This is a genomic window from Vulcanisaeta sp. JCM 14467 (assembly GCF_001316245.1).
Lineage (GTDB): Archaea > Thermoproteota > Thermoprotei > Thermoproteales > Thermocladiaceae > Vulcanisaeta.
This window is the reverse complement of record NZ_BBDM01000003.1, coordinates 165,988-219,834: the sequence shown is the minus strand read 5'-3', so window position 1 is coordinate 219,834 and position 53,847 is coordinate 165,988. Positions and strand designations below refer to the sequence as shown.

Below are 53,847 nucleotides of genomic sequence, written 5' to 3'. Positions count from 1 at the left end.
TTAGGGTTGCTTGGGAGAATAGGATTCCGATTGTTGGTCGTGGATCTGGTACGAGTCTCAGTGGTGGTGCCCTGCCTATTGAGGGTGGTATTGTTGTTTCCCTTACCAAAATGAATAGAATCCTCGAGCTTGATGTTGAGAATGAGGCTGCCACGGTTGAGGCTGGGGTAATTAATCTATGGGTCAGTGATGCCTTGGCTAGGCTTAATTATCAGTACCCAATAGACCTCGGCTACTACTTCCCGGCTGACCCAGGTAGTCAGAGGTTTCTACGATAGGTGGTAATATTAGTCATAATGCTGGTGGTGTTAAGTGCTTCAAGTATGGGGTTACGGTTAATAATGTGCGTGGGTTAAAGGTAGTACTACCCAATGGTGAGGTTAGGTTCTTTGGTGGTAAGGTTGTTGAGAGCCCTGGCTATGACGTTGTTGGTATCATAAGTGGTTCTGAGGGTACCATGGCCATAGTCACCGAGGCTGTTCTTAGGATTGTGGGTAATTATGAGTCCGTGAAGACCATACTGGCTGCATTCAACTCCGTGGAGGATGCGGGCACGGCGGTTTCTAAGATCATCAGCGCCGGGATTAGGCCCGTTGCCCTTGAGTTCATGGATAAAATAGCCGTTAATGCCATCGAGGCTGGCCCGTGGGGTGGTGGGTTGCCTACCGATGCCGAGGCGATATTACTCATTGATGTTGAGGGTTCCGAGCCAGGCGCAAGTGCTGAGGCGGGTAGGATAATCGAGATGCTGAAGTCCTTGGGCGCGTACATGGTTAAGCTCGCTAGGGATAGGGCTGAGGCTAACAGGTGGTGGAACGCGAGGAAGCAAGCCTTTGGGGCTATGGGTTTTGTGGGTCCAAACTACATAACTGGTGATGGGACTATACCGAGGAAGAAATTGCCGGAGGCCCTGCGTAGGATTAGGGAGATTGGGAATAAGTATGGCTTTAGGATTGCCAATGTATTCCATGCTGGTGATGGGAACCTGCACCCATTGATACTCTATGATGAGAGGAGACCCGGCGAGAGGGAGAGGGCATTGCAGGCTGAGGATGAGATACTTAGGATGTGCGTTGAGATTGGCGGCACCATAACGGGTGAGCATGGCGTTGGGTATTACAAGAAGCACCTTATTGGGTTGCTCTATACTGATTATGAATTGAATGTTATGAAGGGCATAAAGTCCGTATTCGACCCATTGGGCATTATGAACCCTGGAAAAATCTTCCCAAGGTGATTATATGATCCTCGAGACGATACTTAAGGGTATTGAGAAGGAGGTTAGTAACGACGCAATTAAGGAACCAACAAGTAAGTATGTGGTTGATGGATTAATGCCCAAGGTCGTGCTATACCCGAGGGATGTTAATGAGCTTAGCATAATGATGAGGGGCATAAGTAGGGAGAGACTCGGCGTAATACCCATGGTTAATGGCTCCAAGACCTTCATAGGCAATATACCTAAAGCCTACGACGTAGCCCTCGACCTAAGCCGCGTGCATAGGGTCATAGAGCCTGACCCAGAAGAGATGGTTGGTGTCTATGGCGTTAGTGCGTCATTTAATGAGGTTCAGGAGGTATTAAGAAGGGTAAGTAGGAGACTGCCCATTGACCCACCACTTTCGGGTCGTTCAAGCATTGGTGGTGTATTCTCATGTAATTTATTTGGTCCGTTGGCTTACACGTTTATGACCACGAGGGACATAACCCTTAGGGTTAGGGCTGTAATGCCTGATGGGACTGTCGTTAGGTGGGGCACGGGAATGATTAAGGACGTGGCTGGTTACAACGTGAAGAGGCTCTTCATTGGTTCCTGTGGCTCCCTGGGGATTATTTATGAGGTTATGTCCAGGATTGCCGCAATACCCGACGTAATCGCCGTTGCCAAGTTGAATAGGGAGCTTGACCTGCTCATTATGAGGAGGTTGAAGCCCTATGGCGCGATAGTCGTTAATGGTACCATGTACCTTAGGTTTGAGGGTGTTAAGGAGGAGGTGGAGTATCGCCTGAGCAAATTGGGCGAGGTTTCGGGTTTTGATGTCTTTTATGGCGGTGAGGCTGAGGAGTTATGGTATAGGCTTACCTCCATGGATGAGTTATTTGATAATTACAGTGTCGTAATTAAGTTAGTGATGCCGCAGGCAAGACTGAGGGATGCCCTGGATGGATTACCAAGTGGTTACCTGGTTAAGATGCCCATGATTGGTGAGGCCTACTTAGGCGTTAATAATATTGACGTTAATACATTGAGCACCATTAGGAGTAGGATCAATGATTTGGGTGGTTACTTAATAATTTTGAAGGCACCACCCGAACTTAAGCGTGGCATTGATGTTTGGGGTCTTAACCAGAACCTTGACATAATGTCTAAGCTGAAATCCGTGTTCGACCCATTAGGTATAATGAGCCCTGGGAGGTTCGTGGGTGGTCTTTAATGAGTGGCGGTGATGAGTTGTATAAGAGGTTTATTGAGGAGGGTCTCAACGAGGCCTATAAGTGCGTACACTGTGGCTTCTGCCTACCAACATGCCCGACGTATAGGGCTACCTGGAATGAGACGGATAGCCCAAGGGGCAGGATATACTTAATCAAGGCATTACTGACAGGTAAGTTACAGCCCACGGAGACCCTGCTAAGGCACCTAGATGCCTGCGTGATATGCAGGAGGTGCGAGACTGCGTGCCCATCTGGCGTTCAGTATAGTAAGGTTCTTGATGCGGCATATGCTTACCTGGGTGATAAATTAACGAATTATGGATATCCATGGCATATAAGGACTGGATTTAAACTCATTGAGAACCCGACCATTATAAAACTCGCCCTATCATTATCCAACTCATTACCTGGAATACCAAGGCACATGAGGGGATTCGCCAGGTCCAGGGATAGGGAGAGACTCGATGACGTGCTTGGTAGGGTGTTTAGGGTGCCGAGGAATAAGCCCGTTAGGGTAGGGTGCTCCTGTTCGTAACGACTCATGTGTTGCCTGGCAATCACACACGCACTCGATCTACGCCACAATTAGGGTCCTCACGTGGAATGGATTTGAGGTGGTTGTACCCAGGGAATTCAGGTGCTGTGGTGCGCCGTATATGCACATGGGGAAGTTCGATAAGGCACTTGAGTTAGCTAGGCATAACATCGATGTATTGAGTAGGTATGAAAAGACGTATGGGATAGACTACGTGGTTGTGCCTGACTCAGGTGGTTGTCAGGCCCAGTGGCTTGAGTACGAGAGACTACTTAATATGAAGCTGAACCTTAGGCAAAGTGTTCTGAACACGCTCCAACTACTTGATAAGGTTGGTCTCGTTGGTGAGCTCGGCCCAGTTAAGATGAGGGTGTCAATACAGCACAGCTGTCACCTCATGAATGTAGCCAAGGCCCATGACGCGGTGCTCCGCGTAATTAGCAAGATTCCAGGTCTGGAAATTAGTGGCTTAGACACTGCGGACATATGCTGTGGGGCTGGCATGATGTACCCAGATAGGCACCCAGACATTGCAGGGGAAATAACCAGGCAGAAGATCGAGGATTTAATGCGCCATAAGCCCGACGCTCTAGTACTAGAGAGCGTGACCTGCAAGGCTCATTGGGCTAATATTGTTAGGGATAATAACCTGGGTATAAGGTTGATATACCCAACGGAATTACTCGATGCATCCTATACATTCGGTGGGAATTCAGGATATGAGGATATCATGGGGAGGAGTATGGTCTTTAAATAACAATTCATTGAGGCGATGATCATTTAGTAATAGGCTCATTTGCCGACTAAGTTAATGGTGGTTACAGTTATAAATAGGTACTATATTTATCGTCGATGTCAATATGCGTCAGGAGTCCAGCCTCTATAGCTAATCTAGGGCCTGGATTCGACATACTATCCATGGCAATCACAGAGCCGTATGACGTGGTCTGCGTTAAGTTGACTCATGGTGGAGATGATAGTGTTAGGTTCATTGGTGAATACTCTCATTACCTGCCCAGTAATTTTAGGTCCACGACAATGCATCCCGTCGTTGAGGAGTTCCGGAGGATCCTCGGCATTAACTTTAACGTACATGTCACTATATGGAAGGGCATTAAACCGGCGAGTGGCTTGGGTAGTAGTGGTGCCGATGCTGCTGCCATAGCCTACGCCCTGAATAAGCTACTCAATGCGGGTCTTAACCATAAGTCGCTGATTAGGATTGCGGCGCTTGGCGAGACTGCGGCGGCCGGCGTGCCGCATATGGATAATGTCGCTGCCTCCCTACTTGGTGGCTTGGTAATCATTAACCGGTGACTGGGGATTTCGTTAAGGTTGACCTACCCAGTAATTACTGGGTCTCTGTGGTTATTGCAGGTAGTAAGCCGAGCACCAGGGAGATGCGTAAGTTACTGCCCAATGCCGTGGGCATGAATGACCTCAAGAATAACTCCGCATATGCGTCGATGCTTGTCTACTCATTAATCACTGGGAATAGGGAGGTGCTGAGCAGGGCATTGATGGGTGATTCCATTGTTGAGCCCGTGAGGTCTAGGCTATACCCACACTATAACGTAGTTAAGGAGGCATTACTCAAGGCTGGGGCTATCGGCGTCACCCTGGCAGGCGCCGGCCCATCACTCTTCGGCATATTTGATTTTGAGCCAGACAGGGAGAGCATTAGTGGCTTACTTGAGGCTCGCGGTTTGAGGGATTACGTATTAATTATTACGCGGCCAAGTAATGTTGGTGTTCATGAGGTGCCTTACGAAGACCTTAATACTTAATATGTATATCGTGTTTATGCCTCGGGATGAACGTCATAGTAATTGGTGGGGGAGTTATAGGGACTGTGCTGACTCACCTACTTTCATTAAGGGGTGTTAGTGTTACATTGGTTAATTCTGATTTTCAAAGACCTAGGTTCCCGCTTATTCACTCGAAGCTCCTGAGGTTTCCTGAGGATATTAAATTGGCGAGGATTAGCGAGGACGTGTACGTGGGATTGTCTAGGGAGTTGGGTATTAATGTCCTGAGGCCCATGAAGTCCATCACCGTAATTCCGGCGGTGTGCTATAACGATATGCTTGGTATAATGGGTATGTGGCATGAGGCTGGTGCTGAAACTCACGTGGTGAGTAGTATTGACGAGTATGGACTTAAGAGAGCTAATGACCAGGAGATGTACATTCTCAGTACTAATGGCGACAACCTGGTTAACTACCATTACTAATGGGTAAGGTCCATGAGATAAAGGGCGTCAACTACATCAGGGGTGAAGCCGCTATTAGGCTTGGTAATCATGAGGTTAGGGTTTTAGTGAGTGGTAATGAGTTGCGTGGGGATTACGTAATCCTTGCCTCTGGGGCTTGGAACTCCATAATAACCAGGGGTACCGGATTAAGGGTGCCATTACTTCCATATAAATGCCAAGCAGCTGCCTTCATGGGCAGGGGGATTAGTAATGTCATTGTTTATGACTATGTACTTGACATTTACATGAGACCCCTCGGCTCAGTAATAGATAATGCGTTGAGTAGGCTGGGGCTCTCAATAATTGTTGCTGGCGATGGCAACTCCAGAATAACCGAGCCAGGCAGGGAGGCGGGAGTTGACCGCGAATTCATCAGTGAAATTAGGGGTAAAGTCAGGTCTAGGGTTGGCGAGGTCCTGCTCGTCGGCTCTAGGTTTGGTTATTGCGAGGTTACGCCTGACATGAGACCCCTCGTTGGTACTCTTGGGTTAGATAGCTTGTTATTGATTGGTGGGTTTAATGGTTATGGAGCAGAGGTGGGGCCTGCCCTAGCCTCGGCTGTTGTTGATTACGTGCTTAGTGGTTCCTGGCCTGACTACGCGAGGCCTTACCTCATTGATAGGTTTGGTAATGATTGGCCGAGTACCTGGGACATCAGTGTTGAGGCCCATGAACTCTGTGTTTAGTACAGCCTAAACTCTTTATTAGTCCTGCTGAGAATTATTGCTTGGTTGATTAACGTTGCGTATCGCTGACCTGCCAATTCCAGACGTATTAAGGGACTTCATAGCCAGGGAGAGGGGTATTCAGGAACTTTACCCACCGCAGGAGGAGGCTGTACGTAGGGGCTTGTTTGATGGTAGGAATATCGTCATGTGCACGAGCACGGCGACCGGGAAGACACTGATGGCTGAGCTCGTGATGATAAATGCCGTACTTACCAGGAGCGTTAAGGCCGTACTAGCCGTCCCACTGAGGGCCCTTGCCTATGAGAAGGCTAGGGACTTAAGGGTTTATGAGAGACTTGGTGTTAGGATTGCAGTCACCACCGGTGAGTATGATAAGGAGGATGCATGGCTCATGAATTATGACATCGTGGTTACAACGTACGAGAAACTCGACAGCCTACTTAGGCATAGAGCCGAGTGGCTTAGGCAGGTTGGTGTCTTGGTTATTGATGAAATTCATTATATCGATGATGATAAGAGGGGGCCAACAATAGAGTCGATAATCGCTAAGGTAAAGACACTCGGCCTCAACACCCAGATACTTGCCCTGTCAGCAACCGTCGGTAATGCCGAGGAAATTGCCAATTACCTCGACGCTGAGCTTGTAGCGTCGGATTGGAGACCAGTTAGGCTTAGGGAGGGTGTTTACTATGATGGCGTTATTTACTATGCCGACGGGTCCAGGGCCTTGATCAAGGACCTGGGCAACCCAGTACTATCGCTTGTGATGGATACCATAGTTAATGGCGGCCAGGCACTCGTATTCACAAACTCAAGGTCGAACACCGTTAAGCTTGCCCAGCAGATAGCCCATTACATATGTAATTATGGGATGAAGCTCATAGAGCCAGGCACGCTCGCTAAAATCTCCAACTCAATAATTGAGACGTCTCAATCAAAGCTACTTGGCGAGGAGTTGGCCAGGATTGTTAAGTGCGGTGTTGCCTTTCATCATGCTGGGCTTGACATGGATACGAGGTCCATCGTCGAGTCCTCCTTTAGGGATAGACTGATTAAGGTTGTTGTGGCTACGACTACGCTTGCCGCAGGCGTTAATTTACCGGCTAGGAGAGTCATCATACATGAGTATAGAAGGTATGAGCCAGGCATTGGCATGGAGGAGCTACCCGTCATGGAGTATAAACAGATGGCAGGTAGGGCCGGTAGGCCTGGGCTAGACCCATATGGTGAGGCCGTGCTCATTGCAAGGAGTGAGGATGAGGTTGATTACCTAATTAGGAACTACATAAATGCCAGGGTTGAGGATGTAAAGTCCAAGTTCCTGACAGACAAGAACCTGGCCACGCACATACTCTCGGCAATAGCCAGCGGCTACGCATCAAGTATTGACGACATCATGAGGTTCATATCATCAACCTGGGCTACGTCCAGGGTGACTTCGATAAGAATGAATTCCTTAGGGACCTACTTAGGAGGAAGGTTGATGACTTGATTAACTTTCTAGTCGAGTCGGGATTTCTCGAGAGGATGGATAGTAATGTTGCGGCTACGGCACTTGGCTCACTACTGAATAACCTTTACCTGGACCCGTACACTGCGAATACTTACATACGCGGTCTCAGGGCTAGGGATGAGACAAATGACTTGGGTTATACGCACTTAATCGTTCAATCACCCGAGGTCCCCAGACTCAGGGTTAGGAGGAATGAATTCGATGATTACCTGGAACTCGTGCTCGATAACTGGGACTACCTACTGATTAAGCCTCCAATTAGTAGGGATGAGATTGAGAATGGGGAGTTCGAGGATGAGGAGTTGGAGGACTACTTGTCGACTGTGAAGACCGCCGTGATGCTCCTGGATTGGGCTAACGAGGTTTCTGAGGATGAGCTTTACAAGAATTATGATGTCGGTCCTGGCGACTTGAGGGTGTACAGTGACTTAATGGATTGGCTCGCCAGTGCAGTGGCTAGGCTAGCGGGTGCCCTTAACATGAGAAGACATGAGGAGATGTTGAACATACTTAGGTGGAGGTTGACGTATGGTGTTAGGGATGAGTTGATAGAGCTTGTGGTTAACCTGGAGGGTGTTGGTAGGGCGAGGGCTAGGGCTTTGTATAATTCTGGTTTTAGGAACATTGAGGACATAGCCAATGCGGACCCAAGGGCTATAAGCGTGATTAGGGGCTTCGGTGATAAGCTTGCCCGCTCAATAGTTGAACAAGCACGGAAGTTAATTAGTGAGGGTAGGGTGGCTAGGGCTCCAACAGTGAATAGGGAGGATGGTGTTAGGCAGGGCTATACGAGGAAGAGGGGCTCACTACTTGATTACCTTTGATTTTGATATCGGAAATGAAATACTTATATATTTATCACCACAGACCTAGCATGTTGATGATTAACAAGGCTGTAATCACCGCAGCTGGACTTGGTACTAGAATGAGGAATATGACACTAATAATGCCCAAGGCGCTACTGCCCCTGATACGTAGGAATGAGGCACCAATGTTAATTCCAATAATTGACCTAATAATGGCTAGGCTCCAGGAGGTTGGCGTTTCCAAGTTCATAATCGTCGTTGGCAGGAATGGTAAACCATTGATTGATTATTTAATGGATAAATTATTCACAGACTCACTCAAGGCCCAAATTTCATTCACATTCCAGGAGAGACCCCTGGGCTTTGGCGATGCCGTGCTTAGGGCTGAGGACTTCATTAATAATGAACCATTCTTCGTGCATGCCGATGACGGCATCCTAACAAATGGGTACTCAGAGGGCGTTAAATTATACAACGAATTAAGACCTGATGCAATTTTATTCCTCAGGAGAGTTAGCAACCCGAGTAGGTATGGCATTGCCGTCGTCAAGGATGAGGGGAATTACAATGGCTACGGCTTGGTCAGGGTATTAAGCGTTGAGGAGAAACCGAGAAATCCCAAGTCCAACATTGCCATATCCGCAGTCTACATATTTAATAAGAGGATATTTGAGGGACTTAGATTGGCTAGGGCTAATGGCGAGCTTGAGTTAACTTATGGCATTGAGAATGTAATTAATGGTGGTGGTGAGGTTTATGGATTATTACTTAGTGACGATTCCTGGCTCAGTGTTGGCGATCCCGAGAGCTACCTCAGCACCATTAATCGTACATTTAATTCACATGGAGGAGACTAACATTTATAATTGACCGGGCTTCACACTTACGGAACTTATGCTTGTAAACATTATCGTGAGTAGGAACAGGATTTCTGGAGAGATAAGAACCGGGATTAGACTAAGGCTTGAAAACCCACCGCCAAGTGTTGATTATAGGGTCATTAATGAACCAGTTGGCCTATCGCCATCATCCAACGACTTCTACATAACCAGGGACACAACCACTAAGTGGTTCCTTAAGGCATTGATAGAACCCATCTACTCACTCAAATTAAGGGGAATAACCCATGCATTCTTCCTAAACCTATACATACCACGTACACCGTGGGTTCAGGAAATGGACCAACCAATATTCAACCTATTCGAGAAGTACCTGGGCAAATCAAGGAGAAGCTCGTTATATGAACTCGCCCTAAAGACCTTTAGGTACCTATTCAATAGGGATAACGTGATCATGATTACCTGGACCCAATGGAGCAGGGAGGGGCTTGAGGAGGAGGGATTCAATGACGTTAGGGTTGTGCCACCACCAATGAGGACTAGCCTTAGGAGGATTGATGATGAGGTTACCGTGGGCTTCATAGGCGTTGAATACAAAAGAAAGGGTGGCGACATTGCGGAGGATGTGATGTCAAAGCTACCAAGACGCATTAGGAAGGTTTACGTTGCAGGAGCCAAGGAGGGTTGAGGGCATTGAGTACCGCGAACCAATGAGGAGGGATGAATTACTCAGGCTGATGGCTGAGTTCGACGTACTCCTCTTCCCAACCAGGGGCGAGGCCTTTGGATTCACGGCACTCGAGGCAATGAGCATGGGCATACCAGTCGTTGCGTCCAACGTGGATTCCGTGCCTGAGGTAGTGAGTGATGGTGGGATAATATGCGAGGTCAATGACGTCAAGTGCTTCCTGGACAGTGTTAAGGAACTCATTAGCTCGCCAGACTATGCCATGGAGCTTGGGGCCAGGGCAAAGGCCATAGTCGCCAGGAGACACTCGCCAAGCGTTGTTGGTAAGGAATTATTAGCAATATATAATGAGTTAAGTGAGTGATGAACCTGCTTATTGAGCAGGCAATTAGCGTATTAATGGACCTAATCAGGATAGGGACGGTAGCACCGCCCGGCGAGAATTACTTGGAACTCGTCACCTACCTGGATAAATTACTAACTAGTTACGGGTTGGGCACGAGGGTTATCGAGGTCCCTAAATCCGTAGTTAAGGAATACTACCCCGAGTACGCCGACCACCCAAGATACATACTGCTGGCAGAGTTGTGTAACACCAGGGACAAGAAGATTCACTTCAACGCTCACTATGACGTAGTCCCTGGAGGAAGCGGTTGGTTGATTACAGAACCCTTTAAACCGGTATTCATCAATGGCAGGGTGTACGGTAGGGGCGCGTCCGACGATAAGGGCGGTGCAGCAGCCCTGGTGCTTTTGGCGAAGCGGTTAGGCGAGTTGAGGGATTTCCACGGTTGCGTGGAATTTTCCTTCACACCCGATGAGGAGCTTGGCGGTATAACGGGCGTTGGCTACCTAATTAACCAAATACCAAAGCCGGACTACGCAATAGTTGCCGAGCCAACCGAGCTCGACACGGTGTGGGTTGGGAGTATGGGAATACTCCAGCTGGACATCGTAGTTAGGGGTTTCCCAAGCCACGCCTCACAACCGTGGCATGGGGTTAATGCCTTTGAGGATGCCGTTAAAATCGCCTACTCATTAATTAATGAGTTAAAGCCCAAGATTGAGAATAGACAATTCATGGGTGAAAAGGCGGCGATAACGCTTGGCGGGCTTGTTAGGGGTGGTGATGCCCGTAACCTGGTGCCCAACTACTTCCAATTCTCAATAGACAGGAGGATCCTACCAAGTGAGGACATTAATCAAGCCCTCAATGAAATAACAAACCACATAAATGGGTTAGGCAGGATCCTTGAATCGGCAATAGAAATCCACGTGGTGAATAGAATAGAACCCGCAATGAATAACGACTCAAAACTACTAAACAAACTAACAAATGCAATAGTCAAGGTTCTAGGAATAAACCCGAGGGTGGCTATATCAAGAACGCCAGTCGACACCCGCTACCTACAAGGAATAGGCGTGGACGCATTAACCTACGGGCCAGGTAACGTAACAAGTGCCCACGGCCCCGATGAGTACGTCGAAATCAACGACATAATCAGGTCCGTTGACGTCTACTTACGATTAATCAGGAATACCTACAACGATGCGTGAATCAACGACCACTCATTAACACCAACACGCCCTACCCACCCAGCGCAAAACGCAATGGCACTAAACCAACAACATACATAGCAGAAAGCTACTAAAACGCATACGAAACCGTGTTATTAGGGGTCCACTTAGTGTAGGGTGATATTTAATCAACTGCTAATGGGTTCTAACTTAGATTATGTTGAGTCAGTTAGGTGAGGATTGTGGAAATCAGCTAAGGCCCACTTTACACCATCGTATGGAAATCTATAATATGGGTTTTAAGGAGATATTATCTTCAGAAGATATTATTTTCTTCTTCTCCTCAACGCAATAATAGCGGCTACCGCTACCAAGGCTACTATGATGACTACTATCCCTGCTATTAGTGCTGTTGAAGTAGCAGTGGTGATAGCAGGTATAATAGTATTCACCGAAGTATTTGTAGTAGTTGTGGTGCCCTTAGTTGTAGTAGTAGTTGGTGCTGTTGCAACGACAGATACTGTGTTAGATCCAAAGCATGTAACATATAAGTGGCCGTTACTCGGATCATAAACCATTTCAACCGGTTGTGATCCAACAGTAATTGTGCCTATTACGGTATTTGTTGTGGGATTAATGACAGATATTGAATCTGAACCAAAATCTGCAACGTATATGTATCCGTTACTTGGATCGTAAACTATACCCTTTGGTTCTGATCCAGCAGGTAGAGATATTGTGGCTATTACAGTGTTGTTTGCTGGATTGATAACATAAACAGTATTAAGTCCATAGCCCGTAACGTATATGTATCCGTTACTCGGATCATAGGCTACCCCCCATGGACTTGCTCCAGGTCCGAGAGGTATTGTGGCTATTACCTGGCCTATGTTTGATGGGTCTTTGGCTTCAGCGCCCTCAAATGCTATGGCTGATGCTGTGAGTAGCGTGAGGATTACTAGTACGATTACTAGTATTATGGATAGCCTAACGGAAAACACTCTACTCAACCACATACATGAACTATGCAAAAACAAATTATTTTAAGTTTTACGCCATGGTATAAGAAGCTTTAGTTTATAAGGTAGTGATTGTGAGTTCAATTAAATGAACTTATGCTTAACAGAAATTAAGATGTAATTAGCAGGCAACCTCTAGAGAAGGAGTGTATGTAAAGTTTGCCTTTTCAGCAAATATACCCTGTACTCACGGTATGAGTGGCCGTTCGCCTTGGTGGGGTTTCCCACCGTCGGATTCATTGCGGTATCTTCAATGCTTATTAACTTAACATTCCTCTCCTCGGTCTCTTTAACAGTCTCAGGTGGAAGTACCTTAAGGCGACTAAGGATTGAAGGGTAGGAGGCCTTAACCGCATCATCCCAGCGGCCACAGCCCTTGTGGCCCCTTAATATGTTTCCCTCAACCCTGGGTATGGGTGGGACATTCATTCAATCATAACGATCATGTAGCTTAAATCAAATTTTTCCACACCACATAACGTATGTGGCTTAACTAAACCCTTATTAATTACTGTAGTAACGCCAGTTACTGTAGTGACCACAGTTGCTCTTCGGTCTCTATCCCAAGGAGGATAGGAGGGAATTGTTTGGAAGGGATGCTGAGGTGGAGTATGTCATAAGGCAGGTTCTCTCGGGGAATTGGGTAGTGATTGGTGGTCAGAGGGAGATTGGTAAGACGAGCTTGATGAAGGTCGTGATTAATGAGCTTAAGAGGGATTACGGCTTCAGGGGAATCTACATAAACTTAAGGGGAGTCAGGGGTTTAGATTCGCTACTAAACCTAATCATAGCGGAGTTGAATAGAAGTAGGGTGCAGTTGGACCTTAGGATTAGCGTCAACTTCATGGTAGGTTCGGCGGGAATTGAATTGAGGAGAAATGTTAAGGCCACTAATAGCCTAATAGAGCTGCTTAACTCCATACAGGATAACTTCGTTATAGGCCTTGATGAGGTTCAGGAATTATCTAAGGCCAGTAGGCAATTCCTAGATGTACTAGGTAATGTGTTTTCATCAAACCCAAGGGTTAGGTTCATCTTCAGCGGCTCCTACATAGGGGTCACTAAAATCTTGATTAATCCCTCATCCTCATCCCCACTTCACGGTAGGCCACCAGCAGTCCTGAATCTCAAGCCCTTTAATGATGAATTATCTAGGGAATTCCTGAGAAGAGGTATGGAGGAGCTTGGTGTTGAGTTTAACAGGGTTAATGAGGTTGTTGAGAGGCTTGATGGAATAGTGGGCTGGTTAACCCTCTTCGGGAATCTATACGCAGTAAGGAGGTTGGGTTATGAGGAAGCGCTGAAGCTCACGTTGGATGAGGGGAGGAAAATAATGATGGATGAGTTCAAGCACTTCCTAGAGAATAAATCCAATAAGCAACTATACCTCGCAATAATGGATACGGTTAAGGTGGTGAACAGGTGGAGGGATATTAAAAGGGGTGTTGAAATAAGAATGGGCAAGGTTGATGACAAGGAATTAGGCCTGGCCCTTGAAGCATTAGTCAACAGTAATTTCATAGTTAAAAAGGAGAGGGGTGAATACAGCATCGCTGATCCCATATTAAAAGAAATAGATTATAGCAATATATGGGCCAAGGGTGTGTAAATTATTACCCTCGTCATAGTACTCGATGAACCATCGGCCATTACTGTTAATTATGAATGCATAGAGTGCGTCCACCTCAATGTATGAGATGTGTGGGATAAGAATGAAGTAAGTCACGAGGGTGATGGCTATGACGATTATGGCAATCACACTAACTTATAATTGGTTTCTTGAACCTCAAGACTATGGGACTTGTAACGAGCACGTGTATCCTAGGGATGGTTAGTATTTTTGCTTAAAGCTGAGTAAGTATTATGGATTTAAAGGATTCTTCTTGATCATGTGAATAATTGCAATGGAACACAAGGTATTGGCTGGGCATTTATTAATTATTAAACATTGCGGAACCGTATAAATCGCATCCTAAATGTGCATTTGATGCAAAGTTTAAAGTAATCCTTACCTAAAAGGATTCTTGTGCTTAGTGGATTTAGAGTAATTAGTAATCAGGTGGGTAGGGTTGTGCTGAGGGATGGAACAATCCTACGCCTGAGGACTGCTATTGTTGAGGTTCATAAGGTTAGTGAACAAACACCATTTGGCGCCTATTTACTAGTCCTCGTTACGACCGGTATTGGCGTTGAAAGTGTTCCTGATGAAGTCATGAAAGCTGTGAGCGATAAACCATTACTTAAATTTGACTACTTCCCCATGGATGGCTGGGAGCCCATTGATATTGAAAGGCAGGAACCGGCCTATGAGGAGGCTGAGGTGGTGATCAATAATGAGAAATACCTGGTTCATGCCGAGGTTGAGGCTTCCATGTGCTCAAGGAACCTAAGCTATAAGGATTTATTTAACCGACCACTATACTATGTGAACTGGGTTGTGAAGCCAAGCTGGAGGAGGGTGGGGTAATATGAGTCTAGTTTTTGTTAAGAATAGGAGGAAGGAAGTACTAATAGGCTCTAGTAGTTCACCTACACTATTAATTTCCTCATCGTCGACGATTCACATCCCACTGCTTCCATTGGTCATACAGGGGATAATGACGCTAAGCGGAACAATGGGCGAATTAAGGGGTGGCGCCGCTTCCTCTACCATTACCATCCCCACTCTAGGTAAGCACCTAATTAAGCTGGAATTATCAAGATTAATGACGTATACGCGTACTTTAATGGCCGACTTAGAGACGTATAAGATGCTTGTGAAATTGGCAGGAGACAGGAAAGATATCCTTCATATCATCTGGCTAATCCCCATGCCTTTTGATACATTGAACGATGAGTATAAGAATCTTGGGCTTGAGCTCTTTAAATTAGCCATATATAGGATGATGTGTTTGTCGTAATACTCGACGCTACAAAATTCCATGTTACTGTAATGAATATAATGAATACCTTCGAGATTAGTGAATTACCAGCCTTAATTATTTCAGAGAAGCCTATAGATATTGAAAGGCCAAATGTTAGAGACACGATAGTTCTTAAGAAGGGTGCTATTGATAGGTTGATTGAGCGTGGTAAGGTCCAGGACTTCCTGGTGAATTTGCCCATCTGGCTGCCCAGGGTAATTTAAGGAGTAGGGCTAGGCTCGAGGGTGTGGTGAAACCCTGCTCGGGGATTTATGGGATACGATCAAGGACTTAATTAAGTTCAACATATAGGCGTTTAGGTATTGCCCAGGGCAATGATCATACTCATCACGCACCATGCATATTAATAAATGGAACCTAGTAGAACTAAGTAAAACCTGCCTTTACTAAGCTCAGGCTTAAATTTCCAATGCACGTAATTCGCATAAGCGCATGACACGTGAATCCCATGACCACGTAATCACTACAATCTTCATTATTGTTGAATCCCACGTCTTTGCCCTTAACGTGCAGTGCTGCGTTGAAGGTTGGTTATATTGCTCACGTCGTTGGTAATATCAGTGTATTTGTAGAATGATGAGTGGTTGTAACGTTGGATGGTGGGTAAATATTTTTATACCGCATTGTTCACGTTGGTCTTGTTATGGCTAGGATTGATTGGAGCATTACCGCTGAGGACATCATCAGGAGGGTTAGGGAGGTTTATGGGGCTAGCATTACTGAGGACCAGGTCGTTAAGGCCCTTGGTTATGAGTATAGGATTAGTTGGAAGAAGGCTGTTGAGGTTGCTAGGTTCATTAGGGGATTCACCATTAAGCAGGCTGAGGACTACCTGAACAAGGTCATTAAGTTAGAGATGCCGATACCAGTTAGGAGGTTCACGAAGAAGCAGGCACACCACACAACGCCCTGGGAGGGCTGGCCAGTGGCTAAGTGGCCCGTTAAGGTGGCTAAGGCTTACCTAGAGGTCCTTAAGAACCTGGAGAATAATGCGAGTTATAGGGGTTTGAATGTCGATAACGTGGTTATCATCCACGCAGCTGTCCATAAGGGTCGTAAGATTAGGAATTACATGCCAAGGGCCTTTGGCAGGTCAACGCCCTGGTTCCAGGACACGGTGACTATCGAGCTGGCCGGGGCCGAGATACCTGAGGAGAACGTGCCAAAGAGACTTAAGTTAAGGCCAAGGCCCTACTGACGCTTTCTCAGGAAGACTACTGAGTACTTGATTCCTAACTTCCTGAGGAATTTTATTAGCATGGTGTCGTCGGTGATTACGAGTGGGTTCTTATCCTTAAGCCTTAGGGCTAGGACTATTAGTGATACGTCGGTGTCGCTAAGTAGTTTCGGTATGTGGTAACTCCTCCTGGCGAGTGCTATCTCGTCGGCGCTAATCTCGTAAACGCTTATGTTCAGTATCTCTGGCACGGCAATGGCCCTTACGTCCCTCAACTCATTAATCACGTAATTAGTCGTTACTAGGTTGCCCATGCCCATTAATGGGCGTAAATCCCTCATGTGGAGTATCGCCGATGTATCGAGTATTACCGTACCTCCCTGGCTCATGGTATGAATAACCTCCTAAATAATTTATCATACATCCTGTACTGGCGAGTCCTAACGAACCTAACCTTCTTATCACTCGGCACAATACGTATCTCGGCACCCCTCTGTGCGACAATACCGTCACAGAGTATGTGAGCCACCTCACTCGTTAGTACCTTAATGGGTATTTCGTATGGATGTACAATGGGTACTAGGGCCCTTGAGAATGGGGCGAGGGGCACTACTAACTTCACGGCTAACCTACTATCAACGACGGGTCCACCAGCCGCCAGTGCATATGCCGTGGAGCCCGTGGGCGTTGCTATTATTACGCCATCCATCCTAGCCCTCATGATCTCCTCACCCCCATCCTCAACAACAGTCACATTTATTAAATGCCCTGGATCAACACCCTTAACAAGGACCTCATTCAATGCCGTACACTCAAAGTTCATGGCCGCTGCTTCAACGTGAGTCTCTCCTCAATTGTGTACTCACCCTTAACCAACTTATCAAGTACCTGGGGCAACTCCCTGGCGCTAACATCACTTAGGTAATTAACCCTGCCAGTCCCTATGTGGAGTATTGGAGCATCCATGGAATTTCCAATCTCATGTATAAACCTAAGGACGGTCCCATCACCGCCAATCACCATGGCGATGTTGACGTCCCGAGAACCATCCCACTTCGGTATTCCGAGATTCTTAACCTCCACATCCCTGGCGGCAACCACCTCAACTCCATTACCGCTAAGCCTATTGATTATTAACTTCGCTAATGCGTAATCCTCGTACTTGCCAATGTACATCATTACCCTCATTAATACTCAGGTTAATGCATAATCAAGTGAATTAATAAGTAATTTCTTAGGGAATTACTCGATAGAAAACCTTTTATTAGCTCTAGCTATGTCGATTTGTATGTCAACGAAGCCAACGGAGGCAGGTTCCGTGAAGGAGGGTAGCTACATAATGATTGATGGGGAGCCATGCAAGGTGGTTGAGGTTGAGAAGTCAAAGACTGGTAAGCATGGTAGTGCAAAGGTCAGGATTGTGGGTATTGGTGTCTTTGACAATGTTAAGAGGACGTTGATTGTGCCGGCTGATGCGCAGGTTGAGGTGCCGATTATTGAGAAGTTCGTTGCTCAGGTTGTGGCTAAGGTTGGTGATTCTTGGCAGTTGATGGACCTTAGGAATTACAGCACCTTTGAGGTTGGTCAGGACCAGATGGAGGAGGAGGTTAAGGGTAGGATTGAGCCTGGTGTTGAGGTTGAGGTTTGGGATATTGCTGGGCGGAGGAAGATAATTAGGGTTAGGTAATGCCCGTCAAAACTAGCCAACGAAGATCCTGTACTGATCAGCACCCTGTAATTCCCTCAATATCCTATCGATAATTAACTTCTCCGGGTCGATACCAATCCTACTCTTTATATCCTCAAAGGACTGGAAGGGCTTCTTCCTCCTCTCCTCGAGAATCTGCCAAAGGGTCTTCTTACCAATGCCCCTAAGCAGCTCTAGGCTATGCATCTTGAGGGTTATTGGACCAGCCTTATTGAAGAAATCAACGAACCTACCCTCCTGAACCTTAACAATCCTGGCAACGACCTCCGGAAGCGCATTCTTAGCCTCGTTGGTAAGTTCGTCATAGCTTATCCTCCTGACAATCTTATTCACCTTATCCCTAGTACCACTGCCAATGTAAACCCTCTCGCCAACCTCGGCCGTAACATTTGGTTTTAGGGTTAACTCGAGAAGTGTGAAGAATTGCTCCCCAATGGCTTGTACGTAGGCCTCATTCCTGGGAAATCCCTTCTTTATCAGGGATGGGTCCTTAATGAGCATCTGCTCTGGGGGTATTATGTCGAGTATGTATGCGTAGTCCTCCCTCTTAACCATTAGGGACACCCTTAGGATGCCTTGGCACTCTTTAGTAGGTTCAGAATCTCTTCAACATCCTTATCACTGAACTCCCTCTTTTCGGCACCAAGCAATACCCTAAGCTCCTCGGCGGTCTGAGGCATTAGGTTAACTATCTGAATCGCCGTTAATTTCGCCAACCCAAACCTCTTCATGAGCTCTGAAACCAACTCCCTTGCCTTGTCCGGACCCACCTTGGAGAATTTCCTGAGGTAATCCAGGGTATTGTTGACGGTTTCATCGGTAATCCCGGGATTAGCATTGATTACCTTCTCCTCGAGAATCCTGAGTGCCTCGGGCATGGAGATATCCTCAGAATTAATGATACGCTTAACCACAGTAAATTCCCAATAAAAATCCCTATTTAAGGATTTGGTAAGTACTAGCCCGTTAATGAGGGAATGCTTAAATACTCCATAGTGCGGTAGTGCCTAGGGTCGATCATGCACCGAACACACGGCCTACGCTACAAGTCGAGGAAGCTACTGACCAAGAAGCCTAGGGAGAAGGGTAGACCAGGTATTTCCAGGTGGCTCTATGAGTACAGGGTAGGCGATAAGGTAGTCATTGACATAGACCCAACATTCATAACCACCGCACCACACAGGAGGTATCAGGGTAAGGTGGGTACGATTATCGGCAAGAGGGGCAAGGCTTACGAGATTGAGATATACGTCGGTGGTAAGAGGAAGGTCATCATAACCACGCCAGACCACATAGTGCCCTTCAAGACCCAGCCAAGCGAGACCAAGGCGCCCGCATCATGATCAATCACTTATGTTAAGTATATCAACCTCCACAGGCCTAACACTGAATCCCAGCGTGCCGGCGATGCTCGGCTCCACATTACCGTAGCCGCCATGCACGAAACCCCTAATGTATAGGTTACCCTGGCACCTAATCAGGAACTCCACAAGCCTATCCCCAACGACCCTACCGTCAAGCTCATAAACCATGCTAACCCTCCTCCTAACCCTACGACCACGCCTAAACAACTGAACCACCTGCCTATTCCTGAAGTAATCATGCAATGACTTAATACTCCCGTCAGTTATTGAATTGGCTGTGATGGCCAGTACCCTGTACGTAATTACGTAATCCCTAACCCTAGCCTTCATTTTATCCACAGCGGAGGCCCTAACCCTGGATAAATTATCGAGCACAACATCATAATTCGAATCCCTGAGTAATGGGTAAACATCATTAATGTCAGGTCTTTTAGCCGGCTTAACCACCTGCAGTATTACTGGTCTGCCATTACCGAGGACCCTGACACCCACCGGATCCTCACCACCGGCATGTATAATTACGTCCCTAGCCCCATATGCCTGAACCACCTTATCAATCGGCCACCTTCCCTGCCCCTCCCTATTAATCAGCCTATGAACCTTCCTATACCTCGCTGATACGTATATTGGCATTACCTGAACCTCCACGGAGCCCGTGCTAACGTCTATGACTGCCTCCACGTCAGGATCCTCCCTACTGAATGGCACGCCCAGGATCGCCGAAACCCTCTTACCCAACTCCCTATTTATCTCACGCTTAATGGACTCAGCACTCGATATGCTAAACTCAGTGGTTATGCTTAGCTCCCTATTCAGGATATCAAGCGGCACCTTACTACCCAACCTAAATGACCTGAATTCAATACCAAGAGACCTTAGGCTATTCGCGATCGTAATAGCCCACTCATCAAGCCTATTAAAAATGATGCCGCCGCACACGTAGCACTTGGCTGGCGATGCATTAATCCCCATGTTACTTAGGAATTTTATACTTGGTTCGTGACCACTCATTGCCAGGGCCTTTATATCATTGAGCAACTCATCGCTCAAACCCTCGCTCAGTATCCTCTCGTGAATCCTCATTAGTAAGTAATCCTTGATTGCCTTACCCCTCTCCTCATTACTAAGCCCAGTACCGAGTCTCGCGAATAGCCTGCCAAGGCAGTGGTCACAGAGTGGATACTTCCTCAGTATGTCCATTGCCCTTTCAATGCTCATATGGCGTATTACCTGACATAGTAAGCATATTAAAGTATGTATTTAGGAGTACTCCCGTGGACCCATACTTAATTGGCGCCTTCATAAATGAGTGCTCCGTGAAGTGGAGGAGTATTGAGGGTTTCTCCGACGCCGTTGACTATGCCCGATCACTGGAGCCAGGGATTGCCGTGACTAATGACTCAGTGAATGCAGTGAGCAATTTATGTGACGAGATAAAGAAGGTTTTGCAGAAACCAATCAGGTTATTAACGTTCCTAAACATTAATGACTGGGTTAAACTGCTTAGGGGTCTTTATGACTTCTATGGGGAGTTAATCGACCCAGAGCCAGGGCTCGACATGCCCAACCTGGTTCTTAGTATCAGGATACCGAGTAAATCCTTTGGACTTACGCTAAGGATTATACTAAAGCTATTGGGTATTAATGGTAGTGTATTCCCGAGCAGTAATGGGAGGCTTTACCTGGTTATTCATGAGAGGGATTCGATAGCTAGGTTCATTAAGACAGTGAGGCCCCACCTGGACCCTGAATTGAACATAGCCCTGAGGGATAAGTGGAGTAGGCATTACTCTGTCTTTGGTGAGCCAATAGTGATTATTAGGGGTGGTGATCAGTCGGTTTAGGCGTCTTCACTGGTCTGCGTGGGTTCAACTCATCATATGACTTATATTTAGGCTAGCTACACAGTAATAAGTCTTAGCATGATGAGGCTTATCGGGCTTAATGGGTGCTGAGGCGTGTGAGGCTGATCATATTGGGTAGTCAAAGTTGGTCTCCGCCTGCCTGAGTGGTGGGCACTTACTATCCTTCTCGCTAATTATCACGTTCTCCCTAATGGGCCATGGAATCCCAATCTCTGGGTCATTCCAGGCAACACACCTCTCATGCTGGGGACTATACTCCTTAGTCTGTAGGTATAGGAATAATGTGTCATCCTCAAGGGCTTGAAAGCCGTGGGCGAAGCCGGGCGGTATCCATAGGAGCCTTGGGTTGTCAGCAGAGAGCTCGACCATCACGTACTTACCAAACCAGGGAGAACCCCTCCTGACGTCCACTGCAACGTCAACCACGCGACCCCTGATCACAGTGACGAGCTTGCCCTGCTCCATGGGCTTCAATTGATAGTGAAGTCCACGGACGACACCACGCCTCGATCTGCTTAGGCTTACCTGGACGAAGTCGTAAGTCACACCACCAGCTAGGAAGTCAGTCCTCTTATAAAGCTCTGCGAAGAAGCCCCTGGCGTCTGGGAATACAACGGGCTCCACGAGTATTACATCGGGTATTTCAAGTCTTACGAAGTTCTTAAATGGCATGATTAAGGCATAATAATGTAATTAATAAGGAATACCTAGGTTCTCTGCTAAACAGAGTGATCTCTGAGAATTGGTTAATAAACACGTCATTAATTGTCCCACATAATGAATGCCGTAATTAAACCCGAGATCGTGGTAACGCTTAATGGTGAAGGAATTGGCATGATACCAGGTTACGACAATGAGTACGTATTAATGAGGGAGAGAGACTTCGACGTGATACTCGATGGTACAAACCTCGAAATAATGCTCGCCATAATAGGTGGGCATAACAGCTTCACGCAGATCATGAGGAGGACGAACCTACAGAGGGGTAAATTATCTAGGCATTTAAGGAGGTTACTAAACTCGGGCTGGGTGATTAAGAGCGGTAATAAGTACTTACCGAGTGGACGCATTTATGCCGTGTATGAGGTTAAGGACGTTGATGGCGAAATTGCACTGAGTATATTAACGGGCAAGGGCGCATTCATAGACCCATTCCACGGCCTTATAATCATTAACGGCGAGCCACTGAGTAATTACTGCTCGACCTGCCCACTTAGGCAGGCCTGCGTTAATAATGTTAAATCCCTGGCGCGCAAGTACGGTGTTGAGCTGAGGGGTGCCGAGCCCAGTGAGGCTTATGTGGAGTTGTTTAGGGAGCTTATTAGGAGGGATTTACTTAGGAAACTTAAGGGTGGTTGGAGGATTATTGTTATGAGGTAGGTTGGGAGATATGTTTATATTTTTCTAGAATTGAATAATAATTGCAATGGAGGAGGTTAACAATGCCTTAAATAAGACTGTTAAGGAATTCCTAAGCGGTAATGATATCATAAGCGGTGTATACATAGCGTCACTCGATGGACTCCTGGTTGCTCATGCCTCGAGGATTAACGTCGACCCAGACCGCGTAGCTGCAATGATTGCATCACTCAGCGCGGTGGGTGATAGGGTTAGCAAGGAGTTGCTTGATGAGGATTCTAGGCACGTAATTGTTCAGGCAGGTGCGGGTTACATAGTGATTAAGAGGTTTAGGGACTTTACGATCGGCGTTTTAGTGAAGCGTGGTGATGATTCAACAATAGGCTTAACAATGCTTGAGTTGGAGAGACTTATAACGATCATCCAAAAACAGGTGAAGTAATGAACCACAGGCGAGGTAAGCTTTACTAATGCGTTAAATTGGTTATAGGTTATGAGGGTTTTCACGAGGGAGATTACGATACAAAGTAGGAGGCGTAGGGAGGTCATTAACATAACAGACCACGTGGAGGGATTCGTCAGGGAGTCAGGCATTACGAATGGGATTGTGCTGGTCTTCCTACCACACGCCACCTCAGCCCTATTTGCCAATGAGGATGAACCAAGGATAAGGAGGGACTATGAGAACTTGTTTGAGAGGTTGGTACCAGCCAACGGTGATTATCACCACAATGAGATTGACAATAACGCGGATGCCCACTTACTGACGTCAATATTCAAGCAATTCTATGTGTTACCGATAGTAAATGGCGAGCTTGTGCGTGGTACGTGGCAGGAGGTCTTCCTGGCAGAGTTTGATGGACCAAGGAGTAGGAGGGTAGTGCTCGTGGCTATTGGTGAGTAAAATACAATAAGTTACAGATTTTTGTTAAAACTAAATCCGTACCTCGCCCTCAACTCCCTGTAATTCTCGAGGGGTTCCGTGTAAGCCACTAGGTGCTCAGCCACGTAAATCGGTGCGCCAAGCCTTACGGCTATCGCTGTGGCATCACTCGGCCTAGCATCTAGTTGGAATGTCTCGTTTGTCCTATTATCCTTAACAAATATTGTGGCTAGGTAAACGCCGTCAATCATAGCGTCAATGGTTACCTTCTCAATGGTTACATCAAGCCTATTAATTAAGTCGACCAGCAAGTCATGGGTTAATGGTCTATGGAAGGTTACGAGACCAAGGGCCTTCTTAATCGAGAAGGATGCCGTCACATCAATCCTAATGGGTAGTACCCTATCCTCCCACTCCTCGGTTGTGAAGAGCATCACCGCAACGCCCTCCTCCGGAATCTCAATTACATCCAGGAGATCAGCCTTTAAGTACTTTGAATTTCCTGAACTCTCCTCCCTAACCATTACACTAATGTTAAACAACCCCTTTATTTACTTATTCACCCTTAGCATTAATCCCAAACTCAGACAGCGGAACCTCCCTCTCACTCCAACTACCCATGTCCCTAACCTTAACAAAGCCCTGAGAAACCTCCTTTGGGCCAACTATTATGAAGTACTTAACGTTGATCTTCGAAGCATACTCAAGGGCACTCCTGAGACTCTTCTCACCCGTGTCGAGGATAACCTTGTTGCCGCGAGACCTAAGGTTACCAGCGAGTTTATAACCAAGCGATAGGTAATTCCTGTCATTACCGAGGACGTACACGTAATAATCAATTTGCGGAGTAACACGCTTAAGTGCCCCCCTCTGCTCGAGAACCTCCAGTAATCTCTCAATGCCCATTGCAAATCCTGAGGCTGGCATTGGCTTGCCGCTGTAAATCTCTATTAGGTTATCATACCTACCGCCACCACCCACGGACAACTTATAATCTGGAACATACATCTCGAAGACAATGCCCGTGTAATAATCAAGACCCCTCACAATGCCCATGTCAAGGTCCATGTAATTACGGACACCATACATGTCAAGAAGGTCTATTAACTCACTGTAGTATTTTATGAACTCATCACTCACGCCGAATTCCCTAAACGAATCAACGGCCTTGTCAATACTCTCACTGGTGTTAGCAAGCCTAAGAACCTCCTGGCAATGTCGTTGCTAAGCCCAAGGTCCCTCAACATTTTTAGTAATTCATCATCGGGAACCTTACCCCTCTTATCCATGATCCTAAGAACATTGGGCCTAAGCTCATTGGAGATTCCCAACTTGCCCAGTAATTGGTCAACCACCCTCCTGTCATTTATCCTAACCCTGAAATCACCAATACCAATGGCCCTAAGCGCCTCAACACCAACGGCTAAAACCTCAGCATCAGCCCTAACGCTTGATGAGCCGATGAATTCAATACCGAATTGGTGAAACTCCCTATACCTACCGTGCTGAGGCTCGTCATAACGCCAAACCTTCGTTATGTAGTACCACCTGATAGGCTTCGGCACGTCAACCCTGTAGGAGACCACCCTGGCCACGGGCACGGTCATGTCAAACCTAAGCCCAACCTCCCTACCAGCCTTATCCTTGAAGTAGTAGATCTCGTTAATCACGTCCTCACCAGCCTTAGCCCTGAGTATCTCGTAGTGCTCCAGGGCAGGCGTCTCGACCCTTAGGTAGCCGAAGGACTCGGCAACCCTAGCCAACTTATCAAAGACCTGCAACATTGGGTAGTACTCCTCAGGCGTTAAGTCTCTCATTCCCCTGACAGGCCTTAGGTCCTTATCGTCAAATACCACAGATCACCGATATATAGGTTAAATAAAAATTTTCGTTTCATAACGAGGACATTACAAGCGCTAGGAAATTTACGTGAGTTAGCACGTACATTAATAGGCCAAGGGTTATGGGGATTATGAAGGGTATGTGGTATGAAGTCAACACCGGCGTATCTATGTCAATCCTTCCCTGGGACAACCACTCAATCAGTAATTCCCTAGGGTCGTCAACATCTAGGCCAAGTTTAATCACTGGTTGGAACCCGTCACTAGTGAGTACCTGGCTATCGCATAATTATTGGGGTTTCTGAAAATTCTGTACGCAGGCACGCACATGAGGGATGTGATGTATACTATCCTGCCTAACCCACTAACCTGGAGAGAGCCTCGCAGTTGCTGCCGTACCTAATATTCTGAATCACGTTATACGGTATGTATATTACTAGGGCAATTATTAATGAGTTGATTAGTACTGACAACGGTGTGATGCTTATTACGGTTAGCGCAGGGCTAGCCATGGGTAATGTGGGTATTGAGGCTGATATGAAGGCTATGGACTTAGAGTCAGCACCACCCATGGCCCTAAGCCAATACACAGCCAATGCGAATATCGAACCAGCAATAACACCAATTACGTATAGGGTTAGGAGACCCAATCTAATGGCTGCGTAAAGACCGAGCGGTATACATATTATTGAGCCTACGATCCACGTCCAATCACTAATCTCCCTAGTCCTCAAGTCCTGCACCGACGCAACCACCTGGGTTATCATGACTATTAGGTAATCCACGGTGAGTAGCGCATATGGGCTTATCATGGGTTCTAAAGAGGCTGTGAAAAATGGGCTATTAAGACTATTGCTTGGCGAGTTCTGTATGGGTAATAAATTAAAAGGTTCCCTGGGACTACAATTACTATGTCGAGGAGAGTTGCAATCATAGGGGTTGGCTGGTACGGGTTTAGGCCCGTGGTTGAGGAGGCATCGTTTAGGGAGATGATGTTCGAGGCAGCAGCACGCGCCTATGAGGATGCCGGTGGTATAAACCCAAGGACTGACGTTGACGCCTTCGCAAGCTGCCAGGAGGATTTCTGGGAGGGCATAGCCATAGCCGATGAATTCGCACCTGAGCCCATTGGCGGTACCTTAAAGCCCGTTTTCACAACACCGGGTGACGGACTCCAATGCGTGGCTAATGCATACATGATGATTAAGACTGGGCAATTCGACGTAGTGACTGTTGAGTCCCATGCGAAGCCAAGCGACATTATTAACATGCACGACGTAATGCTCTTCGCAATGGACCCAATAACGGTTAGGGCGATAAATACGCCCAACTACCACGCCCTAGCCGCCATGGAGGCACAGGCATACATGAACCGCTATAACGTGCCCCGGGAAGCCCTGGCGTATGTGGTTGTTAAGGATAAGAGGAACGCCCTCTATAACGAAAGGGCTAGTTACGGCGCCAACCTAACGATTGATGAAGTCCTCAACGCGCCCTACGCCGTGTCACCACTAACTAAGCTGGATATTGCGCCCTTCGCCGATGCTGCGGTTGTTGTCGTTCTTGCGAGCGAGGATGTGGCGAGGAGGTACACGGACACGCCAGTGTGGGTTGATGGCATTCACTGGATTACCGAGGATCCGTCCCTTGAATTCCATAACTGGGAATTCCCTGTCCACACAATGAAGGCTGCGGAGGCGGCTTACAAGATGGCTGGTATTCAGGACCCAATTAAGGAGTTACACTTTGCAGAGGTTGATAATAGGTATTCCTTTAAGGAGTTACAATTCATAGAGGCCCTCAAGCTGGCTTCACCTGGCGAGGCACACAAGTTACTCTTAGAGGGCGCCTTTGACAGGGATGGCCTATTCCCAGTAAACCCAAGCGGTGGAGCGCTCGGTGAGGGTGTTCCGCTTGAGGTTCATGGGCTCGCCAGGCTGGTTGATGCTGTGCTTCAGTTGAGGGGTGAGGCTGGTAGGATACAGTTGAGTAGGGCCGAGAAGGCTGTTGTTCATTCATGGCGTGGTGTACCGACAACCACGAGTGCTGTTGCGGTGATTAGTAGGTGATTGGTAATGCTTAAGAACCAGGTCATGGGGTGGTAATTCATGAGTAGGAATATCTACGTCAAGCACAGGCCGGCAGTAATTGGTGCTGGGTTAACATTGTTCAGGAGGAGGATGCTCGAGACTCCAAAGGAACTCGCATGGATAGCAGCGAAGCAGGCACTTGATGAGGCTGGGTTGACGCTTAAGGACATTGACTGCGTCGTCATAGGCTCAGCGCCAGACACCTTCGATGGGGTTCACATGAAGGGTGAGTACCTGGCTGACGGCGCTGGCGGTGTTGGGAAGCCAACAATGAGGGTCTTCGTTGGTGGTGCTACCGGCGTGATGGTACCAATAGCGGCTTGGTGGCACGTGGCCAGTGGGCACTGCAAGACAGTGCTTGCTGTTGCCGAGGAGAAGATGAGCAGTGCCGACATACCACATCCGCAGGCAGTGTTTAGGTACATTTGGGATCCTGTGACTGAGGTACCACTCCAGCCTAACCTCATATGGATATTCGCAATGGAAATGCACAGGTACATGTATAAGTGCGGCGTTAAGAAGGAGGACATAGCCCTAGTCAGCGTCAAGAATAAGCGCAACGCCCTAGACCACCCGGCAGCGCAGGTAGCGGCGAACATAACCGTGGATGACGTACTAAAGAGCGAGGTCCTTGTATGGCCCGTCCAACTACTCGACATATCACCAGTCAGCGACGGGGCCGCAGCATTCGTTGTCGCTAGCGAGGATGTCGCCAGGAGGCAAACCGACACTCCGGTATGGATCGACGGCGTTGGTTGGGCGCTAGACACAACATCCTGGACGAATAGGGACCTGGCGTTTCCCGAGTACGCAAATGTAGCCGCCCAAATGGCCTATAGAATGGCGGGCATAACCAATCCTAGAAGGGAGATTGACGTAGCCGAGGTCTACGACCCATTCGACTACAAGGAACTACATCACATGGAGGGACTCGGACTTGCCAAGAAGTGTGAGGCGCCGAAACTCACGAAGGAGGGCGTCACGCAAAGGACGGTGACCTACCAATAAACCCAAGCGGTGGATTACTGGGCGTCGGCAATCCAATAGCCGCTGCCGGAACTATGAAGGTTGCCGAGATCTACTGGCAGTTGGCAGGTAAGGCAGGTAAGAGGCAGGTTAAGAAGCCCGTGTACACAGGCCTAGCCCATGCGTGGGGAGACCTAATGCAGGCAAGTACCGTGGTCATAATGAGGGTTTAAACCACCTTAAATTCAGAAAGCAACTTCTTAACTTCCTCCCTCTCACGCTCAAGCCTCTCATCAAACCTAAAGTAACGGTCGAGACCAAGCAACCACTCAACGACCTCCAACACATCACCCTCAACCTCCCTAGGCTCACTATAATTAACGAAGTTAGGGTCAAAGCCATTGTACGAGAACCTATGTAGTGATAGGGCAATCCTCACGACATTCTCCACGTCAATACCAATCCTCCTCAAATCCCTGGCAATCCTGATCAAGCCCGTGGTGGGTGCTGAGTAACCAACGTTCTCATACCAAAACCTATCCCTATCGCCCAGCCCCTCCAGTAGCTTACCAAGATTACTAATCACCAAGGCACTCACGGCAGACTTAACGCTCATGAACGCCGTAGCAATTTTTATATGTTTGTATATGTCTTCTTGAGGATCGCCATGGAGGAGTTTCTTAGTCCTCGTGATGCTTGTAAAATAGTTGGTGTGTCATACATCACGTTATGGAGATGGATACGTGAAGGTAGGGTGAGGGCTGTTCGTAGTCCTAGTGGTCGTTACTTGATTCCTCGTAGTGAAATAGAGAGATTGAGAGGTGAGGAGAAGAGAGTAGAGAGAATTAGAGCTGTTATCTATGCCCGTGTAAGTTCTAGTAAGCAGAAAGAGCAGGGAGACCTGGATAGACAGGTGGAGTTACTTAAGAAGTACGCTGATGAGAGGGGATACACCGTAGTAGACGTTATAACGGATGTGGGTAGCGGGTTGGAAGAGGAGCGGGGTGGGTTGAAGAGGCTACTAAAGATGGTTGCTGATAAGAGGGTAGACGTGGTTCTCATAATGTATCGTGATAGACTAACAAGATTTGGTTATGAATACCTGCAATTCTTCTTCGAGAGACATGGGGTAAGAATAGAGGAGGTGCTCCAAGAAGAGGAGGAGCCATTGGAAGAGCTTATAGAGGATTTCCTAGCAATAATAGCCTCATTCGCTGGAAAAATATACGGTAAACGAAGCCGCAAAGTGAAGAAGCTGGTAGAACACAACAAAAGGTTCCTACAGGAAACGCTACCAGTAAACATAGAGGAAATACTAGAGGAGAAACAATAAGTTTATATACACTCATATTCACAATACTAATCGGCTTCCAATGAGGGGGTTAACCGCTCAGATAGTCAGGGTGGTTCCCCGAGGAGAGTACCTGCTAACTCTCAAGGCGCAGGGTACTTTAATGGAAGGCTCTATTGAGGAGCTGAGAGAAGAACTATACCTTACAAGGAGAGCAACACAATACATTATAGATGCGTTATGGGAGCTTGATAAATTACCAACGGTAAACCAGCTTCATCAAATGTTCTACAACATGCTTAGAAGTCAAGGATTTAGGGCGCACCAAGCTAAGCAAATATACAAGTACGCGCTAGCAGTAGTTAAGTCGGCTAGGGAGAATGGAGGTAGTAAACCTATCCTGAGGAAGTTATCAGCAAGACTAGACAAATACGATGCCACTGTTGATTTGGAGAACATGACTGTTTTAGCCAGAATGAGGAATAGAGTATTCAGGATAAGGCTACTACACAATAAAGAGTACATAGGAAAGTTCATTGGTAGGGAGTGGTATGAGGTAATCATATCAATTGATGAGCAAGGAAGAATATGGGTCTCAATACCATTCGGATGGGAATATGACCCGTATGAAACAAAAAGACTGATTTCCCTAGATATCAACTTGAAGAAGATAGTGATTTATAATGGTAGAAACATTAGAAGAGTTGACACTAGGTTTATTGAGGCATTGCATCTCAAGCATCTTGCTGAAGGTGTTCAGAAGAGACATAGCTATGCTTGGAGAAGGAATGGGAAATGGTTAGATATTATCAGAACACTTCATAGGAGAAGCAGAAACATAGTAATAGATTGGTGTAGGAAGTTTGCTAAGTACATCGTGCTGAAAGCTAAGAAACTTGGATATGCAATAGTTCTTGAAGACTTAGAGAAGTTGTGGTTTAAAGCATCGCAAAAGTCCTCCAACTTGTCAGACAAGTTATCAAGGTTTGCTTATCGTAAATTACAACAAGCAATAATTACCAAGGCTATAGAGTACAACGTACCAGTAGCATTTGTGAATCCTAGAAATACTTCATCTACCTGCAAGATGTGGAGCTAGACTGGTCTATAATCATAGACTAGCGATTTGTAGAGACTGTGGATTCATAGCTGATAGAGATGTAGTTGGAGCCATGAATATCTATCTTAAAGCGTTTCAAACTCTAGCCCCGTGCCCAGGGTCACGGGGCACCCACCCGATGACCAATGAAACCCGAGCGAAGTGGGCCTCTTAAAGATGAACCAATGATAACCACAGACACACAAAGAGGCGAACCCTTAGACGCGGCATTCTGAAGTAAACCCCTCCTCAGCATCTCCAGAGCCAGCCTACCCTCGATCAAGCTATCATAGACCTTGGCATAGACATAAGCCTCGGGATCCTTCCTATAGTCCAGGAAACCCTCCACAAATTAAGTGACTTAGCAATCGATATAAAAGCGCTTATCCTCCGCAATCAGAGGATGTATTGCGTCTCAGTTTTAACGCTTATTCATTACTTGCACAAATTAAGGCCCGTAATAGCAAGGAATAAAAGGGTAACGTAATTACATGACAGTAAATTATGGCGATAGTAGCCGTTGACGTTGGTGGCACATTCACGGACTTCGTGGTTCTCAGGGATGACGGTACCATATATTCAATCAAGGTCCTGAGCACACCAAGGAGTCCTGAGGTCGCCGTGCTTGAGGGCTTAAGGAAAATCAAGGAGCCCATTTCCGAGGTCCTGCACGCAACCACGATCGGCACCAATACATTGCTTGGGCAGGTTGGTCTCGAGATACCCAGGGTAGCCCTATTCACAACGAAGGGTTTTAGGGACGTTATCGAGATTGGCCGCCAGAATAGGCCTAGGCTTTACGACCTATTCTTCGATAAGCCGAGGCCCCTGGTCCCTAGGGAGCTTAGGTTTGAGGTTGACGAGAGGGTTTTGGCTGATGGAACTGTGGTTAAGCGTGTTGATCCAGGTGAGGTTGAGGGGTATGCCGTTAAGGCTAGGTCAATGGGTGTTGTTAGTGTTGCTGTTTCATACCTACACTCATACATTAACCCAGTCAATGAGGAGGTCACTGGCGATGTGCTTAGGAAGTACTTCAGGTACGTAAGCCTATCGAGCAGGGTTGCCCCTGAGCCCAGGGAGTATGAGAGGACTTCAACCGCCGTGGTCAATGCTGTCCTCATGCCGATAGTTAGCGAGTACATATCCAGATTCTCTGAGGGACTCAGGGAGCTCGGTATTGGCAGGTTCTACATAATGTCAAGCGCAGGTGGCTTAGTAGACGCTGCTGAGGCTATGGAGAGGCCCGTGCAGTTGATCGAGTCAGGCCCTGCCGCGGGCGCCGTGGCTGCCGCTGAATTCTCGAAGCTAATAGGTATCGAGAACGTGATTGGGCTTGACATGGGTGGCACGACGGCCAAGGCATCATCAATACTTAAGCACGAGCCTGAGGTCACCACTGAGTATGAGGTTGGTGGTGAGGTTCACCACGGCAGGTTGATCAAGGGTAGTGGTTACCCGGTTAGGTTCCCGTTCATCGACTTGGCTGAGGTTTCGAGTGGTGGTGGGACGATTATTTGGCGTGATGAGGCTGGAGCCTTAGGGTTGGACCAATTAGTGCTGGTGCTGACCCTGGACCCATATGCTACGGTAGGGGTGGTACAGAGCCAACACTCACTGATGCGAATGTGGTCCTTGGTAGGATTGGTGAGTACCTGCTTGGTGGTGAGATGAGGCTCAATAGGGATGCTGCGGTTAAGGGCTTGTCTAGGCTTGGTAATCCGATTAATACAGCGCTCGAGGCCATTAGGCTTGCCGTCCTCGAGATGGCCAGGGCAGTTAGGCTCGTGACTGTTGAGAGGGGTCTCGACCCGAGGGACTTCACGCTGATGGCATTTGGCGGTGCAGGTCCTCAATTTGCGCCATACATAGCCGAGGAGTTGGGCGTTAGCACGGTCATTGTGCCGCCCGAGCCAGGCGCCTTTAGTGCCCTCGGGCTTTTGATGGCTGATGAGAGGTTTGAGGCAAGGGCGTCATTCCCAAGGGATCTCGAGGATGGTTTCAAAAGGCTTGAGGATGAGTTGCTCGGTAGGTTGGGTAGGGTTGATTACTTCCTTAGGTATGCCGATGTTAGGTACGTTGGGCAGGGCTGGGAGTTGACTATACCCGTCGGTAAGCCCGCGAGTATTGAGGAGGTCGAGAGGGCATTTAATGATAGGCACTATGCCACGTATGGATTCAAGCTGAGTAAGCCTATCGAGGTTGTTACCATCAGGGTATTTGCCGTAATAACTAGGGTTAAGCCAGGTTCAAGGCTCCAAAGACCGAGGGTGAGGCAAGGCCTAGGAGCTTCAGGAAGGTCTTCTTCGATGACTGGATTGAGACGCCTATTTACTGGCGTGAGGACATACCGATGAACCAGGTTATTAATGGACCAGCCATAATCGAGGAATACGGGTCAACGATCGTGGTCCCACCGAGATGGAAGGCCACGGTTGGGATGTACGGAGAGGTAAAGATGACGCATTAAGGTCATTCAATGAATTGCAATAGAAACTGATAATTGCGTAACTCAGGTATTCATAATCCTCAGCCAGAAGCCCTTAAGGGCATCTTCTTAACTTATGATAAAACTGTTAATATTTATTAATAAGGCTGTTATTGAGGCGGCTAATGATTAATTATTGGGATGACCTACAGACCATTAGGAGGAAGAGGCCGTTGATTCACCACTTAATGAACTACGTGGTAATGAATGATGCGGCCAACGTTACCCTAGCCGTAGGTGCATCACCAATAATGGCGCACGCCAGGGAGGAAGTTGAGGAGTTGGCGTCTAAGGCCGATGCCGTGTACATAAACATTGGCACGCTCGATGATAGATGGATAGAGTCCTTCATACTGGCTGGAAAGGCCGCCAGTAAGAACAACGTTCCGGTGCTCCTAGACCCTGTCGGTGCAGGCGCCACCAGGCTTAGGACAGAGACCGTGCTCAGGATACTCAATGAAGTGGAGGTCAGTGTGCTTAAAGGTAATGGTGGCGAAATGATGGCGCTAGCCGGTGTAACTGGTATGATTAAAGGCGTAGACTCACTTGGTGAGGCTAGCCTTGATATTGCAGAGAAATTGGCTAGAGAGTACGGGGTCACGGCAGTGATCACGGGCCCCAGGGACTACGTATCAGACGGCAAGAGGGGCGCCATAGTTAGCAATGGCACGCCAATGCTCCAGTACATAACGGGCAGTGGCTGCATGGTCGGCTCGGTAATAGCCAGCTTCATGGCCGTCAATAGGGACTTCCTAGTAGCATCGGTGGAGGGTCTCGTCACGTTCGAGATAGCAGCTGAGAAGGCCGAGAAGAGATCCACCGGTCCAGCCTCGCTTAAGGTGAACCTAATTGACGAGCTATATAACATGAAGCCCGGCGATTACGAAATGGCCAGGGTAGAACTCAAGGAGTAATGAACCAGCAGTCTCGGGAATTCCTTAAAACACAGTAAACCCGCCACTAAATTAATGAGAGCCGTCGTCGTTTACGAGAAGGGTAAGTACGAGGTACGCGATATCCCAACGCCAAGACTCAACGATGGCGATGTACTGATAAAAATAAGCTATGCAGCACTATGCTATAGGGACCTATTGCAACTAGTCGGCTATTATCCACGCATGAAATACCCTGTGGTACTGGGTCATGAGGCGGTGGGCGTGGTTGTTGAGTCTAGGGATCCGAGGTTTAAGCCGGGTGATAGGGTTGTTCCGCTTCTTCATGAGCCTGATGGTGTTTGTGAGTTTTGTGTGAGGGGTCTTGACTCGTATTGCGTGAATGCGCATAGTTATGGTGAGGATGTTGATGGTTTCTTCGCCGAGTACGCCAGGGTGTCTGGTAATGCGTTGGTTAAGGTCCCGAGTGGTGTTCCCGATGAGTTGGCTGCCTTCACGCCCTGTGTGGTTGCCATGGTCTACAAGGGCCTCAGGAGGGCTGGTTTAGTGAGTGGTGAGACCGTGGTCGTAACCGGAGCCAGCGGTGGTGTTGGCATCCACGCAGTCCAGCTTGCCAGGGCGTTAGGTGCTAGGGTTATTGCTGTGACTAGATCACCGGAGAAGGCTGGGTTCATTAGGCAGTTTGCGGATGAGGTGGTTACTGAGTCGAAATTTAGTAAAGCTGTTAAGGACTTGACTAATGGCGTTGGTGCTGACATTGTTATTGAGGCTGTGGGTACGCCAACCCTCGAGGAGTCGTTGAGGAGTTTGCGCAGTGGTGGTAGGGTGGTTGTTATTGGTAATGTGAATCCTGACGAGACGTACCAACTTAGGCTTGGTTATATAATACTGAAGGACGTAATGTTGATTGGTAACGTGCGTTCCAACAGGTCTGACGTGGCCGAGACATTTAGGATATTGAGTAGGGGCTTGGTTAAGCCAGTTATTGCTGCTACCTATTCGTTGGATAGGTTTGGTGATGCATTGGAGTTTATGAGGAATAGTTCTAGGATTGGTAAGGTACTTATTAAGCCTTAATTCATTAATTCATTCGAATAATTCCGCATCTCATTGAATTGGTCACGTAGATTTAGGTTTGCGCGACCAATACATATTCTACAATGGGAGAAGACTTAATAAATAGGTCTCAGAGGGCTTAATGTAATGCCTACGGACATAATGTGGGTTATCGGTGGACCGCAGGGTGGCGGTATTGACACTGGCGCTAACGTCTTCATGAGGGCTGTGGCAAGGGCTGGGTATTACGTAATTGGTGATAGGGAGTACTTCTCAAACATTAAGGGTAGGCATAGCTACTTCATGGTTAGGGTTAGTGATGAGCCGAGGGGAGGCTTGTTAAGCCCCATAGACATGCTGGTTGCCCTAGACGCAGAGTCGGTGTTCACGCACTTCCAGGATGTTAAGCGTGGTGGTTACGTAATTGTTGATACATCAACATTTAACACGAGGCTCGACCAACTGCAGTACATGGAGGATGAGTTTAAGGAGAGACTCAGGGAATTCTTTAGTAAGGCTGGTATTGAACCAACGGTTAAGGGTGTCATTAACTACCTAAGGGGTAATGGCATTAATGTACTAACTATACACTACGCAGACCTACTCCAGGAGGTTAAGAAGAGACTTCATGATATCGACTTACCATCATTGATTAGCAGGTACTCAAACGTCGTGATGACTGCGTACTCAACGGCAATAATGGGCCTACCCATTGATTACGTGTTTAAGGGCCTTGAGGATGTGTTCACGGGGAGGAGGGGTAAATTACTCGAGTATAACAAGGCCATTGTTGAGGTGGTTTATGACTATGCCAAGCCGATTAAGACAAATATATCGCTACCGCCGATAAAGCGGGATGTTAGGGCTATAATTGTTAATGGTAATGAGGCCGTGGCTATTGGCAAGATACTTGGTGGGCTCAGGTTCCAGACGTATTATCCAATAACGCCTGCTGCTGACGAGTCCTTCTTCATAGAGGCTCACAACATAGTTAGCCTGGATCCAGTGACTGAGGAGGCTAAAGCCTGGAGAAGGCGGGCATCGTGGTTGTTCAGACCGAAGATGAGATATCGGCAATAAACATGGCCATTGGCGCAGGCATAGCGGGTACCAGGGCGGCGACCGCGACCTCAGGTCCTGGGCTTAGCCTAATGGTTGAGGGCACTGGGTTCGCGGGGATGAATGAGGTCCCTGTCGTGATAACGCATTACCAGAGGGCTGGACCGAGCACTGGTATGGCGACGAGGAATAGCCAGTCAGACCTAAGGTTCGTGATGCATATGGGCCATGGCGAATTCCCAAGGATAGTCATTTCATCTGGCGACCATAAAGAGGCTATTGAGGATGCATTCAAAGCCCTTAACTGCTGAGAGGTACCAGATGCCTGTATTTCACCTAGTCGATAAGACCCTAGCCAACTCGTACTCAACGGTTATTTGGGACTTTGATAAGAAGTCGCTCAAGATTGATAGGGGCTTAATCGTGACGAAGGACGAGAATGACTATAGGAGGTTTAGGATCACGAAGGACGGGGTATCGCCAAGGTCAATACCGGGGCTAGGACCAATATTCTGGTTAACAGGCGATGAGCATGATGAGGTCGGTCACATAACCGAGGACCCAGTCACGAGGACAGAGATGTATGAGAAGAGGATGAGGAAGCTTGAACTTGCGGATAGGGAAATACCACTAACGGATAAGGCGAGGCTTTATGGGCCTGAGGATGCCGATATAACGCTTGTTGGCTGGGGATCAACAAAGGGCGTCCTAATCGACGTAATGAACATGCTGAGTAAGGAGGGCTATAGGGTTAACTTCCTGCAGCTCAAGATGTTCGTACCATTCCCAAGCGACTTCGTAAAGAGCGTGTTAGGCAAGGGCCAGTTAATAATTGATGTTGAGTCTAACTACGATGCGCAGGCCGCAGGCGTGATTAGGGAGAGGACTGGAATTGAGGTTAGGCATAAGGTTGTTAAGGTGACTGGCAGGCCCATATTCGTTGACGAGGTTTATGAGGCGGTTAAGAAGATATTGAAGGATCATGATGAGAAAATAATACTAATGAAGGGACCCTAATTCCTAAAACATAAAATCATAAACCACGCATTAAGTTTCACTATCTAAAATATTTATACAGGCACCCTATACATAACTGTATGAAGGCGGTCACCGTAATACCTGGAATACCCGAGTCCCTGAGACCCATGGACGTACCCAAGCCAAGCCCTGGTAAAGGCAGGTACTGCTCAAGCCCATTAGTTGGTGTTTGTGGCACGGATAAGGAGATTATCGAGGTAGGTATGGCAAGGCACCTGAGGGAAGCCAATACCTAATCCTGGGTCACGAAGCCGTGGCCGAAGTGGCTGAGCTAGGCGATGGGGTGGATAATGTCGGCGTGGGTGACATAGTCGTACCAACAGTGAGGAGACCATTGAACTGCGACTTACCAGTGGACTTCTGCCCAGTCGGCCACTACCTGGAGCATGGTATCTGGGGACTACACGGCCACGCCGCGGAGTACTCAGTCACTGATGCTAAGTACCTGGTTAGGGCTCCCAAGGAAATAGTTGACATCGCAGTCCTCACGGAACCACTCTCAGTGGTTGAGAAGGGCATTGACATGGCCATGAGGATTGGGCAGGCTAGGTTTGACTGGAAGCCAAGGAGCGCATTAATACTTGGCGCAGGACCCGTCGGGCTCCTGGCAACCATGGTGCTTAGGCTAATGGGGTTAAGCACAGTGACAATAGCGACAAGGCCGCCAGACAGCCTTAAGGCCAAGCTCGTTAGGGAGCTTGGCGGTACATACATAGACTCTGCCGTTGAGCAGATAAGCGGTGAATTCGACATAGTCGTTGAGGCAACCGGCGCCACGCAGGTGATCAATGAGGGGTTAAGGCACATCGCACCAAATGGCGTCTACGTACTACTCGGCGTATACCCAAGCGGTGGCTCCCTAAACAATCTCGGTGAGTTAATGACCAACGTCGTACTCAATAACAAGGTCATAATAGGCTCGGTAAACGCCGGGATCAAGCACTTCGAAATGGCCCTGGAGCACCTGAGGAGGGCTAAGGAGGAATTCAACAACTGGCCGGCCAAACTAATAACCAAGAGGGCAAGCCTTGACAACTACCAGGAAGCATACACATGGACCCACGACGACATAAAGACAGTACTCGAAATAACACCCACATAGACTAAGACCTACAACCCAGGGAACTGCCAATACCCAAACCATCATAGAGCAATCTACAACCTCTAAGCATCTCCTTAACGACAGGGTCACCAACCTCATCAATGCTCAAAACGAGCAAATCAAGGAATAAGCCTCAGGCTTAAGCGAACGCAGCCTCGAAACCTCATCATGCACATTAACAACCTGCCTAAGTACAACGGCCACGTCATAATCACTACTGGGTAGGTAATCGCCACGAGCCCTGGACCCAAAGAGGACAATCGTGCTCTCGGGCACCTCCCTAACCAACCTACTCACGTACTCCCTAAGGAGCTCATCACCCTTACTTAAGTAGCTAGACAGGGTCCTTAGAAATTGACCTAATGAATCCAACGATTCTCCTAGCATACTCAACACACCTACTTGCTGTATCCCCATTATAAACCCTAGGCTTCCTACCAGGGTAACGGGACAACGTGTACTCGCCACTGAGGGCGTCAGCATAGACGTATAATTCCACGGGGACATCAACACCCAACGATTTAATAACCCTAAGCAACTCAGCCAAGTCATGGGTAAATGGATACGTACCAGTCCTCGCAAGTAGGTAGCCCTTTAGATAAAGCTCAGCGGCTTGTTGGGCCTCGAAGCACGATAGCCAGTACAAGCCGTCTCTAACGTGGTTCTCCGCATCCCTGAGGAAGGCATCGCCTTTCTCGACCCACTCGCTGGGTAGATTCATGAACCTAACTAAATTTTACTGAGGCCCTGATGCCTTAAATAATTAAACTGACCTATGCCTGTTTATATATTCTTTCAATTTATTAATAAGTGCCAGGGCCCTGCTCCTACGCAGGTCAAAGCCCTCCTTATCGAGGAAACCATGGTAAAAAATTGGCGTGAAGCTTCTCCACGGAATCAAACAAAACCCTTAGCTCATCATCACGAAGCTCACCGGCCAATCGCTCAACGATCACGGCGTAATCCCTATGACTATAGTGCTCCCAACCCCCAACTCACCTATGACATTCAACAACGCCGCAACCGCGCCCCAATACTTCTCGCTAGCTAGCACGAGGTTGTTAACTGCATACTCCCTATCGGCCTCATTAAGAAGCTCCTCACGGATCCTAAGGTATAAATCAACCCTACCCCTAGGTCCAAGCCTTTCCTCCTAGCAATCTCATTAATCAACTCCATTAAGTCCTGCACAGGGTGTTACTGCGCAGGTAAAGATTAATTTAACCCGTTAATGAAATAAGCATTGGATGGAGATACCCGAGGAACTAATCAAGGCGGCTGAGGAGAGGGGCATTGACGTGATAGACCTAATAATAAACGCCATTGGCAGGAATGACCCATCAGCCAGCATCCGGATCAGGCTAGAGCTAGCCGATAAGTACCTTAATGAGACCAGGGAATACATGAATAAGGGCGATGCCGTACAAGCCTCTGAAAAACTGTACAAAGCAACTGAGGAATGCATCAAGGCCCTCGCTGAGAAGTACGGCACGCAGGAGTACCAACAAGCCATTAAGGAGGGTAGATGGTTCACGGAATATTTACAGAAGGCGAGCAACACCCTAGCCTCAATACTCGGTGATTGGGTAGCAATCGGCTGGGCGGCCGGCTATGTACTCCACGTGTGGGGCTTCCACGAAGCAAAATTAAGCGTGAACGACCTAACGAATTACCTAAAGCTCGTTGAAAACCTCGTAATAAACACCAGGAAGGCCCTCGAGACCCAAGGGGTTTAATAAGCCACGCATTAAATTAATAGCGTTGGCGTCATGGAGATTACGAAGCCCTGGATAGACGCGAGGAAGTACCAGGAGGATAGGTTTAGGGAGCGATCTACGAAGCCGAGCTGGCCGAGAGGTTCCTACAGAATGGCCTACTCAGGAACGCTGCAGGCAAGGCCTTCCAAGCCGTTAAGGCCTACGTGGCTGGGCTGGCCGTTGACTACAGGGATGAACTAGCCAAGCACTACAGGGGCGTTAGGAGTTGTCGCCAACCAAGGTGGTTGATAGGGTTGATTGGTTGATAGCCGTAATGCCGAGCTCGAGACTCAGGGAAGTGGCATCGATGATAGGTGATAAGGAGTTAAGGCTTTACGTCGAGATAGCCCTAAACCTACACGAATTCCAGTATAATGGCTTAGACAGGGATAGTGAGGTATCGAGGTACACAAGCGAGGAATTAGTGAGGAAGGACATAATCGAGGTTGTAAACTTCATAAGGGATAGGTTGAGGAATAGGATCAAGCAATCCTAACCTTAAACATTAAGGAGGCACGGCAATACTCACCTGCCTAGTAACTGCGTGGATAATTGATAAATGCGCATACAGTCGTTTCATCACCGCTTGATCATGAGAATCCTCACCACGCCCTGGTCCAAGTTACACTACAGTCTAGGGCAGAGCCTTACTAAAGCTGTATAATGCCGAGGAAGCGCTATAACGTGCGTCCCTAAAATGCTTTATCTTACTTTAATTAATGCATTAATACCTTCTCAGCCTCCCTAACCATCTTCTCGACCTCATCAATGTAGCCTGTTATGGCGTCGACCGTCAGTTTGGCTTCGTGGAATCCCATGTCGTAGATGAGGAATGCGCTGGCCCATCCGATCGACACCCAGTGGCCTAGCTTATTTGATAGTGTGGTTACTGCCTTGATCAATAGGTCTATGTGCCACCTGCCCTCCCTGACTGCTTGCTGGTGCTCTGGCGTGTTGTACTTCTCGGCCAAGGCCTTGATTACGTTCTCTGCAGCCCTGTACGCCCTCTCACTGGCCTGCACTGCATCACCCCTACCCATGTACCCCCTAGCCTCGCTTAGGTAAACCTTTGCCAATTCAAGCCTCAGCTTCACTACTTCTGTTGGGTCACCACTCACGTTCCTGATGGCGTTTATTATTAGGTCCTCAACGTTTATTCCGCGTTCCACGGCCATCCTAATTAACCTCTCCATAACCAAGGCTTAAATCATTTTATTAGCTTAAAGGCATTATGCATGAGAGGCTTTCAATTCGGCTTTAATAGTATGCCGTTGGCGATGCTGCAAAGAGCATTTAAGGGCTTATTCCCAATTCATTCTTGGTAATGATTGACTGCCAAGCTGTCATTAATGACGTGAGGACTAGGCTCAGCAGGTTAGTGGGTAGTAGTTTCGTGGCTGTGCTCCTCTTTGGCTCCCTGGCTCGTTGTGAGGCTGATGATCGTAGTGACGTTGATTTACTCGTGCTACACACCGGTTTGAACAAGATCGACCGTGTTAGGCGTAGGAGGGCTGTTTACCTGGCCGTTAGCGCCCTACTTCATGACTACCCATTGACCATTATCGACATGGACATTAACGAATTCCTCAACCCAGGTATTATCACGCCGTTATTATTAAATATCTATTGGGACGCCGTGGTCCTCCTGGACAGGACGGGCAAATTAAGCGAATTCCTGGAACGGGTCAGGCGTAGAATAATTGAGAGTGGCCTCAAGAGGGTTAAAGATGGCAGGGCCTACTATTGGTATTGCCGAAGCCCCTGGAGAGGGTTAGGATAATATGATTGACCCAATGAACGAGGTTAAGTATCGATATGAATTGGCTAACGAGCACTTAAGTAGGGCTGAGAGATACTTCTCGCTTGAGGACTGGGCCGGCTGTGTACATTATTCGCAATTAGCTGTTGAGAATTTTGCGAAGGCCGTTATTGCGGTTTATCAAGTACCAACATGGAGTCATGATCCATCGAATCAATTAATGGGTCTCATAAACCAAGTGCCGGGTAGTGTTAGGGAGCTTATCATTGAATTGGCTAGGATGAGCCATGAGTTGGCTGCCGAGCATGCACGCTCAACTTATGGTGAGCCGACGGCCGGCTTGACTCCTGGCATGATTTATAACCGTGAGGTTGCCGCTAGGGCTTTGTCTATGGCGCGTAGGGCTAGGGACATAGTGACTAATGTATTTAGTGCACTTGGTATTACGGTTTAATGACCGGGCTTGTAATTCGGTAGTAGTCCTCCGTGGCCCATTGCGGCTATTTCCTCCCTACTCGGTATCAGATCGGCCATGAGCCTCGGCAGGAGTATGTCCAGGGCGTTGTAGTCGCTGTAGTATATCCCTCCGGCTGATACTGCGAGTATTGGCGTGTCGTCAAGTACCGCAACCATGGTCATTGTCGTTGGCTTTATCGGTATGCCGTAGGCAATTACCCTGGCCCCAAGCTCCTCACGGCTATTGGCGTCTTGTCCGTTGGGTCCACGGACATGCCTCCCGTGATCACCACGGCCTCGGCGCCGTTCCTAATGGCCTCCCTGACTGCGTTCATTATCTTATCCTCGTCATCAGGCACTATGGTATTGAACACTACTTCCCACCCGTACTTATCAGCCCTGGCCTTAATCACTGGGTAGTAAAGGTCCCTCTTCCTTCCCTGGTATATCTCGGTACCCGTAATGACAACGCCAAGTCTCCTCCTACGAAACGGCACCACACTAACCAAGTTCCTAAACCTCAGCAACCTCTCAACCTCACCCCTCCTCATACTAAGCGGTATCACATCAACGACGCCGACCAACTCATCCTTAACGACACCACTCATGCCCTGCCTAGTAATTAATAGGACATCACCGCTTAGGTTCAACTCAGTCAAGCCGTTAACGTCAACCCTAAGCACGCCATTAGCACCGGCCATGATCCATGCCGAGCCCTGCCTAGCCTGCCTAACATAAGTGTTCTCCCCAGCTACAGCTCTGGCCACGGTCTCGGCGATCTCCCACTCATACATTAAATCGCTTGATTCCTCATCACCCTCAACCCACACGAAGTAAACCCCAGAGTCCTTCAACCTCTCCACATCCTCCCTAGTTATTACATGGCCCCTGGGCAGCAGTACCATGGCCCCGTCCTTACCAACATACGTGGTATCGTAACCAAGCACCTGGCCGACGGCATCATCAACCCTAACAAGCCTCACATAGTGAGGCAATTAAATGCGTCCAAATAAGGATTTTCGCATTGAACAGGTTATAGGCAATGATTATTAAGCATTAAGTTGCGTAGTAATTCCCTGTATGGAGAGACTTAGGGTTGGTTTCATAGGGCTTGGTATTATGGGTAGTGCCATGGCCATGAATATCCACAAGGCTGGCTTCCCATTGATTGTTTATAATAGGACGAGGTCTAAGACCGAGCCCTTCGCAAAACTGGGTGTACCAGTTGCTGATAGCCCTAGGGAGGTTGCCGAGAAGTCTGACGTTGTCATTGACATGGTTACTGATGCGCCGGACGTGGAGGAGGTGTTGCTTGGGCCTAACGGTGTTGTTCACGGGGCCCACCCAGGCCTAATCGTAATTGACATGAGCACAAACTCCCCGGAGCACGCCAAGTACTTCGCCAGAGAATTGAGTAAGTACGGCATTGAGTTCCTGGACGCACCAGTCACTGGCGGTGACATCGGAGCCAGGCAGGGGACGCTGACAATAATGGTTGGTGGTAAGTATGAGGTCTTCCAACGCGTTAAGCCGATCCTCGAGGCCATGGGCAAGACAATAATATACGCGGGTGACGTTGGTAATGGCAGATGCTTAAGCTCCTCAACCAAATAGTTGTCGGTATTGACATGCTCGCTGTGGCCGAGGCCATGGCACTCGCGAAGAAGGCTGGCATCGACATGGAGAAGTTATTCACCGTACTATCCACGGGGGCTGCGAACTCCTTCACGGTGCAGTACTACATGCCAAAGATGATGAGGGGTGACTTCGAGCCAGGCTTCAGGGCAGCCCACCTGAGGAAGGACCTCAGGTACGCCCTAGAAACAGCAAACAAACTAAACGTACCACTACCAGGCACAGCACTAACACTACAACTATACAACGCCCTAGTCGCCAAGGGACTAGGCGAGAAGGGGACCCAGGCCCTGCTAAAGCTATACTACGAAATGGCAAACATCAGTGATTGAGTAGGTTTATAAGGGCCGTTGCTCTATTAAACACTGAAATGGGCATTGTCAAGGTTAGGTTTAAGGTCTATAACCCAGCGGACATGAGTAGATACGTTGAGGTTGACGGCATTGTGGATACCGGCGCGGTTTACTCCGTGATATCGGCATCACTCCTAGACTCAATAGGAATTAAGCCACTCGAGAGGAGGAGATTCCTAGCCTTCGGCGGTTACGTCGAGAGGGACGTTGGTGCTGCAATTGTTGAGGTCATGGGTAGGAGGGGCGCGGTGACCGTGATCTTCGGTGAGGAGAGGGATGTCAATGTTCTTGGGGTCACGGCATTGGAGGCATTGGGTCTCGAGGTTGATGTCGTTAGGGGGACGCTTAAGGAGACTGAGCAATTACTGCTTTAATTTAAAAATGGATTTAATTGGAATTGTTAAAATGATGGTATTATCTTATGTATTACAAATTCCCTAAACCCAAGTAACTCGGCCCTGGTTGGTTTACCCCTGGCTACGTCGATTATTAGCTTGAAGAGTCTTTCGCCTGCCTGCTCAATGGTTTCTTGACCCAGCGTCACGGTGCTTGCGTCGAAGTCTATGTTCTCGCGCATTTTCTTGGCAGTGTATGGGTTTGCGGTGACCTTAATCACTGGGGTTATTGGATTGCCCGTGGGTGTTCCACGCCCGGTTGTGAATACTACGAGTGTGGCGCCGCCAGCCACCATGCCGACCACGGACATTATGTCATAGCCTGGCGTGTCCATGATCCAGAGACCCTTACCCCTAACCTCCTCCGCATAATCGACGAAGCCCTGTATCGGTCTCGAACCACCCTTAATTATTGCCCCAAGGGACTTCTCCTCAATTGTCGATAGGCCGCCGGCTATATTTCCTGGGGATGGTTGCGTCCCAACTAGGTCAACGCCGTAGGACGCGGCTAGGTTAATCCACTTTTTAACTGCCTTAATTATTTTGTCACCAACCTCCCTAGACACGGCTCTCCTGGCGAGGATCTCCTCCGCACCAATCATTTCAGGGGTTTCGGAAAGTATTACCGTACCCCCCAAATCAACTAGCTTATCAGATGCGTAACCAACCACGGGATTTGCCGCTAGCCCTGAGGTTGCGTCTGAGCCACCACACTCAACACCCATGACCAGGTTCGATATGTCAACCTCCTCAGGCCTCTGCGAAAGTACCTCCTCAGCCATCCTCCTGAGCAACGTGACGCCCCTCTCAATTGCGGCAGGAGTTCCACCATCAACCTCCTGAACCACCACCTTCTCCACGGGCTTACCCGTCTTCTCAATCTCCCTCACCAATTCATCAGCCTGTATCTGCTCACAGCCAAGGCCGACAACGAGGACACCACCAACGTTTGGATTCTTCGCCATGCCTATTAAGGTCCTCTTGGTGATCTCGAGGTCAGGCTCAAGCTGCCCACAGCCGAATGGGTTCTCAATCGCCACAGCGCCCTGTACCTGGTCCGCGATCCTACGTGCAACAAAGCTTGAGCATATGACCGTCGACATCACGAGTAGGTAATTCCTAATGCCAACCTTGCCATCAGGCCTTACGTAACCAAGTATTGTGGGTCTACTCACGGTTTACCACCCCTACAGACGCTGTATACAGCCGTCAAACTCTCCACATTGTGAACATGGACATGCTCACCAACCTTAATATCCCTCTTGGCCCTGCCAATAACGTGTCCGTACTTAATCACATAATCGCACATGTGTATATCCCTAATAGCGAACTTATGGCCGAAGGGTATATCATCAAGTAATTTAACAACGAGTTTTGAATTACCAATAACTAACTCGACAATCTCACCAGCCTTTAGGTCTTTAAGGGCAACAGCGACATTATCATCTGAGCTAAGCATTATGGCATACCTCTCCTGTAAAGATTCTACTCCCATTAACTATGATTCGCTGAGCTGGATTTAAACGCTTCATCTAACCTAGATTAATTGATTTATCTTAATATTTATGGAGAAATAATGTATTTATGAATATTTATAAAATTATGATCTTATATTTAATAATATAGAGTAAGTATACTTTTAACACCCTAATTTTTAAAAAGAGAGCAAAAATACCAAAATGTGACGTCTCGCCTGGGTATTTCTAGGTCTGCGTTAATAGCGATAGTGGTTGTTGTGGTGGTTGTAGTGGTTGTAGGCGCTGTGTTGGTTGGTATTACTCAACGGTTAGTCATAAGCCGAGTGCACCATCCCCAACAGCACCAACCACGGTCGAATTCTTGACGTGGTGGGGCCCTGAAGACCCTCAGGGATTAACTTGGGTTGCCGGTAACTTCTCGAAGTACTACCCAGGCTACTCTGTCGAGTACTACTCAATACCTGGTGCCGGTGGTACAAACGCTAAGTATGTGATATTAGGTATGTTGGAGGCAGGCAAACCACCGGCGAGCTTCCAAGCGCACTTCGCGCCTGAGGTTTTGTCTTACGTTGAGATAATGCCTCACGGACCGGCGGACTTTGTGAATTTCACACCAATTGCCATACAAACGGGTTTACTCAGTAAGGGCGTGACTGAGGCTGTACTTGCTGGTATGTTTAATGGAACAATGTTTGCACTACCAACTAACGTACATAGGGGTGGCATGCTCTACTTCAATCCTCAGGTTTTGGCTGAGTATGGTTTGCCTATCCCGACTACTGTTGAGCAGCTTGCCAATGAGACGCTTTACCTTGCTTCCCATGGTATGTCGTGTGTTTGGATTATCCCGGGTGGTGATGGTGGTTGGGATCAGCTTAACCTTTGGGAGTATATATTCCTTGGCCTTGCCGGTGAGAAGTATGGGCCTGCCACGGCTGCCCAGTTGATGAATGAGTTCCTATATGGAGTACTGAACCTTAATGACCCAGCAATAGCCAGCCTGATAAATGAGACGAATTACTACTACCTACTATTCACGAAGTATGATTGCCCAGGATGGCAAACAATGACGTGGTCATCAGGCCTAGCTACATAATACAGGGCAAGGCAGCATTCCAAGTAAACGGCAATTGGATAACTGAGTATGCATACATTTGGTATCACACAATTACATACCCAGCAATACCACCATACACAAGCTGGACAAACATAACACTAATGGAGGAGCCATTTCCAGGAACGCAGGCGTATACGTACTAGTCATAGACTCAGTTGCCGTACCTGCCTACGCCAATCCATATGAAGATGCAGCCATTAAACTAGCAGAGTTTTGGGACTCGTATGTAGGTATGATGATTTGGACCTCAAGCGGTAAGGGTGTGATAATTTGGAGCAATGGTACTGACTTCTACCCAACACCGGCCCAGTGGTTTGACTATGAGCAATTATTATCAACACCGTCTAGTCAATTTACCATTGCTCCCAGTGATGGTGGTTTGTTTGATGATGTGTTTAGTAATTTGAATTCTCAGGTTTTGAATTTGCAGCAGGTTGGTGAGAGTTACATACCGACGTTCATGAGCGCCCTGGTCTCGGCTGAGCAGTCCACGTATAATGAGTGGATGGCCGCTGTCAAGCTAGGCCTAGCTACATGGCTACCCAGGACACCCATTCGCCAACTACCTACCACCATGGGTCAACCCAACAACCTACCACTACCAACCATACACACCCTGGTGGCAAACAAGCAGCTAACACAACAACCACACCCAATTAAACTTAAAAATAAACATACTTTATTTCTTATCAATGTCAAGGCAATCACTAATAATGGCAATACCCACATTATTCTTTGGGGGAATCATCGTATTCCTATTGATATGGAACTTCATAATATCACTTCAGAACTGGTCATTGTTTAATCCATTTCCAAAGTTCGCCGGGTTATCATCATACCTATACCTATTCACTCAGAATTATTTCTACGCATCAATAGATCATACAATACTTTTCACGGTTGGTCTCGTGGCAATAGGCAATGTACTTGGCTTGTTACTCGCAGCCCTACTCTATTTCCTGCCTAATAACACTCAACGAGCCATATATTTATCAATATTTATTTATCCAATAGCGGTGCCGCCAACGGCAGCCGCATTAGTTTGGTTATGGCTGTTTAATCCAACAATAGGCATAGACTGGTTATTGACGAAGTTCCACTTACCATCAATACCTTGGTTTGCAACGCCATTGAATACCCAATTAGCCCTGGTATTGGTTGAGGTATGGGCATATACGGGCTTATCCATACTCTTTTATTTGGCCTCATTTTTGAGTGTGGATAAGTCCATAATCGAGGCTGCGAGACTAGATGGGGCGTCAAGCATTAACTTATTATTCAGAGTATTATTGCCGAATTCGATGAATGGATTTATAATATCCACGGCATTACTATTCCTTTTTTTCGCTTAGGATATTCGATATCCCATTCATAATGAGCGGGTCAGCAACGAGCCCAACATTAATGACATTAGTAACGTATATTTACTACCTATATGCCTATTCCGAGTACTTCTCAGCGGCGGCTGCGCTGGCTACGCTTGTGGCTGCGATTGCAGCTATTGTGATAATACCATATGCATTACTTGGACTTAAGAGGTGGGTCTTTAGGAGGTGAGGGGTATGAGGGGTAAGTACGTTGTTAGGGTAATTAAGTATGCAATACTTCAGTTGGTGGTTGCCATATTCATCATATTATGGTTAACCCCACTATATGCAATGCTTGTTGGCGGCTTTAAGCCAAATATGGAGGCTGCATCAGCACCGATCTTATTACCACCCAGTCAGTTCTCAACGGAGGCTTATTACTTTGACTGGTTTGGTTTTGGTACATTAATCGGGCTTGAGTTCCCCATGATACGCCAATTAATAATTACCGTCCCAGTTGCCCTAGCTTCAGTAATTTTCGGCAGCATGGTGCTTACTTCTTTTATATGCAAATGGAAAGGAGACCCTGGGTTAGTAATGTTGGCTTTTCAATAATATCATTGGCCACATTTTTACCAGCCGAGACATTAACTGTGCCATTGATTGAGTTAACATCATCGTTAGGAATTTACCAAACTTATTGGGGACTTGCCTTTGTTTACTTTATCTTCTATTTACCAATGTCGGCACTGCTAATGTCGATATTCTTACCTGTCGTACCCAACTACTTAATAGAGAGTGCTAGGCTTGATGGTGCTCGTGACTGGTCAATATTCTGGCACGTAGTATTTCCATTGGTCCTACCTGGGTTCCTATCAACATTAATATTCGTATTCCTCATGGTTTGGCAGGACTTCTTCACACCATTAATAATAGCCACAAAGCCGAGCCTATACATGCTACCGGTAGCCGCTAGGCAGTACGTTGGGGGTTACGCAATACTTTACAATAGGTCATTCGCGGCTGGAGTCATAACATCATTGATACCGCTTATCATATTCGCCTTCTTAGGTAGATACTTCATTAGGGGACTAGCAGCACTTGGTGGCGGTGCTAAGGGTATTTAATGGGTAAGGGGTTGAAGGTTTACCAATTAAAATTAGGTAGAAACATTTTACCCACGAAAAATTTAAAGTAAAGTGCTAACATAGAAATTAGTACTATGGTCACGGTTAGATTAGAAGAGCTGACGAAGTACTTCAGAAAGGGGAAGAACGTAATTAAGGCCGTAGATCATGTAACGTATAAAATAGGTGATGGCATAGCTTCGGCATTCTTGGCCCAAGCGGTCATGGTAAAACAACGCTATTAAGATTAATTGCTGGTCTTGAAGTACCCACAGATGGTTATGTGTATTTTGATGATGAAATCACGTCAGCACCAGGTAGGATTGTTATTGAGCCGGAGAGGAGGAATGTCGCCATGGTCTTTCAAAACTGGGCCTTGTACCCCAACATGACTGTTTATGATAATATAGCATTCCCATTAAAAATGGCTAAAGTGAGTAAGCACGAGATAGATAAGAGGGTTAGGGAGATCGCTGAGGAACTCGAGCTTACACGAGTCCTTAACCACTACCCAAAGGAGCTATCAGGTGGTCAAATGCAAAGGACTGCGTTAGCAAGAGCGTTGGTGAAGAACCCCAGGATTTTGCTCTTAGATGAACCATTTAGTAATTTAGATGCTGCATTGAGAGATAGCGCAAGGGCCTTGGTGAGGAGAATACAGAGGGAACGTAAGTTAACGACGATAATAGTATCCCACGATCCTGCTGACATATTCTCAATAGCCGACGTGGCTGGCGTAATAATAAATGGAAAGTTTGCCCAAATAGGGAGTCCAGCCGATATTTATAATACACCGGTCACAACACTAATAGCAGCACTTAGTGGCGATATAAACCTACTTTCCGCTAAGGTGGTTGAGGATACCGCACTCATAGCTAATTTAAGGATACCGTTAAGTAAGGGGTTAATAAAGGATAATGAAGTCATAATCGGATTAAGACAGATGAGATGAAATTGGTCACGGAGCCGCAGGATATACGTGGATTCATAAACATTGGTAAGGTAAGGGTTAAGGTCTCAAGCTACACATTGGGCGTCTTTAGAATAGTGGTATCTCCGGTATCTGATGAGAGTGTGGACATTATAGTGGTGTCAGACGAGCCCATTGAACCAGGGAGAGAGACCTACCTGCTTATTAGGCCTGATAAGATAAAAATCTTCAATAAAGAAGAGAAATTAATATACCCAGAATTAAAGAATACGGTATAACCCTGCCCAAAATGCAGAGAAACAGAGTCTTAATTATCACAGGCAATCCTGGGTTCACACCAATTGATAGGCAGGAATTAATGAATAAACTACGATTAGAGAGGCTCAGGATAATCAATGTAAGAATAGCAAATGATCACGTGGAAATAGATCTATACATCGATGATATAACCATAGAGAAGATAAAGTCTCTTGGTTTCGTTATTAAAGAATTGATAAACATAGAAGGAGAGAGTAACAACGAAGGATATAACGAGGAATATGCCGTAAGAAGATACATTGAGCTATTTAATAAGGAGAGATTTTGGGAAGCTCATGAGGTCTTAGAGAAGATTTGGCATAGAAATAGGAATGAAGGAATACGAGGATTAATAATACTGGCTGCAGCCTTCGTAAAGATTCAGGAAAACAACCCAGGAGCCTTCAAGAGACTCATGATGACTGCGAAGGAGCTAATCATGAATAATGAGATACCCTGGATAAACAGGGAAAACATACTGAGGAAGATAAATGATGCCCTAGCCACGATGAGACCGTTTAAAATAGATGAATCTGACATAAAACGAGCCTAAAGCCAAAAAAACTTTAAATCCGGCAAAAGCACAGTAAAATTCGCGGCCGTAGTCTAGCCTGGTCTAGGATGGCGGCCTGCCGAGCCGCAGAACCCGGGTTCGAATCCCGGCGGCCGCACCAAATTACGTTCTATTCTTCGATAACAATAACCGTGACCGTTTCTATGCCCGTTAGTGATCCTTTCATAAGGCTTATAAACATGCCAGGTAATAATGTTGAATAATATGGCTAAACATAGCCCAATAATCATTGATAGAGTCCATGAGGAGTGAGTGCTTGATGCATATGGGAAATGCCAATGTTAGGTTTGCTTCTCTTTTGGTTTTCTATTTCTTGTATAGGTTTGTGGATGTGGGTTTTAGGTCTATAATCGTGTATTACGCCTACGCCACAGTGCACAGCGTATATGGCTCCGCGTTGGCTGTGGCCATGGCTACCCTGGGTTCTGGCGTGGGTTTGTTGATTGTTGGGCTTTACGCACTTTACGTCATAAGGCCTCAAGTGCTTATGTTAGTGTTTATGGCATTCCGTGGCGTGTTAATATTAACCCTCATGTTCCTCGATTCAACTGCTGATCACCTAACTGTACTCCTGGCCATGTTACTTACGTACTCGGTGGCGCTGTGGATTGAGAGAAGTATCCTGGGTGGTATTGCCGTGGAGAACGTGCCAAGCATTGCCAGAGCTTAACGCCCTTAACCTTGTATTTCAACTCGGCGGTTTAGCAATGACGGCCTTACTGGCGGTATTCCTCAGGATTGGCACCATGGCGTTTGGCGTACTCGCCCTGCTCCAGTTCGCGCTAATGACCATTCTAGGATCACTACTGCTCAGTAGGAGGGTTGGGCTTAAGGTTACCATACCGAGGAGAGCATCATCCAGGACCGCCTTCAGCGGTGACGCTGTGACGCTCTACGTCATGACGTTCATCCACAACATATCAATATCAATATTGCTGTCGATAGCCCCATCCTTCGGGGCCTTACTATATGCAGTGTTCTACGTGGTCTCGGAGGTCTCGGCAATTGCTGGAAGGGTGATCTTCATGGTCATAGGCGATAGGGTCGTGCTCTCCGGCAGGTTATTCCTATACGGCACACTCCTCGGGCTCGCACTCACGTTGATAGCTACATTTATAGGGAGCCGTTGGCCATGATTATTGGCATTACCTCCCTAAACGCCTTAAGTGCCGCTGGCACCGTGTTTACGGGCAACGCCCTGAGGTACGTATTGGCGGATGCGATATACAATGCGAGGACCCTGTCAACGGCATCATCCCTATTCGGAGCCCTGTACGGCTCACTAACCCTACTGACTCCAACGCCGGCAGCTGTCCTCATCGTGACATTCCTGGCAATAGCATTGACATTCCCAGCCTTGCATCGTAAGGTGATGAGGATGGGTATGGAGATAATGCGCAGGAAGGAATCACAAAGCTAAGTACAAGGAAGAAGGGGAAGAACATACAGACGAATCAAGTATCATAATCATGCGAAGGCTAAAAATAATTAATACGGAATATTATCGTAAATCAAGGGATAAACCAGAAGAATAAAATAGGGATTCATCTCCCGTGGCAAGAGCCAATGGGGCTCCGTCACGGGAATCCTCCCCTGGTCTGTTCAGTATCTTTTGCTTCGCCATTGTTTAAAAACCTATTTCTTTTTAAATATTGATTAAGGGTTAAATGGTGGATTGTGTATATGTGCTTATTTGTGTATGTTGATGAGTCTGGTCAGCCGGATCAGCTTAATCGTGGATCTTATGTTTTAGTTTCCGTGATTATTAATGAGATGGATGTGAATTACATATCTAATCTAATCAAATAAGTGACTTCATTAATGCCTTGCCGAAGAAGTACGGCGTTAGTGGCGTGGTGGAGATTCACACGATCGATGTTGTCACGGGTTCTAATAAGTGGCGTGGAGTTAGTAAGGATGTTAGGGCCCAGGATTTAATGACTTCGCCGAATTAATCTCTGGACTGAACTTCCTGCTTAATATAGTGGTTGTGAAGGCGGTGGGTAATATAAGGGTGAATAGGCCCAATGTAATAAGGAGGTACGCAATAATGAACTTAATCGAGCGAGTATTCATGACTAAATCATTATACCCTGATCAATCTAGGGCCGTTATGGTGATCGACTCATTGGGAGGCGTCCTAAATGATAGGGTTAGGGATGAT

The 53,847-nt window shown here is 47.3% G+C and carries 71 protein-coding genes, 1 tRNA gene and 10 pseudogenes (2 of these 82 cut by a window edge); 58 read left to right on the top strand and 24 right to left on the bottom strand.

Annotation, left to right across the window (positions count from 1 at the left end; genetic code table 11):
- The 16 genes and pseudogenes from JCM14467_RS19870 to JCM14467_RS04895 all read left to right on the top strand — a co-directional run.
- On the top strand, positions 1-278 hold the 3' portion of the coding sequence (locus JCM14467_RS19870) for an FAD-binding oxidoreductase (protein WP_342765465.1). Its footprint begins 172 nt before the window's first position; only the last 278 of its 450 coding nucleotides appear in the window; its start codon lies beyond the left edge, outside the window; the stop codon is at positions 276-278.
- A pseudogene (locus JCM14467_RS20410) lies at positions 275-331 on the top strand (hypothetical protein); the annotation flags it as partial. The gene JCM14467_RS19870 and the pseudogene JCM14467_RS20410, both read left to right, overlap by 4 nt.
- A 12-nt stretch (positions 332-343) precedes the next feature.
- Complete coding sequence (locus JCM14467_RS19865) at positions 344-1,237, top strand: FAD-linked oxidase C-terminal domain-containing protein (protein WP_342765464.1); 894 nt, start codon at positions 344-346, stop codon at positions 1,235-1,237.
- 4 nt (positions 1,238-1,241) lie between these two features.
- Positions 1,242-2,435 (top strand): FAD-binding oxidoreductase, encoded by a 1,194-nt coding sequence (locus tag JCM14467_RS04940; protein WP_054849356.1) that lies wholly within the window; start codon positions 1,242-1,244, stop codon positions 2,433-2,435.
- Positions 2,435-2,971 carry a 4Fe-4S dicluster domain-containing protein gene (locus JCM14467_RS20405; RefSeq protein ID WP_054849355.1) on the top strand — a complete coding sequence of 179 codons (537 nt, stop codon included), beginning with the start codon at positions 2,435-2,437 and terminating at the stop codon, positions 2,969-2,971. Before JCM14467_RS04940 ends, JCM14467_RS20405 begins: the two co-directional genes overlap by 1 nt.
- A 37-nt stretch (positions 2,972-3,008) precedes the next feature.
- The gene (locus JCM14467_RS20400) at positions 3,009-3,728 is read left to right on the top strand and encodes a (Fe-S)-binding protein (RefSeq protein ID WP_444823182.1); all 720 of its coding nucleotides are present in this window, start codon (positions 3,009-3,011) and stop codon (positions 3,726-3,728) included.
- Between the two features lie 95 nt (positions 3,729-3,823).
- Positions 3,824-4,288 carry a GHMP family kinase ATP-binding protein gene (locus tag JCM14467_RS16015; RefSeq protein WP_252900743.1) on the top strand — a complete coding sequence of 155 codons (465 nt, stop codon included), beginning with the start codon at positions 3,824-3,826 and terminating at the stop codon, positions 4,286-4,288.
- The gene (locus tag JCM14467_RS16010; RefSeq protein WP_252900742.1) at positions 4,285-4,758 is read left to right on the top strand and encodes a hypothetical protein; all 474 of its coding nucleotides are present in this window, start codon (positions 4,285-4,287) and stop codon (positions 4,756-4,758) included. The genes JCM14467_RS16015 and JCM14467_RS16010 overlap by 4 nt, the downstream gene beginning before the upstream one ends.
- 26 nt (positions 4,759-4,784) lie before the next feature.
- Positions 4,785-5,204, top strand: coding sequence for an FAD-dependent monooxygenase (locus tag JCM14467_RS04920; protein ID WP_054849353.1), 420 nt, complete (start codon positions 4,785-4,787; stop codon positions 5,202-5,204).
- Positions 5,204-5,911, top strand: a complete 708-nt coding sequence (locus tag JCM14467_RS04915; protein WP_054849352.1) for an NAD(P)/FAD-dependent oxidoreductase — start codon at positions 5,204-5,206, stop codon at positions 5,909-5,911. Before JCM14467_RS04920 ends, JCM14467_RS04915 begins: the two co-directional genes overlap by 1 nt.
- A 55-nt stretch (positions 5,912-5,966) precedes the next feature.
- Entirely contained in the window at positions 5,967-7,406 is a 1,440-nt protein-coding gene (locus JCM14467_RS16005) for a DEAD/DEAH box helicase (RefSeq protein WP_252900741.1), read from the top strand.
- A complete protein-coding gene (locus JCM14467_RS16000; RefSeq protein WP_252900740.1) occupies positions 7,403-8,251 on the top strand; it encodes a helix-hairpin-helix domain-containing protein in 849 nt (282 codons plus the stop codon). The genes JCM14467_RS16005 and JCM14467_RS16000 overlap by 4 nt, the downstream gene beginning before the upstream one ends.
- Before the next feature lie 56 nt (positions 8,252-8,307).
- The gene (locus JCM14467_RS04905) at positions 8,308-9,090 is read left to right on the top strand and encodes a nucleotidyltransferase family protein (protein WP_054849370.1); all 783 of its coding nucleotides are present in this window, start codon (positions 8,308-8,310) and stop codon (positions 9,088-9,090) included.
- Positions 9,091-9,127: 37 nt separating this feature from the next.
- Positions 9,128-9,760: a hypothetical protein gene (locus tag JCM14467_RS15995; protein WP_252900739.1), complete on the top strand. Its 633-nt coding sequence runs from the start codon at positions 9,128-9,130 to the stop codon at positions 9,758-9,760.
- Positions 9,738-10,124 carry a glycosyltransferase family 4 protein gene (locus tag JCM14467_RS15990; RefSeq protein ID WP_252900738.1) on the top strand — a complete coding sequence of 129 codons (387 nt, stop codon included), beginning with the start codon at positions 9,738-9,740 and terminating at the stop codon, positions 10,122-10,124. Before JCM14467_RS15995 ends, JCM14467_RS15990 begins: the two co-directional genes overlap by 23 nt.
- Positions 10,124-11,317 carry a M20 family metallopeptidase gene (locus JCM14467_RS04895; RefSeq protein ID WP_054849369.1) on the top strand — a complete coding sequence of 398 codons (1,194 nt, stop codon included), beginning with the start codon at positions 10,124-10,126 and terminating at the stop codon, positions 11,315-11,317. The genes JCM14467_RS15990 and JCM14467_RS04895 overlap by 1 nt, the downstream gene beginning before the upstream one ends.
- A gap of 287 nt (positions 11,318-11,604) precedes the next feature.
- Here the strand turns inward: JCM14467_RS04895 and JCM14467_RS04890 are convergent, their stop codons facing one another.
- Entirely contained in the window at positions 11,605-12,294 is a 690-nt protein-coding gene (locus JCM14467_RS04890; RefSeq protein WP_054849351.1) for a YncE family protein, read from the bottom strand.
- A gap of 138 nt (positions 12,295-12,432) precedes the next feature.
- Positions 12,433-12,726: a hypothetical protein gene (locus JCM14467_RS04885; RefSeq protein WP_054849350.1), complete on the bottom strand. Its 294-nt coding sequence runs from the start codon at positions 12,724-12,726 to the stop codon at positions 12,433-12,435.
- Positions 12,727-12,841: 115 nt separating this feature from the next.
- Here JCM14467_RS04885 and JCM14467_RS04880 point away from each other — a divergent pair, with 115 nt between their 5' ends.
- From JCM14467_RS04880 to JCM14467_RS04860, 4 genes are all read left to right on the top strand, one after another.
- Positions 12,842-13,906, top strand: a complete 1,065-nt coding sequence (locus JCM14467_RS04880) for an AAA family ATPase (protein WP_054849349.1) — start codon at positions 12,842-12,844, stop codon at positions 13,904-13,906.
- A gap of 417 nt (positions 13,907-14,323) precedes the next feature.
- Positions 14,324-14,764 carry a hypothetical protein gene (locus tag JCM14467_RS04870; protein ID WP_054849347.1) on the top strand — a complete coding sequence of 147 codons (441 nt, stop codon included), beginning with the start codon at positions 14,324-14,326 and terminating at the stop codon, positions 14,762-14,764.
- A 420-nt stretch (positions 14,765-15,184) separates the two neighbouring features.
- Positions 15,185-15,424 (top strand): hypothetical protein, encoded by a 240-nt coding sequence (locus JCM14467_RS04865; RefSeq protein ID WP_054849346.1) that lies wholly within the window; start codon positions 15,185-15,187, stop codon positions 15,422-15,424.
- A 440-nt stretch (positions 15,425-15,864) separates the two neighbouring features.
- A complete protein-coding gene (locus JCM14467_RS04860; RefSeq protein WP_054849345.1) occupies positions 15,865-16,419 on the top strand; it encodes a 50S ribosomal protein L22 in 555 nt (184 codons plus the stop codon).
- Here the strand turns inward: JCM14467_RS04860 and JCM14467_RS04855 are convergent.
- From JCM14467_RS04855 to JCM14467_RS15980, 3 genes are read right to left on the bottom strand one after another with little or no spacing between them, the layout of a single operon-like run.
- Positions 16,413-16,787 carry a hypothetical protein gene (locus tag JCM14467_RS04855; RefSeq protein WP_054849344.1) on the bottom strand — a complete coding sequence of 125 codons (375 nt, stop codon included), beginning with the start codon at positions 16,785-16,787 and terminating at the stop codon, positions 16,413-16,415. The genes JCM14467_RS04860 and JCM14467_RS04855 overlap by 7 nt on opposite strands.
- Positions 16,784-17,221 carry a hypothetical protein gene (locus JCM14467_RS15985; RefSeq protein WP_252900737.1) on the bottom strand — a complete coding sequence of 146 codons (438 nt, stop codon included), beginning with the start codon at positions 17,219-17,221 and terminating at the stop codon, positions 16,784-16,786. Before JCM14467_RS15985 ends, JCM14467_RS04855 begins: the two co-directional genes overlap by 4 nt.
- Positions 17,218-17,577, bottom strand: coding sequence for an NAD(+)/NADH kinase (locus JCM14467_RS15980; RefSeq protein ID WP_252900736.1), 360 nt, complete (start codon positions 17,575-17,577; stop codon positions 17,218-17,220). Before JCM14467_RS15980 ends, JCM14467_RS15985 begins: the two co-directional genes overlap by 4 nt.
- Before the next feature lie 109 nt (positions 17,578-17,686).
- Between JCM14467_RS15980 and JCM14467_RS04845 the strand changes: the two genes are divergently transcribed.
- Positions 17,687-18,085, top strand: coding sequence for a translation initiation factor IF-5A (locus JCM14467_RS04845; protein ID WP_013335662.1), 399 nt, complete (start codon positions 17,687-17,689; stop codon positions 18,083-18,085).
- 12 nt (positions 18,086-18,097) lie between these two features.
- On the opposite strand, the gene JCM14467_RS04840 is transcribed toward JCM14467_RS04845, so the two are convergent.
- Positions 18,098-18,661: a DUF655 domain-containing protein gene (locus JCM14467_RS04840; RefSeq protein ID WP_054849368.1), complete on the bottom strand. Its 564-nt coding sequence runs from the start codon at positions 18,659-18,661 to the stop codon at positions 18,098-18,100.
- 11 nt (positions 18,662-18,672) lie between these two features.
- The gene (locus JCM14467_RS04835) at positions 18,673-19,020 is read right to left on the bottom strand and encodes an RNA polymerase Rpb4 family protein (protein WP_054849343.1); all 348 of its coding nucleotides are present in this window, start codon (positions 19,018-19,020) and stop codon (positions 18,673-18,675) included.
- 102 nt (positions 19,021-19,122) lie between these two features.
- Here JCM14467_RS04835 and JCM14467_RS04830 point away from each other — a divergent pair, with 102 nt between their 5' ends.
- Complete coding sequence (locus JCM14467_RS04830) at positions 19,123-19,449, top strand: 50S ribosomal protein L21e (RefSeq protein ID WP_054849342.1); 327 nt, start codon at positions 19,123-19,125, stop codon at positions 19,447-19,449.
- Here the strand turns inward: JCM14467_RS04830 and JCM14467_RS04825 are convergent, their stop codons facing one another.
- Positions 19,450-20,688, bottom strand: coding sequence for a tRNA pseudouridine(55) synthase (locus JCM14467_RS04825; RefSeq protein ID WP_054849341.1), 1,239 nt, complete (start codon positions 20,686-20,688; stop codon positions 19,450-19,452). It lies immediately after the preceding gene.
- 56 nt (positions 20,689-20,744) lie between these two features.
- Here JCM14467_RS04825 and JCM14467_RS04820 point away from each other — a divergent pair, with 56 nt between their 5' ends.
- Positions 20,745-21,314 (top strand): hypothetical protein, encoded by a 570-nt coding sequence (locus JCM14467_RS04820; RefSeq protein ID WP_054849340.1) that lies wholly within the window; start codon positions 20,745-20,747, stop codon positions 21,312-21,314.
- Positions 21,315-21,440: 126 nt separating this feature from the next.
- Here JCM14467_RS04820 and rfbC read toward each other — a convergent pair whose 3' ends face one another.
- On the bottom strand, positions 21,441-22,007 hold the full coding sequence (rfbC, locus tag JCM14467_RS04815; RefSeq protein WP_054849339.1) for a dTDP-4-dehydrorhamnose 3,5-epimerase: 567 nt from the start codon (positions 22,005-22,007) through the stop codon (positions 21,441-21,443).
- A gap of 105 nt (positions 22,008-22,112) precedes the next feature.
- Between rfbC and JCM14467_RS04810 the strand changes: the two genes are divergently transcribed.
- The 3 genes from JCM14467_RS04810 to JCM14467_RS04800 are packed head-to-tail and all read left to right on the top strand — an operon-like array spanning position 22,113 to position 23,598.
- Entirely contained in the window at positions 22,113-22,715 is a 603-nt protein-coding gene (locus JCM14467_RS04810) for an ArsR family transcriptional regulator (RefSeq protein WP_054849338.1), read from the top strand.
- 46 nt (positions 22,716-22,761) lie between these two features.
- The gene (locus JCM14467_RS04805; protein WP_054849337.1) at positions 22,762-23,136 is read left to right on the top strand and encodes a roadblock/LC7 domain-containing protein; all 375 of its coding nucleotides are present in this window, start codon (positions 22,762-22,764) and stop codon (positions 23,134-23,136) included.
- 51 nt (positions 23,137-23,187) lie between these two features.
- Positions 23,188-23,598 carry a secondary thiamine-phosphate synthase enzyme YjbQ gene (locus JCM14467_RS04800; RefSeq protein WP_054849336.1) on the top strand — a complete coding sequence of 137 codons (411 nt, stop codon included), beginning with the start codon at positions 23,188-23,190 and terminating at the stop codon, positions 23,596-23,598.
- Between the two features lie 11 nt (positions 23,599-23,609).
- On the opposite strand, the gene JCM14467_RS04795 is transcribed toward JCM14467_RS04800, so the two are convergent.
- The 5 genes from JCM14467_RS04795 to JCM14467_RS15960 form a co-directional block, all read right to left on the bottom strand.
- Complete coding sequence (locus JCM14467_RS04795) at positions 23,610-24,101, bottom strand: bifunctional nuclease family protein (protein WP_054849367.1); 492 nt, start codon at positions 24,099-24,101, stop codon at positions 23,610-23,612.
- A 31-nt stretch (positions 24,102-24,132) separates the two neighbouring features.
- Positions 24,133-24,753, bottom strand: coding sequence for an ATP phosphoribosyltransferase regulatory subunit (locus JCM14467_RS15975; protein WP_252900764.1), 621 nt, complete (start codon positions 24,751-24,753; stop codon positions 24,133-24,135).
- The gene (locus tag JCM14467_RS15970) at positions 24,714-25,433 is read right to left on the bottom strand and encodes an ATP phosphoribosyltransferase regulatory subunit (protein WP_252900735.1); all 720 of its coding nucleotides are present in this window, start codon (positions 25,431-25,433) and stop codon (positions 24,714-24,716) included. The genes JCM14467_RS15975 and JCM14467_RS15970 overlap by 40 nt, the downstream gene beginning before the upstream one ends.
- A 37-nt stretch (positions 25,434-25,470) precedes the next feature.
- Positions 25,471-25,665 (bottom strand): hypothetical protein, encoded by a 195-nt coding sequence (locus tag JCM14467_RS15965; protein WP_252900734.1) that lies wholly within the window; start codon positions 25,663-25,665, stop codon positions 25,471-25,473.
- Between the two features lie 109 nt (positions 25,666-25,774).
- A complete protein-coding gene (locus JCM14467_RS15960; protein ID WP_252900733.1) occupies positions 25,775-26,230 on the bottom strand; it encodes an A24 family peptidase in 456 nt (151 codons plus the stop codon).
- A 99-nt stretch (positions 26,231-26,329) separates the two neighbouring features.
- Here JCM14467_RS15960 and JCM14467_RS04780 point away from each other — a divergent pair, with 99 nt between their 5' ends.
- A complete protein-coding gene (locus JCM14467_RS04780; RefSeq protein WP_054849335.1) occupies positions 26,330-27,487 on the top strand; it encodes a thiolase domain-containing protein in 1,158 nt (385 codons plus the stop codon).
- Positions 27,488-27,526: 39 nt separating this feature from the next.
- A pseudogene (locus tag JCM14467_RS04775) lies at positions 27,527-28,707 on the top strand (thiolase domain-containing protein).
- Here the strand turns inward: JCM14467_RS04775 and JCM14467_RS04770 are convergent.
- Complete coding sequence (locus JCM14467_RS04770; protein WP_054849334.1) at positions 28,704-29,090, bottom strand: PaREP1 family protein; 387 nt, start codon at positions 29,088-29,090, stop codon at positions 28,704-28,706. The pseudogene JCM14467_RS04775 and the gene JCM14467_RS04770 sit on opposite strands and share 4 nt — an antisense overlap.
- A gap of 51 nt (positions 29,091-29,141) precedes the next feature.
- On the opposite strand from JCM14467_RS04770, the gene JCM14467_RS04765 reads away from it, so the two are divergent.
- From JCM14467_RS04765 to JCM14467_RS20395, 3 genes are read left to right on the top strand one after another with little or no spacing between them, the layout of a single operon-like run.
- Positions 29,142-29,807, top strand: a complete 666-nt coding sequence (locus JCM14467_RS04765; RefSeq protein WP_054849366.1) for an IS607 family transposase — start codon at positions 29,142-29,144, stop codon at positions 29,805-29,807.
- A gap of 40 nt (positions 29,808-29,847) precedes the next feature.
- Entirely contained in the window at positions 29,848-30,864 is a 1,017-nt protein-coding gene (locus tag JCM14467_RS04760) for an IS200/IS605 family accessory protein TnpB-related protein (protein ID WP_054849333.1), read from the top strand.
- The gene (locus JCM14467_RS20395; RefSeq protein WP_444823181.1) at positions 30,824-31,039 is read left to right on the top strand and encodes a zinc ribbon domain-containing protein; all 216 of its coding nucleotides are present in this window, start codon (positions 30,824-30,826) and stop codon (positions 31,037-31,039) included. Before JCM14467_RS04760 ends, JCM14467_RS20395 begins: the two co-directional genes overlap by 41 nt.
- 42 nt (positions 31,040-31,081) lie before the next feature.
- On the opposite strand, the pseudogene JCM14467_RS20390 reads toward JCM14467_RS20395, so the two are convergent.
- Positions 31,082-31,213: pseudogene (locus tag JCM14467_RS20390) on the bottom strand (PaREP1 family protein); the annotation flags it as partial.
- 155 nt (positions 31,214-31,368) lie between these two features.
- Between JCM14467_RS20390 and JCM14467_RS04750 the strand changes: the two are divergent.
- The 7 genes and pseudogenes from JCM14467_RS04750 (at position 31,369) to JCM14467_RS04730 (ending at position 38,497) form a co-directional block, all read left to right on the top strand.
- A pseudogene (locus tag JCM14467_RS04750) lies at positions 31,369-33,331 on the top strand (hydantoinase/oxoprolinase family protein).
- A gap of 143 nt (positions 33,332-33,474) precedes the next feature.
- On the top strand, positions 33,475-34,263 hold the full coding sequence (gene thiM, locus JCM14467_RS04745) for a hydroxyethylthiazole kinase (RefSeq protein ID WP_054849331.1): 789 nt from the start codon (positions 33,475-33,477) through the stop codon (positions 34,261-34,263).
- A 54-nt stretch (positions 34,264-34,317) separates the two neighbouring features.
- Positions 34,318-35,319 (top strand): acryloyl-coenzyme A reductase, encoded by a 1,002-nt coding sequence (locus tag JCM14467_RS04740; RefSeq protein WP_054849330.1) that lies wholly within the window; start codon positions 34,318-34,320, stop codon positions 35,317-35,319.
- A 126-nt stretch (positions 35,320-35,445) separates the two neighbouring features.
- The gene (locus tag JCM14467_RS15950; RefSeq protein WP_252900730.1) at positions 35,446-36,378 is read left to right on the top strand and encodes a 2-oxoacid:acceptor oxidoreductase family protein; all 933 of its coding nucleotides are present in this window, start codon (positions 35,446-35,448) and stop codon (positions 36,376-36,378) included.
- Positions 36,342-36,668 carry a hypothetical protein gene (locus JCM14467_RS19855; RefSeq protein WP_342765463.1) on the top strand — a complete coding sequence of 109 codons (327 nt, stop codon included), beginning with the start codon at positions 36,342-36,344 and terminating at the stop codon, positions 36,666-36,668. The genes JCM14467_RS15950 and JCM14467_RS19855 overlap by 37 nt, the downstream gene beginning before the upstream one ends.
- A gap of 10 nt (positions 36,669-36,678) precedes the next feature.
- Positions 36,679-37,374, top strand: coding sequence for a transketolase C-terminal domain-containing protein (locus JCM14467_RS19850; protein WP_342765462.1), 696 nt, complete (start codon positions 36,679-36,681; stop codon positions 37,372-37,374).
- Between the two features lie 80 nt (positions 37,375-37,454).
- A pseudogene (locus tag JCM14467_RS04730) lies at positions 37,455-38,497 on the top strand (glucose 1-dehydrogenase).
- A 105-nt stretch (positions 38,498-38,602) separates the two neighbouring features.
- Here JCM14467_RS04730 and JCM14467_RS04725 read toward each other — a convergent pair.
- From JCM14467_RS04725 to JCM14467_RS15935, 3 genes and pseudogenes are all read right to left on the bottom strand, one after another.
- The gene (locus JCM14467_RS04725; RefSeq protein WP_252900729.1) at positions 38,603-38,869 is read right to left on the bottom strand and encodes a nucleotidyltransferase domain-containing protein; all 267 of its coding nucleotides are present in this window, start codon (positions 38,867-38,869) and stop codon (positions 38,603-38,605) included.
- Entirely contained in the window at positions 38,832-39,218 is a 387-nt protein-coding gene (locus JCM14467_RS04720) for a HEPN domain-containing protein (protein ID WP_054849328.1), read from the bottom strand. The genes JCM14467_RS04725 and JCM14467_RS04720 overlap by 38 nt, the downstream gene beginning before the upstream one ends.
- Before the next feature lie 333 nt (positions 39,219-39,551).
- A pseudogene (locus JCM14467_RS15935) lies at positions 39,552-39,605 on the bottom strand (hypothetical protein); the annotation flags it as partial.
- A 139-nt stretch (positions 39,606-39,744) separates the two neighbouring features.
- Here JCM14467_RS15935 and JCM14467_RS04715 point away from each other — a divergent pair.
- Together JCM14467_RS04715 and JCM14467_RS19845 are read left to right on the top strand one after the other, a co-directional pair.
- On the top strand, positions 39,745-40,233 hold the full coding sequence (locus tag JCM14467_RS04715; protein WP_054849327.1) for a PaREP1 family protein: 489 nt from the start codon (positions 39,745-39,747) through the stop codon (positions 40,231-40,233).
- Positions 40,234-40,266: 33 nt separating this feature from the next.
- Positions 40,267-40,750: pseudogene (locus tag JCM14467_RS19845) on the top strand (PaREP1 family protein).
- 220 nt (positions 40,751-40,970) lie between these two features.
- Here the strand turns inward: JCM14467_RS19845 and JCM14467_RS04705 are convergent.
- The gene (locus JCM14467_RS04705) at positions 40,971-41,447 is read right to left on the bottom strand and encodes a PaREP1 family protein (protein WP_054849326.1); all 477 of its coding nucleotides are present in this window, start codon (positions 41,445-41,447) and stop codon (positions 40,971-40,973) included.
- Positions 41,448-41,578: 131 nt separating this feature from the next.
- Here JCM14467_RS04705 and JCM14467_RS04700 point away from each other — a divergent pair, with 131 nt between their 5' ends.
- Together JCM14467_RS04700 and JCM14467_RS04695 are read left to right on the top strand one after the other, a co-directional pair.
- The gene (locus tag JCM14467_RS04700; protein ID WP_054849325.1) at positions 41,579-42,034 is read left to right on the top strand and encodes a nucleotidyltransferase domain-containing protein; all 456 of its coding nucleotides are present in this window, start codon (positions 41,579-41,581) and stop codon (positions 42,032-42,034) included.
- Position 42,035: 1 nt separating this feature from the next.
- On the top strand, positions 42,036-42,467 hold the full coding sequence (locus tag JCM14467_RS04695) for a HEPN domain-containing protein (RefSeq protein WP_054849324.1): 432 nt from the start codon (positions 42,036-42,038) through the stop codon (positions 42,465-42,467).
- Here JCM14467_RS04695 and JCM14467_RS15920 read toward each other — a convergent pair.
- Together JCM14467_RS15920 and JCM14467_RS04690 are read right to left on the bottom strand one after the other, a co-directional pair.
- Positions 42,464-42,652, bottom strand: a complete 189-nt coding sequence (locus JCM14467_RS15920) for a hypothetical protein (RefSeq protein WP_252900727.1) — start codon at positions 42,650-42,652, stop codon at positions 42,464-42,466. The two genes, JCM14467_RS04695 and JCM14467_RS15920, sit on opposite strands and share 4 nt — an antisense overlap.
- Before the next feature lie 32 nt (positions 42,653-42,684).
- On the bottom strand, positions 42,685-43,452 hold the full coding sequence (locus JCM14467_RS04690; RefSeq protein ID WP_252900726.1) for a molybdopterin-binding protein: 768 nt from the start codon (positions 43,450-43,452) through the stop codon (positions 42,685-42,687).
- Positions 43,453-43,549: 97 nt separating this feature from the next.
- Between JCM14467_RS04690 and JCM14467_RS04685 the strand changes: the two are divergent.
- Both JCM14467_RS04685 and JCM14467_RS04680 read left to right on the top strand, forming a co-directional pair.
- A pseudogene (locus JCM14467_RS04685) lies at positions 43,550-44,436 on the top strand (NAD(P)-dependent oxidoreductase).
- A 38-nt stretch (positions 44,437-44,474) separates the two neighbouring features.
- Positions 44,475-44,831 (top strand): hypothetical protein, encoded by a 357-nt coding sequence (locus JCM14467_RS04680; protein WP_054849365.1) that lies wholly within the window; start codon positions 44,475-44,477, stop codon positions 44,829-44,831.
- A gap of 26 nt (positions 44,832-44,857) precedes the next feature.
- Here JCM14467_RS04680 and JCM14467_RS04675 read toward each other — a convergent pair whose 3' ends face one another.
- Together JCM14467_RS04675 and JCM14467_RS04670 are read right to left on the bottom strand one after the other, a co-directional pair.
- Positions 44,858-46,027, bottom strand: a complete 1,170-nt coding sequence (locus JCM14467_RS04675) for a UxaA family hydrolase (protein ID WP_054849323.1) — start codon at positions 46,025-46,027, stop codon at positions 44,858-44,860.
- Entirely contained in the window at positions 46,024-46,347 is a 324-nt protein-coding gene (locus tag JCM14467_RS04670) for a UxaA family hydrolase (protein WP_054849322.1), read from the bottom strand. Before JCM14467_RS04670 ends, JCM14467_RS04675 begins: the two co-directional genes overlap by 4 nt.
- 344 nt (positions 46,348-46,691) lie before the next feature.
- Between JCM14467_RS04670 and JCM14467_RS04665 the strand changes: the two genes are divergently transcribed.
- The 14 genes and pseudogenes from JCM14467_RS04665 to JCM14467_RS04615 form a co-directional block, all read left to right on the top strand.
- Positions 46,692-47,426: an extracellular solute-binding protein gene (locus tag JCM14467_RS04665; protein ID WP_054849321.1), complete on the top strand. Its 735-nt coding sequence runs from the start codon at positions 46,692-46,694 to the stop codon at positions 47,424-47,426.
- Positions 47,402-47,590, top strand: a complete 189-nt coding sequence (locus JCM14467_RS04660; protein WP_054849320.1) for a hypothetical protein — start codon at positions 47,402-47,404, stop codon at positions 47,588-47,590. The genes JCM14467_RS04665 and JCM14467_RS04660 overlap by 25 nt, the downstream gene beginning before the upstream one ends.
- An 89-nt stretch (positions 47,591-47,679) precedes the next feature.
- Positions 47,680-48,252, top strand: a complete 573-nt coding sequence (locus JCM14467_RS15915; RefSeq protein ID WP_252900725.1) for a hypothetical protein — start codon at positions 47,680-47,682, stop codon at positions 48,250-48,252.
- Positions 48,140-49,004, top strand: a pseudogene (glcT, locus tag JCM14467_RS19840) (glucose ABC transporter permease GlcT). Before JCM14467_RS15915 ends, glcT begins: the two are co-directional and overlap by 113 nt.
- Complete coding sequence (locus JCM14467_RS15900) at positions 49,001-49,369, top strand: hypothetical protein (RefSeq protein WP_252900722.1); 369 nt, start codon at positions 49,001-49,003, stop codon at positions 49,367-49,369. The pseudogene glcT and the gene JCM14467_RS15900 overlap by 4 nt, the downstream one beginning before the upstream one ends.
- Positions 49,321-49,881 carry a carbohydrate ABC transporter permease gene (locus JCM14467_RS15895; protein ID WP_252900721.1) on the top strand — a complete coding sequence of 187 codons (561 nt, stop codon included), beginning with the start codon at positions 49,321-49,323 and terminating at the stop codon, positions 49,879-49,881. Before JCM14467_RS15900 ends, JCM14467_RS15895 begins: the two co-directional genes overlap by 49 nt.
- A 95-nt stretch (positions 49,882-49,976) precedes the next feature.
- Positions 49,977-51,090: pseudogene (gene glcV / locus JCM14467_RS19835) on the top strand (glucose ABC transporter ATP-binding protein GlcV).
- 11 nt (positions 51,091-51,101) lie between these two features.
- Complete coding sequence (locus tag JCM14467_RS04640; RefSeq protein WP_054849319.1) at positions 51,102-51,662, top strand: DUF309 domain-containing protein; 561 nt, start codon at positions 51,102-51,104, stop codon at positions 51,660-51,662.
- Between the two features lie 42 nt (positions 51,663-51,704).
- Positions 51,705-51,783, top strand: a tRNA-Gly gene (locus JCM14467_RS04635).
- A 129-nt stretch (positions 51,784-51,912) separates the two neighbouring features.
- Positions 51,913-52,353, top strand: a complete 441-nt coding sequence (locus JCM14467_RS04630) for a hypothetical protein (protein ID WP_054849318.1) — start codon at positions 51,913-51,915, stop codon at positions 52,351-52,353.
- Entirely contained in the window at positions 52,316-52,819 is a 504-nt protein-coding gene (locus tag JCM14467_RS04625) for a hypothetical protein (protein WP_252900719.1), read from the top strand. Before JCM14467_RS04630 ends, JCM14467_RS04625 begins: the two co-directional genes overlap by 38 nt.
- A complete protein-coding gene (locus JCM14467_RS04620) occupies positions 52,816-53,103 on the top strand; it encodes a hypothetical protein (protein WP_054849316.1) in 288 nt (95 codons plus the stop codon). The genes JCM14467_RS04625 and JCM14467_RS04620 overlap by 4 nt, the downstream gene beginning before the upstream one ends.
- 406 nt (positions 53,104-53,509) lie before the next feature.
- Complete coding sequence (locus JCM14467_RS19370) at positions 53,510-53,638, top strand: hypothetical protein (RefSeq protein WP_256359205.1); 129 nt, start codon at positions 53,510-53,512, stop codon at positions 53,636-53,638.
- A gap of 29 nt (positions 53,639-53,667) precedes the next feature.
- On the top strand, positions 53,668-53,847 hold the 5' portion of the coding sequence (locus JCM14467_RS04615; RefSeq protein WP_054849315.1) for a DUF3800 domain-containing protein. Its footprint extends 258 nt past the window's final position; the window shows 180 of its 438 coding nt (coding positions 1-180); it begins with the start codon at positions 53,668-53,670; its stop codon lies beyond the right edge, outside the window.

What these genes read in the sequence shown, in the direction of transcription:
- JCM14467_RS04800 (WP_054849336.1), top strand. Translation starts at nt 23,188, where the DNA reads ATGAGGGTTTTCACGAGGGAGATTACGATACAAAGTAGGAGGCGTAGG.
- JCM14467_RS04780 (WP_054849335.1), top strand. Translation starts at nt 26,330, where the DNA reads ATGTCGAGGAGAGTTGCAATCATAGGGGTTGGCTGGTACGGGTTTAGG.
- JCM14467_RS04620 (WP_054849316.1), top strand. Translation starts at nt 52,816, where the DNA reads ATGATTATTGGCATTACCTCCCTAAACGCCTTAAGTGCCGCTGGCACC.
- JCM14467_RS04890 (WP_054849351.1), bottom strand. Translation starts at nt 12,294, where the DNA reads ATGTGGTTGAGTAGAGTGTTTTCCGTTAGGCTATCCATAATACTAGTA.
- JCM14467_RS04765 (WP_054849366.1), top strand. Translation starts at nt 29,142, where the DNA reads ATGGAGGAGTTTCTTAGTCCTCGTGATGCTTGTAAAATAGTTGGTGTG.
- JCM14467_RS15950 (WP_252900730.1), top strand. Translation starts at nt 35,446, where the DNA reads ATGCCTACGGACATAATGTGGGTTATCGGTGGACCGCAGGGTGGCGGT.
- JCM14467_RS04915 (WP_054849352.1), top strand. Translation starts at nt 5,204, where the DNA reads ATGGGTAAGGTCCATGAGATAAAGGGCGTCAACTACATCAGGGGTGAA.
- JCM14467_RS04715 (WP_054849327.1), top strand. Translation starts at nt 39,745, where the DNA reads ATGGAGATACCCGAGGAACTAATCAAGGCGGCTGAGGAGAGGGGCATT.
- JCM14467_RS16015 (WP_252900743.1), top strand. Translation starts at nt 3,824, where the DNA reads ATGTCAATATGCGTCAGGAGTCCAGCCTCTATAGCTAATCTAGGGCCT.
- JCM14467_RS04860 (WP_054849345.1), top strand. Translation starts at nt 15,865, where the DNA reads ATGGCTAGGATTGATTGGAGCATTACCGCTGAGGACATCATCAGGAGG.
- JCM14467_RS04705 (WP_054849326.1), bottom strand. Translation starts at nt 41,447, where the DNA reads ATGGAGAGGTTAATTAGGATGGCCGTGGAACGCGGAATAAACGTTGAG.
- JCM14467_RS15920 (WP_252900727.1), bottom strand. Translation starts at nt 42,652, where the DNA reads ATGACCATGGTTGCGGTACTTGACGACACGCCAATACTCGCAGTATCA.
- JCM14467_RS04770 (WP_054849334.1), bottom strand. Translation starts at nt 29,090, where the DNA reads ATGAGCGTTAAGTCTGCCGTGAGTGCCTTGGTGATTAGTAATCTTGGT.
- JCM14467_RS04905 (WP_054849370.1), top strand. Translation starts at nt 8,308, where the DNA reads ATGATTAACAAGGCTGTAATCACCGCAGCTGGACTTGGTACTAGAATG.
- JCM14467_RS04810 (WP_054849338.1), top strand. Translation starts at nt 22,113, where the DNA reads ATGAATGCCGTAATTAAACCCGAGATCGTGGTAACGCTTAATGGTGAA.
- JCM14467_RS04805 (WP_054849337.1), top strand. Translation starts at nt 22,762, where the DNA reads ATGGAGGAGGTTAACAATGCCTTAAATAAGACTGTTAAGGAATTCCTA.
- JCM14467_RS15915 (WP_252900725.1), top strand. Translation starts at nt 47,680, where the DNA reads ATGATGATTTGGACCTCAAGCGGTAAGGGTGTGATAATTTGGAGCAAT.
- JCM14467_RS04840 (WP_054849368.1), bottom strand. Translation starts at nt 18,661, where the DNA reads ATGGTTAAGAGGGAGGACTACGCATACATACTCGACATAATACCCCCA.
- JCM14467_RS04920 (WP_054849353.1), top strand. Translation starts at nt 4,785, where the DNA reads ATGAACGTCATAGTAATTGGTGGGGGAGTTATAGGGACTGTGCTGACT.
- JCM14467_RS04680 (WP_054849365.1), top strand. Translation starts at nt 44,475, where the DNA reads ATGGGCATTGTCAAGGTTAGGTTTAAGGTCTATAACCCAGCGGACATG.
- JCM14467_RS04670 (WP_054849322.1), bottom strand. Translation starts at nt 46,347, where the DNA reads ATGGGAGTAGAATCTTTACAGGAGAGGTATGCCATAATGCTTAGCTCA.
- JCM14467_RS04640 (WP_054849319.1), top strand. Translation starts at nt 51,102, where the DNA reads ATGCAGAGAAACAGAGTCTTAATTATCACAGGCAATCCTGGGTTCACA.
- JCM14467_RS04720 (WP_054849328.1), bottom strand. Translation starts at nt 39,218, where the DNA reads ATGAATCTACCCAGCGAGTGGGTCGAGAAAGGCGATGCCTTCCTCAGG.
- JCM14467_RS04855 (WP_054849344.1), bottom strand. Translation starts at nt 16,787, where the DNA reads ATGAGCCAGGGAGGTACGGTAATACTCGATACATCGGCGATACTCCAC.
- JCM14467_RS04795 (WP_054849367.1), bottom strand. Translation starts at nt 24,101, where the DNA reads ATGGTTAGGGAGGAGAGTTCAGGAAATTCAAAGTACTTAAAGGCTGAT.
- JCM14467_RS15895 (WP_252900721.1), top strand. Translation starts at nt 49,321, where the DNA reads ATGCAAATGGAAAGGAGACCCTGGGTTAGTAATGTTGGCTTTTCAATA.
- JCM14467_RS15980 (WP_252900736.1), bottom strand. Translation starts at nt 17,577, where the DNA reads ATGATGTACATTGGCAAGTACGAGGATTACGCATTAGCGAAGTTAATA.
- JCM14467_RS04825 (WP_054849341.1), bottom strand. Translation starts at nt 20,688, where the DNA reads ATGAGCATTGAAAGGGCAATGGACATACTGAGGAAGTATCCACTCTGT.
- JCM14467_RS19850 (WP_342765462.1), top strand. Translation starts at nt 36,679, where the DNA reads ATGCCTGTATTTCACCTAGTCGATAAGACCCTAGCCAACTCGTACTCA.
- JCM14467_RS04700 (WP_054849325.1), top strand. Translation starts at nt 41,579, where the DNA reads ATGATTGACTGCCAAGCTGTCATTAATGACGTGAGGACTAGGCTCAGC.
- JCM14467_RS04760 (WP_054849333.1), top strand. Translation starts at nt 29,848, where the DNA reads ATGAGGGGGTTAACCGCTCAGATAGTCAGGGTGGTTCCCCGAGGAGAG.
- JCM14467_RS15995 (WP_252900739.1), top strand. Translation starts at nt 9,128, where the DNA reads ATGCTTGTAAACATTATCGTGAGTAGGAACAGGATTTCTGGAGAGATA.
- JCM14467_RS04740 (WP_054849330.1), top strand. Translation starts at nt 34,318, where the DNA reads ATGAGAGCCGTCGTCGTTTACGAGAAGGGTAAGTACGAGGTACGCGAT.
- JCM14467_RS04940 (WP_054849356.1), top strand. Translation starts at nt 1,242, where the DNA reads ATGATCCTCGAGACGATACTTAAGGGTATTGAGAAGGAGGTTAGTAAC.
- rfbC (WP_054849339.1), bottom strand. Translation starts at nt 22,007, where the DNA reads ATGCCATTTAAGAACTTCGTAAGACTTGAAATACCCGATGTAATACTC.
- JCM14467_RS20405 (WP_054849355.1), top strand. Translation starts at nt 2,435, where the DNA reads ATGAGTGGCGGTGATGAGTTGTATAAGAGGTTTATTGAGGAGGGTCTC.
- thiM (WP_054849331.1), top strand. Translation starts at nt 33,475, where the DNA reads ATGATTAATTATTGGGATGACCTACAGACCATTAGGAGGAAGAGGCCG.
- JCM14467_RS04845 (WP_013335662.1), top strand. Translation starts at nt 17,687, where the DNA reads ATGTCAACGAAGCCAACGGAGGCAGGTTCCGTGAAGGAGGGTAGCTAC.
- JCM14467_RS04695 (WP_054849324.1), top strand. Translation starts at nt 42,036, where the DNA reads ATGATTGACCCAATGAACGAGGTTAAGTATCGATATGAATTGGCTAAC.
- JCM14467_RS15985 (WP_252900737.1), bottom strand. Translation starts at nt 17,221, where the DNA reads ATGAACTTTGAGTGTACGGCATTGAATGAGGTCCTTGTTAAGGGTGTT.
- JCM14467_RS15960 (WP_252900733.1), bottom strand. Translation starts at nt 26,230, where the DNA reads ATGATAAGCCCATATGCGCTACTCACCGTGGATTACCTAATAGTCATG.
- JCM14467_RS04895 (WP_054849369.1), top strand. Translation starts at nt 10,124, where the DNA reads ATGAACCTGCTTATTGAGCAGGCAATTAGCGTATTAATGGACCTAATC.
- JCM14467_RS04885 (WP_054849350.1), bottom strand. Translation starts at nt 12,726, where the DNA reads ATGAATGTCCCACCCATACCCAGGGTTGAGGGAAACATATTAAGGGGC.